Source organism: Actinoplanes regularis (assembly GCF_900188005.1).
Lineage (GTDB): Bacteria > Actinomycetota > Actinomycetes > Mycobacteriales > Micromonosporaceae > Actinoplanes > Actinoplanes regularis.
This window is the reverse complement of sequence record NZ_FZNR01000012.1, coordinates 169291-223697: the sequence shown is the minus strand read 5'-3', so window position 1 is coordinate 223697 and position 54407 is coordinate 169291. Positions and strand designations below refer to the sequence as shown.

Below are 54407 nucleotides of genomic sequence, written 5' to 3'. Positions count from 1 at the left end.
TGCCCCTCGAGCATGATCATTGGCAACCTGTTCGGCGAGCTCACGCCGCCTTTCCGTCACAAGAACCTCCCCGTTGACGCGAACTGTCCGAAGTGGATCCTATGGTTGGCGATGCCATCGATCCACCCCATTCGATTTGGTGGATCCGCTGGGTGCGGGTGGCGGTCCACCGGCTAGAACAGAGGCATGCTGCAGACATACGACGAGCGCAACGCCGGCTTGCGCTACTGGGTCAACGGGCGACTACTGCACCGCGACGAGCCCGGCATCTCGCCGTTCGACTCGGTGGTCCAGGGCGGCGACGGGGTCTGGGAGGGGCTGCGCCTCTACCGCGGCGCCGTCTTCGGGCTCGGCGCCCATCTCGCCCGGCTGCGCCGGTCGGCGACGGCGCTCGGCTTCGCCGAAATCCCGTCCGACGAGGAGATCGTCGAGGTGGTCACGGCGACGCTCGAAGCCAATTCGATGTACGACGGAGTCCACGTACGCCTGACCCTCACCCGTGGGCCGAAGGTGACCAGTGGCATGGACCCGCGCCTCAACCGTGCCGGCCCGACCCTGATCGTGCTGGCCGAGCACAAGCCGCCGGTCTACGACACCGGTGGGCTCACCCTGATCACCGCCAGCGTGCGCCGCCCCGGCCCGGACGTTCTCGACCCGAAGATCCACCACAACAACCTGCTCAACTCGATCCTCGCCAAGATCGAGGCGAACGCGGCCGGCGCCGACGACGCGCTGATGCTCGACCAGCGGGGCTTCGTCGCGGAGACCAACGCGACGCACCTGTTCGCGGTCACCGACGGAACACTGGTCACGCCGACGACGGCCGCCTGCCCGGAAGGGATCACCCGGCAGACGGTGCTGGAACTGGCCGCCGCGGACGGGATCCCGGCCGTGGTCCGCGACATGTCGCTGACCGAGATGTACACCGCCGACGAGGTGTTCTGCACCGGCACGATGGGCGAGATCGCCGCCGTCACCACGATCGACGGCCGTACGATCGGAAACGGTCAGGTGGGGCCGATGACGCAGAGGGTCGCGAAGCGCTACCACGAGCACGCGGCGTCCAATGGCGTCCGCCTGGTCGACGAGCCGATCGGCGGCGAGCCCGTCTGACAGCTGGGAAGCGTGGTCAGAGGCGGTACGCCCCGTCTTGCGCTCGGGGAGCCCTGTCAGCGACGGTACGACCGTCTGGCGGCTGGGGAGCGTGGTCAGAGGCGGTGCCGGGCCAGCTCGGCGTAGTAGGGGCGGGCCGCCTCGACCAGCGGGGCGAGATGTGGCGGCACGACGGCCGGGCTGGGATCGTACGGCGCGAAGCTGCTCGAAGCCCAGACCGAGTCGTACCAGAAAGGCGCCCAGACGCCGTCGGTTTCGCGCGGGCCCGGCGCCCAGGAGAGCATCGCCGGATAGAAGGCGAAGCCGAGGGCCGCGCAGAGCCGCCCCAGCGTGCCGGCCGGGTCCCGCAGCACGTCGGCGGCCTCGACGACCGGGCCGCCGAAGGCTCGGAAGATCTCCACCTGCTGCGGGAAGCCCAGGTCGGCCAGGGTCGGCTCGCCACGGACCCGGGCATAGGACGCGACGACGTGCGCCGGGTCCCGGATCAGGAACGCGTGGGTGAGCGCGCCGAGCCACTCCCGGCCGATGTCCGGCAGCAGGTGATGGGCCATGTGCTTCTGGTAGTACACGGCAAGCGTCCCCGGCAGCGGGCCTGTCAGGGCCGCGGCGACGTCCTCCCACCGCCGCGTCTGGCTGTTCAGGACCGCGTCCCGTCCGGGATGGTCGATTCCGGTCGCGTCGAGGTAGTGGGCGTAGAGCGGCTCATCGACCACCAGGGTGTCCGGGCGCGCGCCGAAGCTACGCATCATCGCCGTGGAGATGTTCCGCGGCCCGGACCACATCGCGACTCGGGTCGTCATACGCCCATGCTTACACCCGTGCTTCAAGTGAAGTCGACGTGTTCCCGAATCACACGCCGCACGCCCAGCACACCGGTCACCAGCGCCGCGACCGCCAGGATCGCCAACGCCCAGGCCGAGGCCACGACAAGTGGCCGGAAAGGCCGATCCGGCCGGGCATACTCGCCGTCACCCAGGTCACCGACCGTGATGGTCTTGCCGATCTCCGCGAAGTCGGCGAACCCGTAACGATCCGGATCGACAAAATGCCTGCTCCCGTCCTGCCAGGTCACGTCCAGCTGGCACTTGCTGGTGTACCCGAAACCGCCCAGCGTCACCGGTCCTTGTTCGGAGCACGCGGAGACTATGCCGGTCCCCACTTGTTCGGCCTTCGCGAAGTCGGGTTGGCTGTTGCGGGCGACGGTCGGCACGAGCAGTCCGAGTGCTCCGGCCGCGAGAAGCAGAACAAGAGACAGAAGGAAACGCTTCACGTCGGCTCCCCATACACCTGGGCTTTGAGCTGGAGGATGTGCATCGCCTGGTCGTCGATCATCCGGCCGGCGGCGATCTCGACCGCGCGCGTGAACGAGGACTCATCGAGAGTACGCAATGTGTTGTCCGAGATGGTCACCCGCCACGTGGTCATTCCCTCGACGGCGATCGTGACCCGGCCGTCAGGGGAGGTGCCTCGGGCGACCAGGAGCGCTCGCCGTTCGACGAAAGCCGCGTCGGCGGGGTCCCGTTCCGGATCGGGATGCTCGATGCGAAGCCCGTCCCCGAACTGCTCGACCGTTTCCCGGTAGAGCCGGGTCCGGTTCACCCACAACAGCCGACCGAGCTGCTCGAGACGATGCTCCAGCTCCCGCTCGGTGCTCTGCCGATAGAAGCCGGTGGAGAGATAGATCAGTACGCCCGAGGCGCCGCGTAGCTCGCCGTGCACACCGCCGCCGGGAGCCGAGGCGTGCACATGAAGGTCCTCGAGCCGGTCGGAAAGCGCGGTCATCGTCGTCCCACCCCGCCCAGATGCTGGTCGTCGGCGTAGTTGCTCGCGGTCGTCTCCGCAAGGAGCGGCCTGGCCGGGACGAACGCGCCGCGATGCGGTCCGTTCAGGAGTGCCGCGGCGTTCGACAGGAAGAGCCCGATCTTCGCCTCCTGCGCGTTGATTCGATCGGCCAGGTCCTGCAGCGCCCGGCCCACCTCGGCGATGACCTTCTCGGCGGTATTCCCGTGATAGGTGCCCGTGTGCGGTGGATCGTCCTTGAGCAGGGTGGCCGCCACCGAGGCGACACCGTCGACGATGGCCAGCGGCAGCGCGGCCTGGGCGATCGGGACAGCGGCGATCGTGGCGATCGCCGCGACCGTGGTGAGGGTGACGGTCCAGCCGTTCTTGTCGCAGAAGCCGGAGAGCTGGTCGATCGCGTTGATTCCGCCGTTGACGATCTGGGCGACGTCGTCGCGGGCCATGCGCCAGAGTTCCGCCTCCGCGACCATCATGCGGTGCCCTGCCGAGACCAGGTTGAACTGCCCATTGAGCTGAATGGGCAGCGGATCGAGGTAGTTGGTCTTGAACTGCCGAGCGGCCCGCCCGCTCCAGTCGGTCAGGTAGTCGCTGGCCGTTGTCGCCCCGGCGTATTCGACACGAGGCTCACCGGGCAGGTCGAACACCGGACTCGGGGCGTTCTGTGTGGTGGTGAGAAACTGCGCCGCGTTGACGATCTGGGCCTTCAGCGGATCGAACGTCTCCGGGCCGGGCATCGTGCGGAACGGCTCGAACAGGCCGGGTACGCCGTCGAAGAATCGGTCGAGGCGCGCCATCTCGGTGTTCTGTTCAGGATCGCGCTCGACGTTGTCCCACGGCGGGATCGCCTGTTGCAGACAGGCCCTCTCGAACGCTTTGCGGCGTAGTTCCGCGATGCCCGCGTCCAAGGTCTTCCAGGTGTAGTCGGGCATCAGTACTGCCCGCCCGAGCCGTCGCCGGTGAAGTCCTCGATGCTCCGGCCGTTCATGACGTCCGTGTTCTCGAGTTCTCGCGCGGCCAGGCAGAGCGCATCCGCCGCGGCGGTCATGTTCGTCTCGCTGTCGTTCAGCGCGTCGATCATCGCCTCGCGGAACCGTGTCCAGCCGGCGTGGGCGGGGCCGTGGAACGTTCCGCCGATGCTGGGCGAGCGGCGGAAGACCTCGTCGTACCCCGCTGACCGGGTCAGTTCGTCGCGGGCGGCGCGGAACTGGTCCGCGACCCCGGGCAGCAGCTTCGACCCGGCCACCCAGAGGTGGTAGACGTCGAGCGCGACGATCCCGTCGTCGTGTGCCATGGCCGCCTCCCCGTGGTAGCCCGTTACATTGAGGAACGCCGAACGCCCACTGCCGGTTCATGGTCCCCGATGTCAGGGAACCGACTGTCCGGCGTGGTATCGGCACCGGGTGACCCTGTTGGGCCGATACGATCAAAGCCCGGACAAATATTGCCGAGCCCGCCACAGCGACGATCTTGCCGATCCGCCAGGGGTTGAGGCTGACGTTGTGTGGTGCTTTGAAGGTCGTCTTGAGCAGGGAGTTTCCCCGTTCGCCGATCGCGCGCAGGCGGTTGTGTGCCTTGTTGAGTTGCTCCTGGATGAGGGTGAGCCGGCTGTTCTTCGGCCTCTTGAACGCGACGGTGATGGTGCCGGACAGCCCTTCGTAGCCCAGGTCGCCGAGGGTGCGCAGGTCAGCGCGGGCTGCGGTGAGAGCGGGCAGGATCTCGGGGTGGGTGTGGACCGCGGTGGTGTCGTGTTCACGGCCGGGCCGCACGTCGGAGGTCCAGATCGGCCCGCCGTCGGGCAAGGTCACGACCTGGATGTTGCCGCCGTGATTTCGTGCTTTCCGGACCACCACAGATCGACGCCCGGGGTGCGGCAACGGTCGGTCTCGACCAGGATCCCGTCGATGTTCACATGGTCATGACCGGCCGTCTTCGCCGCGAGCAGGGCGCCGTGCAGGCTCGGCGAACGGGCGGCTGAGGGAACCGACTTCATCGTCGCGGGACACGTCATCAAAGGCGAAATCGAAGCACGACGTAAGGCGAGGCGGCAGGTTCAACGAGGGATTGGTGAACAGCAGCCCATACCACTGGTCTCCGGCCGAGATGAAGTCGTCGGCTTTCACCGCAAGAGTCTTGCAGCCGGCTCACCCTCATCCAGGAAAACTCAACAAGGCACTCAACAGCCTGCGCGCGATCGGCGAACGCGGAAACTCCCTGCTTGAGACGACCTTCAAAGCACTACGCAACGTCGGCCTCAACCTCTGGCGGATCGGCAAGATCGTCGCTGCGGCCCTGACCATCCTCGACATCGACCATGACCGCACCGCATGACAACCGTCAGTAGTCAAAACCTTGCGCGGAATGGCTCAATGGCCGAGCGTCGCTTCGGCGGTCCAGATCGGAAGGCCGTCCGGGTTCAGGATCGCCTGGCTGTTAGCGCCAAAGTCGCGGTGTTTTCCCGAGTACCAGGCGTCGATAGTTTTGCCATTGACGCTGGTGGTATCGGCCAGGCGGTCGCTGTCGAAGCGTTTGCCGTCTCTATCGATCGCTCCACGCCTATATCCAGCACCGCCCGGCGTACGCTACCGTGCTCCAGGCCCACCCATCGCGGCACCGGCGGCGCTGCATCTGGGTGGTGGACAAACCGCCGCCGGTTGTTACAGCACCCACGGCGTTCGAGCCGAAAGACTATGTTGCGGGTATTGGCCCGCAGAGACGGGGTCATAGGATGCGTTTGTCTGTTGCCCGAGCCCTGCGCGCAGGGATTGTTGCGGCATTGCTCACTGCTGGACTCGGCGTCGCCACGGCCCAGCCGGCATCCGCAGACAGCTGCTCTGCTTGGAAGCCGAGCCAGAACGGCGACGGATCCGGGCTCATGAAGGCGGGCACCTGGAACCTCAAGCCGAATTACTACTCGACTTGCGGGAGTGTCGGTGTCGTCCGCGGCGGCGAAAGGGTTTGGTATCAGTGCTGGTCGACGAATAGCTACGGAAACATGTGGTGGTATGTGCGAGTGGCTGGCACTAGCACTTATGGTTGGATTTCGGACGACAATATTTGGTCCGAGGCCGTTACGGATGACAATCACGACGGCAACCTTGCCTACGTGAAGTGCTGGTGATCTCGCTTGAGTGGGGCGGCGCAAAGGCTGCCACTGCGTGGTCATGAAGTGTCACGGGAGGACTCACTCGAACTTTGTTGGTAGAACTTCCTGTGCGGAATATTGGCCGCGGTCTGTCAACTTGAAATAAAAGCTATTTAGCCCCGTAGGAACGGAGTCATGGAATGCGTTTGTCTGTTGCCCGAGCCTTGCGCGCAGGGATTGTCGCGGCATTGCTCACTGCTGGACTCGGCGTCGCCGCGACCCAGCCGGCATCCGCGGCGTCCAGCAGCTGCCCCGGTTCTTGGTATCCGAGCGATAACGGCGACGGATCCGGGATCATGAAGGCGGGCACCTGGAATCTCAAGGGGAACTACTACTCGGATTGCGCCAATATCGGTACCGTCAACGGCGGCGAACGGGTTTGGTTCCTGTGCTGGTCGACGAATAGCTACGGCAACTTGTGGTGGTATGTGCGAGTGGCCGGCACTACCAAGAGGGGTTGGATTTCGGCCGCCAATATTACGGCCGAGCGTATGACGGATGACAACGGAGACGGCGTCATCGCCGACAAAATGTGCTATGGCCTGTAGGGCCTCACTCTGAGTGAGCCATTCCGAGCAGGGTTCTGACTACTGACGGTTGTCAGGTGGTGCGGCCGTGGTTGTTGTGGGCCTCGTTGAGCTGCTGCTGGGCCAGGGCGAGCCGGTCGTTCCTCGGCTTCTTGAACGCGACGGTGATGGTGCCGGAATCGCTCTTGCATTCTTGGCCTTTGCGTTCAGGGGCTGTGCTTGTAGCTGCTCGAAACTGTATCCGCAACGCTGCCGGGCGATTCTTATCGACGCCTTTGGCCTGCGGTCGTTTCTTTCACTGGTCGTGGAGCTCACGGTGACTGGTTATGCTCCTGCGCTCCGTGATGGACGGGAATGTCGGCCGCACGGTAGGTGATTTCGACGCCTGGATGTCAGAAGGCCGCCGCGAAGTGGTCGAGCATCCGGTTTTGTACCGGCAGCGTCGCGGACCAGTCAGCTTCGGCGACCCGCCAGCGCAGCAGATAGGACCGGTTCCCGGGCGCCGGCAGCAGCACCCGGCGTTCGTGGCGGGTCGTGACCGGATCGGGGTCCCAGGTGTACTCCCAATCGGCGTCCAGGCTGATCCGGTGGTATCCGGGTAGCTTGGTGGCGGCCTCCCGCCGCCGCCAATAGCCGGCCGGGTTCCCGGCATCCATCGAGGACGCGCGGACGGTGAGCGCCTGCCGGCCGGACGGGTCGGCGAAGCAGACTCCGCTGTCGTCCCCGGAGTCGGTGTCGTCGGGGGAGCGGCGCCAGCCGGGCGGCAGGGCGAGTGCGAACCCGGTGGGATCGCGGAACCGGATCCAGCCCGCCGGAAGATTCCCGGTTGTTTCGCCGGTCGTGGCGGTGCCGCTGTCCCCGCACGGGTTCCGCGGCGCGACGGGCGCGGAGGAGATCATCGCGGCGGTGGACATGTCACCCGGCCCGTGGCCCGGCTCGGAGCGGGTGCGGTGACTGACCAGGATCGTGGTCGCGGCCAGGCCGAGAAGGGCGAGCGCGGCCAGGAGCAGGCGGGTGCGGCGTCTCCCGGGGCGGTGACCGAGAGCGGTGTGCAGGCGGGTGCGGCGCCTGGCGGGGCGGTGACCGAGCACGGTGTGCAGGTGGGTGCGGCGCCTGCCGGGGCGGTGACCGAGGACGGTGCGCAGGTGGATGCGGCGTCTCCCGGGGCGGTGCGCGAGGGCGGTGCGCAGGCGGGACTCGACATCGGCGGGGGACGGGCGGGCGGCCGGATCCTTGGCGAGCAGGTCGAGGATCAGGGCGGTGAGCGGGCCGGAGCGCTCCGGTGTGTCCGGGGGATCGGTGAGCAGGGCACGCAGCGACGAGGCGGAGTCGCCGCGAGCGAACGGGGGACGGCCCTCGGCGGCGGCGTAGAGCATGGCGCCGAAGGACCACAGGTCGGAGGGGACACCGGCGTCGGCCGCCTCCAGCCGTTCGGGGGCGATGAAGCTCGGCGAGCCCAGTCTGGGGTCCGGGCCGCCGTCCGGGCCGCCGATGGTGGCCAGGCCGAAATCGGTCAGTACGACGCGGCCCTCCGCGGCGAGCAGCACGTTGTCCGGTTTGACGTCGCGGTGCAGGACGCCGGCGGCGTGGGCGGTGCGCAGGGCGGCGAGCACCGCCAGGCCGATCCGGGCGACTTCCCGGTACGGCAGGGGGCCGTCCTCCCGGATCACCCGTTGCAGGGAGCGGGATTCGACGTACTCCATCACGATCCAGCAGCGGCCCTGCCGCCAGACCACGTCGAAGATCTTCACCACGCCCGGGTGGTCGAGGCGGGCGGCGGCCCTGGCCTCCCGCATCGCCTCGGTGGCCAGCGGTGCGGTGGACGGCACGGTGATCTCCTTGACCGCCACCGTCCGCAGCAGCAGGTCGTCCTCGGCCCGCCAGACCCGGCCCATCCCGCCCGATCCGATCACTTCGAGGAGCCGGTAACGGCCGCCCACCCGGTCGTCGGTTCTGTCCACGCCGCTCATCGCCCACCCCCTGCAGGTCCTCGGCTGCCGGGGATTCGGCGCCGCGGACCTGCCGGATGGGTTGAAGGCGGGACTCCGTGAATCCGGCCGGCCCCCGGAACGCGGCGAAAGCCGCGCCGCACCGGTGGACGGTGCGCTCAGGCCAGGTTCACCTGCGCGTCCAAGGGGGCCGTCGGCGTCTTCGACTCCGGGGCGGTCTCCACGGTCACCCCGACGGCGTCGGCGGTGGACAGGTCGTCGACGATCCGGGTGGAGACCGACTGGCCCTCGTCGAGCGCTCCGGCCGAGGACGGGACGCCGGAGCGGATCGTCCACAGCTGGTAGACCTTGCCGGCGGTGGGGGCCTGGTCGGCGTCCAGCATGATCACGCCGGCGTCGCGCCGGTCGGAGGTCGCCACCCGGACGCGGCCACCGCTGGCCAGGGACTCCTCGTGCCAGATCACGTCGGGGGCGGTCAGGATCGCGGCGAGTGCCTGCTCACGACGTACCCGCTGATCCTCGATCGTGTGGACGATCGTGCCCGCGCCGACCGCCGCGAGCACGACGGCGGCCGCGGCGACCCACCGCAACCGGTGGGGTGAACGGGCCCGCACCCGGGGCCGGGGAGCGGCGGCCGGTGTCAGCTGGGGGGTCTGGGCGATGGCGGCCAGCACGTTGTCGCGCAACCGGGGCGGCGGGACCGACCAGGCGCCGTCGGCCAGGTGGTTCGCCGCCTCGCGCAGTTCGTCCGCCTCGGCGCGGCAGGTCGCGCACTCGCGCAGGTGCCGGTCGAAGGCGGCCCGCTCCAGGTCGTCGAGGGCGTCCAGCGCGTATGCGCCGATCAGCGAGTGGATCTCCGTGGTCATGCCGGAACCTCCGCCCCGAGACAGTCCCGCAGGCGGATCAGGCCGTCCCGCATCCGGGTCTTGACCGTCGGGAGTGGCACCCCGAGCAGCTGCGACACCTGCGGGTAGGAGTGGCCCTGGTAGTAGGCGAGGGTGACCGCCTGGCGCTGCAACTCGGTGAGGCCGTCCAGGCAGACGCGCACCTGCTGGCGTTCGATGCGCCCGGTGACCTCGTCGGCCACCTCGTCGTACGGGGTGTCCACGGAGGCCGCGCCGACCTTCAGGGTCCGGTCGGTGGCGGCCTGCTCGGCGCGGGCCCGGTCGACCGCCCGGCGGTGCGCGATGGTGAGGATCCACCCGGTCGGGGAGCCGCGGCCGGGATCGAATCGGGCCGCGGTGCGCCAGATCTCGACCAGGACCTCCTGGGCGACCTCCTCGGCCTGGGCGGGGTCCCGCAGCACGCGCCGGACCAGGCCGAAGACGCGGGGCGCGACCAGGTCGTACAGCTGACCGAAGGCTTTCTCGTCGCCGCCGGCGACGGCCGTGAGCAGCGCGGCGGCATCCGGCGCCGGGGCGATGTGCTCCCGGCGGTCTCCGACACTGGGCTCCGTCATGGCCCTCCTTCGTCTACCCGGGTCAGCGTACGACCCCCGCGGTAGCCGTGACGTCGCCGGGATGGATCGGCGCGAGAGTGCCGAAAATCGACACTGCCCGGTAGTAGATCCACGCCAGTGAATTGCAGGATCGCTGGGACGCGGACGGATAGGTCGAGCATTTGCGTTTGAGATCGGCGTAGAAGGCGGCGTCGACACGGCGCTTGTTGGCGCGGAACCCGCCGGTGCTCTCGTAGTTGCGGTAACCGAAGTCGTGCCGCCAGCAGGGCAGGCGGAAGTCGAACCTCAGTGGCCGGTCCGGGCTGTCCGAGCAGTAGTCGGTGTGCCAGTCGAAGTCGTAGGACGACCATTTCCCCTGGTCCTGCCGGGCGGAGTTCCAGGCGTCGAAGCTGCCCGCGGTGATCTGGGTGAACGAGTCGAGCACCGTCGCGCGGTTCGGCGCGGTCGCGGCGGCGGCGGGATCCGTGCCGCCGAAGAGGACGGCCGATGTGGTCGTCAGGACGACAAGGACGCGGTGCGGATACATTCTGGCCTCCTCGAAGGACGGGTCACCGTCGCTGGATGGCGACCGGTGTGGACGGAACCGGGGCTGGGGCCGGGGCGCGCAGTCCGGCCGCGGCCAGGACCAGCGCGAGCTGCAGCAGGCCGCCGACGGCCATCGCCAGCCAGACCCCGGGCAGCCCCAGGGCGCCGGCGAAGACCCAGGCCAGCACGCTCTGGGTGGCCATGCCGGCCACGGTCACCGCGAACAGGCGCGATCCGCTGCCGGAGCCCATCAGCAGGCCGCCGAGCGCGATCACTCCGGCGATCGGGATCAGGTAGCCGCCGACGCAGCGCAGGAGGACCACGCCGGCCGCGACCACCTGGGGGTCCGTGCTGAACAGGCGCATCAGGGCGGGCGCCGCCGCCGCGAACAGCACCGTGGCGACCGTGCCGGCGGCCAGGGCGAGGCCGAGCGCCTGCCCGCCGATGGCGCGCCGCTGGGGGGCGCGGGCCTCCGGCTCGAGGGCGCTGAGCGTACGCGGAGTGTGGATGGTGACAGCGTTGCGCAGAGCGTAGAAGCTCATCGTGGCGAAATATAGGAGTTTCATCCCGATTCCGTAGGCTGCCACAGCCGCCACCCCGGACCGGCTCACCACGCCGATGACCGTCAGGGCGCCCGCCATCCGGACGAGGAAGTCCCCGGCGATCGGCGCGCCGGCGACGGTGACCGCCCGCAGCGCGGGCCGCAGCGGGGCCGTCGCGCCGATCGCCGGGTGCCGGCGGCGCACCAGGATCAGGCCGGTGACCAGGGCGACGGCCCGGCCGAGTGCGGTCGCCGCGGCCGCGCCGGTCACGCCGAAGGCCGGCACCGGGCCGAGTCCGTAGATCAGCACGGGGTCGAGGACCAGGAGCAGTCCGTTGGCGAGCAGCGCCAGACGCATCGGTGTCCGGGTGTCGCCGTGGCCCGCGAAGGTCGCGTCCACCACCTGCTGAGCGTAGAAGATCGCCACGGCCGGGAAGAGCACAGTGAAGTACGCCGCCGCCTGTTCCGCGGCCGCGGCGTCGCCGAGGAAGGCGGCGGCGATCCGGTGGCGCAGCGCCCAGCCGGCGAGCACCACGATCGGCGTCAGTGCGGCGTAGATCCACCAGCCGGCGCGCACCGTCGCGCGGGCGGCGGCCGTGTCACCCGCGCCGAGCCGGCCGGAGAGCACCACGGTGACCCCGCCGTTGACCAGCAGGGCGACGCCGAGCAGCGCGTTCTCCACGCTGGTGGCGACGGCGACCGCGGCGACCGGGCCCGGTCCGAGCCGGCCCACCCAGGCCACGTCGATCATCCCGGTGATCACCCCGGAGAGCAGGGCGACGTAGTTCGGTACGGCCAGGCGTACCAGCGAGCGCCGGTGAAGCATCTTCTACCTCGATTCGCTGTACCTCGATTCGATGTAGAACGGAACGCTATAGGCTGGCGCGAGCACAGACAAGGGAGGGCGGCATGCTCGCGCTGGCGATCCTGGGCTTCCTGTACGACGAGCCGCTGCACGGCTACGAGCTCAAGGAGCGGATCAAGTCGCTGACCGGGCACGTCAAACCGGTCAGCGACGGCGCGCTCTACCCCGCGATCAGCCGGCTGGAGACCGCCGGGATGCTGGAGCGCCGGACCGAGCCCGGCACGTCCGCGGCACCCCGGCAGATGCTCTCGCTCACCGACGCCGGCCGCACCGAACTGTTCCGGCGGCTCCGCTCGCCCTCGGACGCGGAGATCAGCGACCGGAACCGGTACTTCACCGTGCTGGCGTTCCTGCGGCACCTGCCGGACCGCGCCGAGCAGGCCGCGGTGCTCCGGCGGCGGCTGGACTTCCTGCAGGCGCCGGCGACGTTCTTCTCCGCCGGCGGAAAACGGCTACGGGCCGCCGACATGGCGGACCCGTTCCGTCAAGGCATGTTCGAGATCGCCCGCGCCACCTCGCGGGCCGAACAGGACTGGCTCACCCGCACGCTCGCGGCGCTCGACTGAGCCGGCCCCCGGTCACGCGGTCATCGCCCGCAGCAGCTCCGCCGCGACAGCCTCGGAGGAGGCGGGGTTCTGGCCCGTGATCAGCGCGCCGTCGACGACGACGTACGGCTGCCAGGGCTCGCCCGCGGTGAACGTGGTGCCGAGCGCGACCAGCCGGTCCTCGAGCAGCCACGACGCCTTCGGGGCCAAGCCGGCCAGGCCCTCCTCGGTGTTGCTGAAGCCGGTCACCCGGCGGCCGGCGACCAGCTCGGGGTCGACCGGCAGCAGGGCGGCGACGCCGTGGCAGACCAGCGCGAGGGGCACGCCGGCGGTCAGGGCCTTCCCGATGAGCGCCGCCGATTCGCCATCCTGCGACAGGTCCTCCATGGGGGCGTGTCCGCCGGGGAAGTAGATCGCGGCGTACGCGCCGAGGTCGACGTCGGTCAGGCGTCCCGCCACCGGCACGACCGGCGCTTCCTCGCCGTTCAGGCTCGCGGGGTCCACGACGGGCGCCACACCGCCGGGGGTCGCCACCTCCACGACATGTCCGGCGGCGGTCAGGGCCCGGTAGGGCACGAGGAACTCCTCCGCCCAGAAGCCGGTGGAGTGGCGGGTTCCGTCCTTCAGCGTCCAGTGGTCGGCGGCGCTCATCACGAACAGGATCTTGGACATCGGGTTCTCCTACGGTTCTTCCTGGTAACAGAGGTGACCGTAGCCCGGAAGAAGATCTGCTATCCAATAGAATCATCGGTGTGAGTGATCGGTTTTCCGATGGCAACCTGGACCAGCTGCGGACCTTCCTCGCTGTCTACCGGGCCGGGTCGATCACGGCGGGCGCCCGCGCCGTCGGACTCTCGCAGTCCACCGTCACCAGCCAGATCCAAGCGCTGGAGCAGCAGTCCGGTCGTCAACTGTTCCAACGCGTGGCGCGTGGCGTGCTCCCGACCGCGGTCGCCGATGAACTGGCGGTGCGGATCGCGGGCCCCCTTGACGAACTCGCGGTCGCGCTCGCCCCCTCGACGCTGTCGGCACCACCCGAGCCCGTCCACCTCGCCGGACCGGCCGAGTTGCTGGCCGTGCGGGTCGTTCCCGCGCTGGCCCCACTGGTGACCCGCGGCGTGCGGCTCCGGATCACCGCCGGACTCACCGACGACCTTCTCGAAGGCGTGCGGCAGGGCCGCTTCGACCTGCTCGTCGCCACCACCCGCCCGAAGGGCCGCCTGCTGTCCGCGACCCCATTGACGGACGAGGAGTTTGTGCTGGTGGCGGCCGGTCCCGTGGACCTCGACCGGACGCCGCTGATCGCCTACGCGCAGGACCTTCCGATCGTCCGCCGATACTGGCGGCACGTCTTCGGCCGCAGGCTGACCACCAGCCCGGCGGTGGTGATCCCCGACCTGCGCGGGGTGCTCGCCGCGGTGCTGGCCGGCGCCGGCTACTCGGTGCTGCCGCGCTACCTGTGCGCGGAACAGCTGGCCTCCGGCGCGCTGACCCTGCTCCACGACCCCGAGGATCCGCCGATCAACACCGGCTTCCTGGTGCAGCGATCGGGCACCTCCACCAATCCCCACGTACGGCTGGTCCGCGAGACGCTGCTCGCAGCCGGGCCGACCTGGTGACGCTCCGATGATCAGGACGGGTTAGGTTCGCCGGCATGACGGTTCTGCGATCGCTGGTGCTGTTCCTGCTTGCCGCGCTCGCGGAGATCGGTGGGGCGTGGCTGGTCTGGCAGGGCTGGCGGGAGAACCGCGGGCTGTGGTGGGTCGCCGCCGGGGTCGTCGCGCTCGGGGCGTACGGCTTCGTCGCCACCCTGCAGCCCGACGCGAACTTCGGGCGCATCCTGGCCGCCTACGGCGGGGTCTTCGTCGCCGGCTCCCTGGCCTGGGGTGTCGTCGTCGACAAATTCCGGCCGGATCGCTGGGACCTGATCGGCGCCGGCATCTGCCTGGCCGGTGTCGCCGTCATCATGTACGCACCGCGCGCCGCCCACTGACGAGCGCCGACCCGGGCTGAGCCGACGAGTTCGTCCCGTTCCTCCCGGGCCGGCGACCGGCATCGCCGCGACGCCGAGCCAGGTCGACAGTCGAGGCGCTGTCGCGTCCTGAATCGAGGCTCGGCGGCCGGCGGGCCGGGCTCAGCCGATCCGGCGGCTGTAGCGGCGGAACACGACGTCGGCGACGAAGCCCTCGGCCTCGTACAGCGCCTGCGCCTGCGTGTTCGTCTCGGCGGTCGACAGCTCCACCCGGACGACACCGGCCTTCTCCGCCCGCTCGGCGACGGCCTGGATCAGGGCGCGTCCCACGCCGTGGCGACGGAAGTCCGGGGCCACGAACAGGTCGTTGAGCAGCCAGACGGGAGAGCGGCGCACCGAGCTGAATAGCGGGTAGATCTGGGTGAAGCCGGCCGCCTTGCCGTCGACGCGAGCCAGCAGCACGGTCGACTCGCCCCGCGACATCCGCTCGCTGAGGAAGGACTTCGCCGCGTCGCGCTCGGTGGGCGCCTGGTAGAAGTCGAGGTAGCCCAGGAACAGGTCGGTCACGGCTTCCAGATCGGCCAGGCCGGCCTCTTCGATGCGTACGTCCGAATGCATTTATTTGTACCTTCCTGGCTTGCGCCGAGTAACGGCGCCTGTTTCTCGGCCGGACGCTATCACGGTCGATCGACCGGCCCCGGCAGCGCGGCAGCTGTATCGCGGGCGTATCGGAAAACGCATACGCCATCGCAACGGCCGTCTGTCTTGAGTGGAGGAATGAGTCGGAACACATCACTTCCAGAGCCGGATCCGGTACGTGCTATCGGCCGGCGGGGACTAATGAAATGGGGCGCGATGGCGGCCGCCGCCGTGCCGTTGACGAGTGCCGGAGCCGGCCACGCCGGCACCACACCCGCCACGTTCGACCGGATCCCGCCGGAGACCCTGCCCGGCGGCGCCTACGACCGGTACGTGGCGAAGCTGGCCGCCGAGGGCAGGTTCTCCGGTGTGGTGCTGCTGTCGCACCGGGGCCGGACCGTGCTTTCCCGGGCCTACGGCCTGGCCGACCGGGACCGGGGCGTCCGCAACCACGAGGGGACCGCGTTCAGTCTCAGCTCGGCGGGCAAACCGTTTCACGCGGTCGCCATCCTGCAACTGGCGCAGCAGGGCAGGCTCTGGCTGACGGATCCGGTGGGCAAGTACCTGAGCGGGTTCGCCGCGGACGTCGCCGAGCAGGTGAACCTCCACCACCTGCTCTCCGGCACCTCCGGGCTGGACCTGCCGGAAGAGGACGTGCAGCGCGTCTTCCAGAGCCGGGACGAGGTGCACGAGTATCACCAGCAGCGGGTCCGGCGGGCGCGGCTGGTGGGTGTCCCGGGTGTTCCCACCGCCGCCCACGCGGAGGCCGAGGTGACCATTCCCGCTCTCGTCGTCGAGGCCGTGAGCGGCATGACGTACTGGGACTACGTGCGGCGGAACATCTTCGAGCGCTGCGGGATGACCGGATCGGCGTTCTGCACCAGGCCGCAGTGGCTCACCGACAGGCACATCGCGCATCCGTACATGGAGGTGGCGGACGGCAGCGTGGTGGACGCCGTGCGCAACCTGGACAAGGGCAGCCCTTACCCGTACGTCCTCGGCAAGAATCCTGGTCGTGCCTTCATCGACGCTCCCGGGGACGGCGGCTTCGTCACCGCGCCGGACCTGGTCCGGTTCGCGCGGGCGCTGGCCGACGGCACGGTGCTGGACCGGCCCTGGGCCGATGTGCTTCTCGGGGCCAAGACGCCGCACGGGCCGGGGTCGTTCGGGGCGTACGGGGTCGTGGTCGAGATCGCCAACGGCCAGTGGGTGTATCAGCGTTCCGGCGGGAACCCGGGGGTCGGCGCCAACTGGAGCATCTACCCGGACACCGGCTGGGTCGGCGTCATTCTCGGCAACCGCGACGGCATGCCGCTGCAGGACCTGATCGGGCAGGAGATGCAGGCCATCACCGGGGCGCCGGCCGGTGGCGGGGCGGGCGGCTGAAAGGTCTACGCCCGCTCCGGTTCGAGGCTCACCGGCCGCGTGACACTATTGTCTGATCCATGTTGATCACTGACCAGGTGCTGGCCATCGACGCGGCGGAGGCCGGGGCGGCGATCGTCCGGTCCCACTACGGTTCGTCGTTGACGCGTATCGACAAGACCGGCGGTGACTTCGCCACCTCCGCCGACCTGGACGCCGAGAAGGCGATCGTGGACATCCTGCGCGCGGCGCGTCCGGACGACGTCGTGCTGGGTGAGGAGAGCGGGCGTACGGGACCGGCGGGAAACGGCCGGATGTGGCTGGTCGACCCGCTGTGCGGGACGTTGAATTTTGCCGTACGGAACATGCTGGTCTCGGTCAATGTGGCGCTGCGGGCCGGGGCACGGGTGGCCGTCGCCGCCTCGGCGGATCCATTCACCGAAGAGCTGTTCTGGACCGACGGCGACGCCGCGTACGTGCGTAGTGGTGGTTCGGACGAGCGGCTCGTCCCGTCGGCGGGGTCCGGACTCGTCGACGTCAACCTCGACCCGCCGTTCCCGAACAGGGACGTCTTCCTGGCCGCCCGGATGCTGGCCGACGACGGGTTCATCGAGCGGTTCCGGCCCCGGGTGGTCTCCACGACCCTGGCCGTGGCCTGGGTCGCCGCCGGTCGCCGCGCGGCGTACGTCACCGACGGCGACCTGAGCGACAGCGTCCACTTCGCGGCCGGTATCGCGATCTGCCAGGCGGCCGGTTGCGTGGTCACCGGCATCGACGGCCAGCCGCTGCACACCGGCGCCGGGGGTCTGGTCGTGGCCGCCGACGAGGAGACGCACGCCGCTCTGCTGGCGCTCATCCGCAACCAGCGCGCCGGAGTGTGAGTCCCGCGGCCCCGCCGAGGCCGTCAGAAGGTGAGTGGAAGCCGTCAGGAGATGACGCGCGCGACCGTGCACGATCTGTTACCGGGCTTACGCGGAGGAAGGCCCCGGCCGGCGGCGAAGTAAGATCAACTTCGCAACACGAGGAGTGGCCGCTGGCCGGTTCGGTGACAAGAATCCGCACCCGGATCGCCGATTCGTCCACGGCCCGGCGGTTCGTACGGTTTGATCTTGGTCGGGCCTGGCGGCGCCGAGCCGGGTCCGCTCGCTGAGCACACCAGTAACCGTACGTGATCGGAGTTCGATGTTCTCCCGCACCACACCCGGCCCGTCCCTCCTGCGCGGCGCGACCTCGCGGCGACTCGGCCGGCGCGACGCACTGCGCCTCGGTGGCCTCTCCGCGCTCGGCGCGGCGCTGTCCGCGTGCGGGGTGAAGGGCAAGGGTACGCCGGCGACGAGTGTGGACGCGGGCGCCGTGACCACGTTCTGGCAGGGCAAGAAGCAGAACGGCAAGGTCGACTTCGCGAACTGGCCGCTGTACATGGACCCGAAGCGCCCGGAGCTGAAGAAGTTCACCGAGCAGACCGGCATCCAGGTGAACTACCAGGAGGTGATCCAGGAGATGGGACCCTGGTTCGCCAAGGTGCAGCCGCAGCTCTCGGCGGGACAATCCATCGGGTACGACCTGATGGTGATCACCAACGGGATCCAGTTCGGCCAGTTCCGCTCCGCCGGCTTCCTGGCCCCGCTCGACCACTCCAGACTGCCGAACTTCACCGCGAACGCCGGCAAGAAGTACACCGAGGAGGCGTTCGACCCGGGCAACGTGTTCAGTGTGCCGTGGGCCTCCGGCATCACCGGCATCGCGTACGACCCGGCGAAGACCGGCCGTGAGATCACCAGCCTGGCCGACCTGTGGGACCCGAAATTCAAGGGCAAGGTCGGCATGATGTCGGACCTCACCGAGCTGGCCAACTTCGGCCTGCTCGCCAACGGGGTCAAGCCCGCCGACTCGACCGAGGAGGACTGGCGGAAGGCGGCCGCGAAGCTCAAGCAGCAGCGTGACGCCGGCATCGTCCGCAAGTACTTCGAGCAGGACTACGTCGACGCGCTCGGCAAGGGCGAGGTGTGGCTCAGCCAGGCCTGGTCCGGCGACATCTTCCAGAAGAACCTCTCCGACGGTACGAACCTCAAGTTCGTGATCCCCGAGGAGGGCGGCACGATCTGGACGGACAACTTCGCCATCCCGGTGACCGCCGCCAACCCGGTCGACGCGATCACGCTCATCGACTTCTTCTACCAGGTGGAGATCGCGGCGTCGCTGACCGAGTACATCAACTACGTCTGCCCGGTGCCGGCCGCGCAGGCGCGGATCGAGGCCGACGCGGCCAAGCTCTCCGGGTCGCAGCGGGCCGACCTGCAGCGGGTGGCGCAGAGCCCGCTCATCTTCCCGAGCGAGGCGGACTACGCGAAGCTGCACTACTACGTCAACTTGAACAGCGCCCAACAGCAGCAGACCTTCGCCTCGATCTTCGAGCCGATCGTCCTCGGCTGAGCGACCGCGAGCCGCGCGGCGGCCGGGCGTGGCTGATCACGCCGCGCCCGGCCACGGCGGGGCTTGGGCCGAAGGGCCTGGAGGCGGGACTCCGCCGGTCGTACCGCGAAATGGGTTTGAAAGGCCCGCGAAGCGGGGTCTCAGCTGCCGGAGATGGACCAGTGCCAGGCTTCCGCGGGGAAGTTGATCAGGCCGTACTCCTTGGCGTGGGCCTGCATCCATTTGAAGGCCACGGACTTCGACGTGATGGTCTTGCCGCCGGAGGTGATGTCGACGGCGAGGCCGAGTTCGTGCAGCGAGCGGCCGGGAATGGCGGTCGGGACGCGGCAGGACGACGAAGGTGCGGTCCAGACGTCCGGGCAGCCGTTGATCTTGCGGAGTTCGGCTTGGCGCTCCTTGGTCCGGAAACCGCCGCCGGAGATCTCGACGCCGTCGGCTTTCGCGTCGTCGATCATGCGCTTGAACGCGAAGGCGATGTTGCGGTGCACGGTGACGCCGTAGACCTTGGTGGTGTCGGTGTTCTTGAAGGCGGGCCGGACCTGCTCGACGACGTCCCTGCTGACCGCGGCGGCCTGGGTGGCCAGCGCCGCGGCGGTGGGCAGCGCGGTGATCGCGTTCTGGGTCTTCGCCACGGCCGCGGACTCCGCCGCCACCGCGGCGTCCGCCTTGGCGATGCGGGCGCGGGCGGCGCGGGAGGCCTTGCCTGCGGCGCTCAGCGCGGCGGCGGCGTTCTGCGCCTGGCTCTTACGGACGGTCACCGTCTTGGTGGCGGCGGTGACAGCCCGCTTCGCCCGGGCGATCGCTCTGGTGCGGGACTTCGACTTGCTCTTCGACACCGTGTTCAGGCCCTGCTTGGCGGTGTTCAGCGCCTTTCGCGCGGACGTGTAGCGCGCCTGTGCGTTGGCGTCGGCGATCGTCGCGGTCTTCAGCACGGCCCGGGTGCCGCGTTCCGCCTTCGCGGCCGCGGCGACCTCGGCGTTCGAGGCGCGGACCGCGGCCTGGTGGGTGGCGAGCGTGGTACGCATGGTGGCGAGCGTCGTGTCGTGCGTGAGACTGCGGTGCATCAGTCGCGTCCAGTTCGTCGCGACCTTGGGAACGGCGGCGTGAGCGGATGTGGGCAGGCCGATCGCTGATCCGGCGGCCGTCAGGGCGATGATCGCCGCGGCGGCGGAGCTCGGGAGAGTTCGCTGTCGTGTCGTCACCCGAAGACTGTGGAAGCCGCGGGTTCCCCGTTCCGGTCCTGTCCGGGACCGATCAGGTTGCTGACGGTCAGTTGGGCGCGAACAGGCCCTCGACGCCGACGATGATCGCGATCACACCGAAGATCGCGACAGCCAGGGCCCGGCCCGCCGGATCGGTCCCGCCGGGCGCCTCGAGGATCCGGCGGCCGGTGAACTTCTCCCAGCTCAGCAGCGCGCCGACGATCAGCCCGACGACCTCGAAATGCCAGATGTGCCCCTCGACCAGGTGCACGATGAAGAAGAAGCCGGCTGTGACCAGGGCGGCGATGCCGACCAGCCAGGACCAGGGAGCCACCCGGTCGGCGACGCGCGCCAGTCCGCCGCCGACGTTCGGCACCCGGCGCAGCAGCGGGATGGCCAGCAGCAGGCCGCCGAGGATGTTCGCGAGATCGAGCAGGAACGCCATGGCGCCGAGGGTACTGGGAGCGGTTCCAATCCGTTGGACGAGGTGCGGGTGCCGATGGGCGACAGATGTCATTGTCGCCGCTTGCCTCCGCTGCGCATGATTCAGGTGCGGCGAACGGGAGGCGACTATGACGGTCACTGCTGAACACGGATCCGAGATCCCCTTACCCCCGCGATGGGTACGACCTCCGTCGTCCCGCCGCGCCGTGGCCCGCCTCGTGCAGTTCGTCGGGGTGGTCAGTGCCTTCTTCTCGGTGCTCCCGCCGCACCGCCACCGCTACCTGCTGCTCGCCGACATGGTCCCGACGACCGGGCTGATCACCGCCCGGGCCGCCGCCGCCGTCGTCGGGGTCCTCCTGGTCTACCTCGGCGCCGGCCTGCGCCGCGGCAAGCACCGGGCCTGGCAGCTCGCGCTCGGGCTCTCGATGATCGCCGTCGTCCTGCACCTGCTCAAGGGCGGTCCGATCCCGATGGTGTTCGCCGGTGCGATCGTCGCGCTGCTGGTGGCCCGGCGCGACGAGTTCAACGCCGAAGGCGATCCGCGCAACCGCCCGCGGGCCCTGCGCGCCGCCGCCACGTTCCTGGGCGCCGGCTTCGTGCTGGGCTTCGCCGAGATCGGCCTGCGGGCGCCCGGTTCCGGCGTGCTGAACTGGGCCGAGCAGGCGCTGCTCGGCCTCCTCGGGGTCGCCGGCCCGGTGCACTTCGCCACCCCGCAGGCCGCGCTCACCGTCTCGATCACCACCGGCGCGTTCGGGCTGCTGGGGTTCGGCTCCGCCGCGCTCCTGCTGCTGCGCCCCAGCACGGGTGCCCCCGGTGACGGCGGGGACGATCATCGGGCCGAGCTGCGTTCGCTGCTCGACCGGCACGGTGACGGCGATTCGCTGGGCTACTTCGCGTTGCGCCGCGACAAACAGCTGGTCTGGGCGGCGTCCGGGCGGGCCGCGGTCGCCTACCGGGTCGTCAACGGGGTGAGCCTGGCCTCCGGCGACCCGCTCGGCCTGCCCTCGGAGTGGCCACTGGCGATCGGGCGCTGGCTCGCCGACTGCGCCCGGCACGGGTGGACGCCGGCCGTGCTGGCGTGCGGCACCGCGGGCGGCCGGGCATACCAGAAGGCCGGGCTCGACGTGATCGAGCTGGGCGACGAGGCGATCGTCGGCACGGGCGCCTTCACCCTGGACGGGCGGGCCATGCGCGGCGTCCGGCAGGCCGTCGCCCGGATGCGGCGGGCCGGCTACACCTGCACCGTCGCCCGGCAGCGCGACCTGCCCGCCGAGACTTTGGCCGAAGCGGTGGCCTGCGCGAACGCGCTGCGCGACGGCAAGGTGGAGCGGGGCTTCTCGATGGCGCTGTCCCGCCTCGGCGACCCGGACGACGGCGACTGCGTGCTCGTGCTCTGCCGCGACGCCGACGGTGCGCTGCGCGGCCTGCTGCAACTCGTGCCGTGGGGGCGGCGGGGGTTGTCGCTCGACCTCATGCGCGGCGATCGCACCGCGCCGAACGGGCTCACCGAGCTGATGGTCACCTCGGCGATCGCGTCGGCGGCCGAGTTCGGGGTGGACCGGATCTCGCTGAACTTCGCGGTGCTGCGGTCGGTCTTCGCCCGGGCGGAGGAGCTGGGGGCCGGGCCGGTCCTCCGGCTCTGGTGCCGGGTGCTGCGGGCGGCGTCGCGGCTGTGGCAGATCGAGTCGCTGTACCGGGCGAACGCGAAGTACCAGCCGGACTGGCAGCCACGCTTCCTCTGCTTCCCGTCGGCCCGGGACCTGCCGCGGATCGCCGTCGCCGCGCTCAGCGCGGAGTCGTTCCTGCCGGTGGCCGGAGCAGGTGGTCAGCGACAGCTTCGCGTGGACCAGCTCGCTCCGGCTTCCTGACAGGTCCAGCCGGTTCCTGTGCGCTAGACGAGGTGCAGGCGCCGGTCGGCGACCGTGATCCGCACCCGCTGGCCCCAGGACAACTCCAGGGCGTCGGACTCCAGGCCGTCGGCGAAGACGACGAGCCGTTCGCTCTCGCTGGTCAGCTCCAGCTGCCGGCCCGCGGCCAGCAGCCCATTCACGCACCGCACGCCGGTGGCCGGTGAGGGCCACGCCTCCCGTACGAACCAGCAGAGCGCCGGATCACCCGCAGCCGGCAGGGCGGGGGCGGACGCCCGGTCCCGGGCGATCGAGGCGCACCACCCGGTCGCCCCGGTGCCGGTGCCGACGATCAGGCCGGACGAGGACTGGCGCTCCCGTTCGCCGTCCGGGGTGGTGATCACGTAGCGGGCCGACTGGTGCCCGGCGTGTCCGACGTAGATCTCGTTGAGGCCGGAGAGTTCCTGCCCGTCGTCCAGGCGGGCCGTCACCATCGTGCGCTCCTGTCCGCGCGGACCGTCCCTGAGCAGCTTCCCGATCGAACCGGCGCGGTGCCGGACCAGCACACCGGCGTTGCGGCCCGGCTCCGGGTCGACGCCGATCACCGGCTGACCGTCCAGGTATTTCGCGACGTTCGCGACCAGGCCGTCCTGACCGACAGCGATCACGATGTCCTCGGGGGCGAAGAGGAAACGTGGCAGGTCCGTGCGCTCGACGCGACCGCGGCGCCAGTCGGCCGGGATCGCGCCGCCCACCTCGGTCAGGGCGGCCTGCTGTGCCTCGTGGCGCGCGGTGACCTCGTCGAGGTCGCGGCCGCGCTGCTCGAGGAAGTAGGCGGCGGCGCCGCGGGTGCCGTGCCGGGCGAGCAACTCGTCGAGCTCGCTGCGCCGCGACACGACGACCACGCGGGCGGTCAAAGTGCTCACGAACCGAGCCGCCCGAGCACCTTGCTGAGCAGGTCCGGGGTGACCGTCAGCTCACCGATCGCCGGGAGGTGCTGGGCCAGCTCCCGCAGCGCGAGCGCCTGCAGCACCTCGGGCGGCAGGTCCCGGTACGCCGCCAGCCGCGCGGCCTCGGCCTCCGCCTCGGCCAGCCCGACCACCCGGGCGCCGGCCGCCCGCGCCTCGTCACGCAGCCGTTCGGCGTCGGCCTGCGCGCTCGCGGCCAGCCGCGCCCGTTCGGCCTCGCCCCGCGCGGCGACGAGCTGCGACTCGGCGTCCAGCTCGGCGCCGCGGCGGGCGTTGGCACCGTGCTGCTCGACCAGGTGCTGCTCCCGCCGGGCCAGCTCGATCTTGCTCTGCAGCTCGTTCTCGGCGATCGTGCGCTCCTGCTGGACGGCCTGCGCCCGGCGCGCGTACGTGGCGCGGTCCGCGTCCTGCTGCACCTTCTCCCTGGTCGGGGTCTGCAGCGCCCGCTCGAGGTCCGGCTCCGGGCGGATCGCGACCACCCGGGCGCTGACCACGGTCACGCCGGTCTCGGCCAGCCGCGGGTCGGCGGCGAGGGTGTCGGCGACCGACTGGCGGACCGGGGCGATGCCGGTGGTCAGCGCCTCGGCCAGCGGGAGCCGGGCGAGCACGTCGAGGGCGGGCTGCTGGGCCAGCTCGGCCAGCAGTGTGGCGACCTGGTCGAGGGGCTGACCGTTCCACCGCCCCTGGTACGGGTCGATCGAGAAGTCCAGCCGGGACGCGGCGGCGGCCGGGTCGCTGACCCGGTAGGTCACGGTGGCCTGCACGGTCACGTCGGCGAAGTCCTCGGTGCGGGCGTGGAACAGCAGGGGCAGCTCGCGGTCGTCGACCGGCACCTCGGAGAGCACGGCGGTCAGCGGCCGGTACCAGAACGCGAGGCCGGTGCCGGAGCGCTTCGCATGGCCGGCGACGGTGTGGCTGACCCAGCTGGTCGGGGCGGAGCGCAGGTGGCGCAGGTGCAGGCGGCGTTTGATGTCGGCCATCGGAGGGTCCTTCCTTTTTCGTCATAGCGACGATAAACCCTTGGGGCTATTATCGTCAACATGACGCTTAATGTGGCGGCGGTCACGGTCGACCTGGTGCTGCTCACGATCCGGCAGGGCACGTTGCAGGTGCTGCTGGTCCGGCGCGGGATCGAGCCGTACCTGAGCCGGTGGGCGCTGCCCGGCGGCTTCGTCCACGACGACGAGGACCTCGACGCGGCGGCGATCCGGGAACTGCGCGAGGAGACCGGGGTGGACTCGTCCGCCGGACACCTCGAACAACTGGCGACCTACGGTGCGCCGGGGCGGGACCCGCGGGGGCGGGTGATCACCGTCGCCTACCTCGCGCTGCTGCCGGATCTGCCGGCCCCGGTGGCCGGCAGCGACGCGGCACACGCCGAGTGGCGCCCGGTGGACGAGCCGGAACTCGCCTTCGACCACGACCGGATCCTGGCCGACGGGGTCGAACGGGCGCGGGCCAAGCTCGAGTACACGCCGCTCGCGACGGCGTTCTGCGCCCGGGAGTTCACGGTGGCGGATCTGCGGGGAGTCTACGAGACGGTCTGGCGGACCAAGCTCGATCCGCGCAACTTCCACCGGAAGGTGACCACGGCGGAAGGGTTCGTCGAGCCGACCGGCCACAGTGTCACCCGCGACCGGGGGCGGCCGGCGCAGCTGTTCCGGCGGGGGCCGGCGACGCTGCTGCACCCGCCACTGCTGCGCCCGTGACCCGCCACGGTCCGCTGGTGCTGATGGTCGTGTCCCGGGTTACGGCGCTCAGGCTCAGCCGGGCCACGGCTTCGTAACAGGAGCGTCGATATGACTCTGGCGACCAGCCTCAGCAACCCACGTGCGTGAGTAAACGGTTGGTCGTACCCCCCCGGAGGGTAGGCGCGTCCGTGCCCGGCGGCCGGGCTGATGATCCGAAGTGGTCAGAGGCTTCTTCGTGCGAGCGCTGGAAACGCTGGAGCGGGTGGTCGGCGACATCTCGCCGGCCACCCGCTCCAGCGGTGGATCAGGACGCGGGCAGGAGCTTCGCGGCCTTGTCGATTTCCGCGGGGGTGACCTCCGCGGCCGAACCGAGTGCCTTGACGGCCTGGTAGTAGGTCCAGGCCAGGGAGGTGCAGGCCGGCCGTACGGCCGCCGCGTACGTGGCGCACTTGCGCTTGAGGTCCTCGTAGAACATCGAATCCAAGCGGCTCTTGTTGGCGTCGAACGCGCCGATCGCCTTGTAGTTGCGGTAGCCGAAGTCGTGCCGGTGGCAGGCGAGCTTGAAGTCGAAGCCGAGCGGGTTGTCCGGGCTCGACGAGCAGTAGTCGGTGCTCCAGTCAAAGACGTAGGCGGACCAGGCGCCCTGGTTCTGCCGGGCGGCGTTCCAGGAGTTGTAGCTGGTCACGCTGGTCTGGGTGAAGCTGGACAGGACGGCGGGCTTGTCGGCGGGAACGGCGAGCGCGGGGGACGCCAGGCCGGTGACGACGCCGGCGGTGACGGCGAGGACGAGCGCGGATCGGACAATACGGGAGGCGATCATCCAGGGGGCTCCTTGGTTCAGGGATGGGGAAACCTGGTTAACGATCGTTACGGATGGAAACGAGATTTTCATCAGCTTGTATCAATTGTTTCGTCGTGCTAGACGGCCCCTGGTCTACCTCGGCAGTCCGGGAACTGGGGTTCGCTCCCCACTTACCGGAACCTTCCGGCGAGCACGCCGTTGACCTGGGCGTTTGTTGATGGAACCGGTTTCGGCGCATTGACAGCAATTAACAGCGAGTTCACAGTGGCGGATAGGAGAGCGCTTTCTTGCAAAATCCCCTTTTCGTCCTCTGTGCCCGGAAAGGTTCGTCTCTCATGCAAAAACGTCCGCTTTTGGCCGGTGCGGTGGCTGCCGCGCTCGCCACCTACGTGCTGGTCGCCGCCACCGCGGCCAGCGCGGCCGACAGCCTGCTCTCGCAGGGCCGGACCGCGACCGCGTCGTCCACCGAGTCGGCCGCGTTCCCCGCCTCGAACGCCGTCGACGGCAACACCGGAACCCGCTGGTCCAGCGCGTTCAGCGATCCACAGTGGCTGCAGGTCGACCTCGGCGCGAGCGCCACGATCACCTCGGTCGTCCTGGACTGGGAGGCCGCGTACGCGAGATCCTTCACCGTCCAGGCCTCGGCCACCGGCAGTTCCTGGAGCACCCTCTACAGCACGACCACCGGCACAGGCGGGCGGCAGACGCTGACCGTCAACGGCACCGGGCGCTACGTGCGGGTGAACACCACGGTCCGGGCCACCCAGTGGGGCGTCTCGCTCAACGAGTTCCAGGTGTACGGCACCGGCGGCGGCACGACCACGCCGACGATCCCGCCCGGCGCCGTCCGGGTCGCGGAGTTCCTCGCCGACTGCCCGTTCACCCACCGGCTGCCCGACGACCCGATCGTCTTCCCGAACCTGCCGGGCGCCTCGCACATGCACAGCTTCTTCGGCAGCGAGGTGACCAACGCGTCCACCACGGTGAACGACCTGCTCAACGCGAACAGCAACTGCAACCCGTCGATCGACAAGTCGTCGTACTGGATCCCCACGCTGTACCGCGATGACGTGCCGGTCGAGCCGGTCACCGGAGTCTTCTACTACCTGGGCGAGGGCGTGTCGGACGCGCTCATCGCGCAGACCCAGCCGCTGCCGGTCGGGCTGCGGATCGTGGCCGGCAACGCCAAGGCGACCGGGCCGAACGACAACACGATCTCCCGCTGGTCCTGCCTGGCCGCCGGACAGGTGCCCCCGTCGCACGACTTCGTCAACTGTCCGCAGGGCGCGATGCTGGAGTCGTATCTGGACTTCCCGCACTGCTGGGACGGCAGGAACCTGGACTCGGCCGACCACAAGAGCCACATGGCGTACCCGGTCAACAACGCCTGCCCGGCCAGCCACCCGGTGGTGGTGCCGAAGCTGCGGCAGGTGATGCGTTACCCGATCACCGGCGACCCGAGCCACCTGCGGCTCGCCTCCGGCCCGGGATACACCATGCACGGCGACTTCTTCAACGCCTGGCCCGCCGACGAGATGGCCCGCCGGGTGAACGACTGCATCCGGATCATCGTCAAGTGCGGTGTCGACGGCCGTCCTTGATCGCTTTCACGGGGGCGGCGACCGCCGTCCCCGTGACCGGAGCCAGGCAGCGTCAGCCGAGCCGCGCAGCGCGGGCCTCCCCACGGTGCCCAAGGACGGCCGGTCGACATCGGCAGGCATGATGGTCCGATGGGGATGGACTATGAAACCGCGGTCGCGTCACTCTTCCAGCCCGAGGGGCGTCTCGATCCGTACCCCGCCTATGACGTGATCCGCGCGCACGCGCCGGTCTTCCCGGCCTTCGAGAATCAGTGGTTCATCACCACGCACGCCCTGGTCAGCCGCCTGCTGCGGGATCCCGGCCTGCGTGTCGCGGACGCCCGCGACTACGACCGCTCCTGGCCCGGCTGGCGGGAGAACCGGGGCGTCGCCTCGGTCGTACTGTCCATGTTGCAGACCAACCCGCCGGACCACTCCCGGGTGCGCCGCGCGGCCGCCGCCACCTTCACTCCCCGTCGGGTCGCCGCGATGCGCGACGTCATCACCGCCCAGGCCACCGAGCTGATCGACGAGATGCCGGCCGAGGCCGACTTCATGAGCGCCTTCGCCTATCCGCTGCCGATCGCGGTGATCTGCGCGCTGCTGGGCATCCCCGAGTCGGAGCGCCGCTGGTTCCGCCAGCGTGCTGCTGACCTGACCGTGGTCCTGGAGCCGATCAGCAGCGAGGAGGAGATGCGGCGCGCCGACAAGGCCGGCCGCGAGCTCGAGGCGTACTTCACCGGGCTGATCGCCGACCGCCGGCACACCCCGCGCGAGGATCTGACCAGCGCACTCGTCGCCGCGCAGGAGACGGTGCTGACCGGCGAGGAGTTGCTGGCGAACCTGGTGCTGCTGCTGGTCGCGGGCTTCGAGACCACGACGAACCTGCTCGGGTCCGGGCTGAAGATCCTGATGGACCACCCCGGCCAGGCTGACCGGTTGCGGTCGGACGCGGAGCTCGCGCCCGCCTTCGTCGAGGAGATTCTGCGGTACGACTCACCGGTGCAGCTGACCTCCCGCTTCACCGTCGGCCCGCTGGATCTGGACGGCGGGGTGTCGCTCCCCGCGGGCGCGATGCTGACCATGCTGCTCGGCTCGGCGAACCGGGACCCGGCGCGGTACCCCGACCCGCACCGGTTCGACCCGGACCGCCCGAACGTCCAGCCGGTCTCGTTCGGCGGTGGCGCCCACTACTGCCTGGGCGCACCGCTCGCCCGGCTCGAGGCGCAGGTCGCGTTCCCACTGCTGCTGAGGCGGCTGCCGGGGCTCGCGCCGGCGAGCGCGCCGGTTCGCCGGGATCGCCTGGTCCTGCGCGGTTTCGCCAGCCTGCCGATCACGAGCGGGGCTTGATCTGTTCGGCGAAGAAGTCCATGAAGCCGTCCGGATCCGGCCCGGCGTTCACCGCGACCAGGTGATCGAAGCCGGCCTCGGCATAGGTCTTCACCGCGTCCAGGTAGGGCTCCGGATCCGGACCGCAGGCGAATTTCTCCTGTACGTCCTCGACCCGCACGTTTCGTGACGCCGCGTCGAAGTTGGCCGGGTTGGGCAGCTCGGTCATCACCTTCCAGCCGCTCAGCGCCCAGCGGAACGTGCGGTGCGCCTCCCGCGCCGCGGAGTCCACGTCCGGCGCCCACGCCATCGCGATCTCCGCGTACTTCGGTCCCGTCCCGCCCTTGTCCTGGTACGCCGCGACCAGGTCCGGGCGGGGTTCCGTGGCGAACAGCCCGCCGCCGTGCGTGGCGGCGAGCCCGGCGGCGTCCGTGCCCCCGGCCGCGACCGCGATCACCGGCAGGGTGGCCGGCAGGTCGAAGACCCGCGCGTCCTCCACCTGCAGATACTTGCCCTGATACGACCGGTATCCGCCCCGCCAGAGCAGGTTGATGATGTCGAGCGCCTCCGCGAGCATCTCCTGCCGGCCCCGCACGTTCGGCCAGCCCTGCCCCACGACGTGCTCGTTCAGGCGTTCCCCGGAACCGACGCCGAGCGTGAAACGTCCGTCGGAGAGGATCGCGAGCGTCGCGGCGGCCTGCGCGATGATCGCCGGGTGGTACCGGATGCTCGGGCAGGTGACCCCGGTGGCCAGGCCGATCCGCTCGGTGCGTAGGTCCCGCCTTCCCGGCCGCCCGGCGGATAAACGTCAGGCGCGTTCGAGCACGACCACCGGGATCTCGCGATCGGTCTTCGTCTGGTACTCGTCGTAGTCGGGCCAGACCTCGATCATCTTCGCCCACATCGCCGGTTTCTCGGCGGGCGTCGCGACCCGCGCCGTCGCCGGGAAACGGTCACCCTTGATCTGCACCTCGACCTGTGGGTTCGCGCTCAGGTTGACGAACCACGCCGGCGGGGCCGTGGCACCGCCCTTGGACGCGACGACCAGGTAGGCGCCGTTGTGCTCGCGGAAGATCAGCGCGTGCGACCGCTGCTCGCCGGAGCGGCGTCCCTCGGTGAAGAGGATCAGGATCTCGGTCCCGTTGCGCCAGCGATACCCCTCCTCGCCGTCGGTCTCCAGGTACCGCGCGACGTGCGGGTCGCCATGCAAATCGATCACAGAAACCATTCCGCCAACGTACCGCCGTCGCGATCGCCGCGCCCGGAAGATGGACGCGCGACAGCCGAGGGGGCCACTTGAGGAATCCCGGCCGGTCAACCGAACGGCAACCTGGGTGCGACCGGTCTGCACTCCGTGGCCCCGGGAATCGCCCGAACTGAGGGGCATGACGGACACGATGGTGGTTGAGCTGGGACTGCAGGCGATGACGATCTCGGCGAAGATGGCCGCGCCGATCCTGCTGACCGCGCTGGCGATCGGGTTCGCGATCTCGTTGTTCCAGTCGGTGACCCAGATCCAGGAGGCGACGCTCTCGTTCGTGCCGAAGGCGATCGGGATCGGCGTGATGCTGCTGCTCTGCGGCAACTGGATGCTGCACGAGATGATGACGTTCACCGTGCAGCTCTTCGACCACGTGCCGAAGCTGCTCAGCTGAGCCCGGCCCCCGGGAATCGGACGTTCAGCAGAATCGGTCGCGGAGCTCGCTGACCAGATCCTCGGGCCGGCCCTCGAAGGTCTCCAGCGCCGTGAGGAACGTGTCGGCGAGCGCTCGGGCCGGATCCGGGTTGGTCGTGTTGAAGATCGTGATCACCGCCATCGGCGCGCGATCGATGCGTTCCCGCAGCTCGGCGCGCTGCGCCTCGGTGAGGCGGTTCTCCAGCTGATCCAGGGGCAGCCCGGTCGCGGCGGTCACCAGCGCGGCCGCGGAGATCAGCCGGAACACCGCGCGGCGGTCCGGGAACGGCAGGGGATCACCCCGCTCCAGCGCCTCCAGGGCCGGCCGGGCCCAGTCGAGCTCGGCCAGGCCGGCGACCTCGAAAGCCCGCCGGGCCAGCCAGCGCGTCACCGTCCGCTGCTTCGCCGGATCCCACGCGGCGAACTGCTTGGCCACCGCCGCGTACGCCGGGGAGGTGGTTGCGGACAGCCGGACCGAGCCCGCGGCCGGGCTCGCGGATTTTTTGGGCGGCAGGTACCGCAGGGCGTGCAGGGCGCAGCGGCGCAGGACGACGGCCTGCAGGCTGTGGTCGCTGTCCCGGATCGCGTACGCCGTCCCGAATCGCCTCGCCGGATCCTCCGTGTCCCGGGTGAAAGCCGCGGCGGCGATGTCCTGGACCGCGTTCAACGCCTGAGCCGTCGCGGGCAGCCGCAGGTGCAGCTCCTGAAGCCCGGTGCGCAGATCCGGCGACGGCGGGTCATCCGTGTCGAGGGCGGCGAGGACCGCCTGGATCACCGGATCGTCGGCCAGCCCGGCGTCCTCGGCGATCAGGCGGGTCCGGAACGCCACCATCGCCGGCACGTTCTCCGGGATCGGCGCGGAGAGCATCCGCCTTACGAACGGGTGTTCGAGCGCGGCCAGCCCGCGGCCGGCCTCCGGGACGAGATCGTCCGGGACCAGGGTCAGGATCACCCCGGGCAGGTCCTGCTCCATCAGGTCGAGCGGCAGCCGTACGCCGGTGATCCGCTCGGCGAGGGCGAGCCCGGCCGCCTCCGGGATGATGTCGTCCTCGTGCCCGAACGGCAGCCCGCTCAGCAGTGCGTCGAGCAGCTCCGGGTTCGGTCCGGTCCGCCGCTCCGGCCGGAGCTGGTCGATCACCACCTGCGTCCGGTCCTCGCTGACGTAGGTGAACTCGGAGCGCCCGGTCACGGTGCGCAGCACGCTCAGCGCCGTGCCGTCCCCGGCCGCCGCCGCCCGGCGCAGCACCTCGGGACGGCAACCCTGGTAGCCGTTGATCTCGATGCCCACCCGCCAGTCGCCGACGCCGCCGATGACCAGGGTGGCGGGCTCGTCGCCGTGCGCGAAGCCGTCGAGAATCTGCGCGAGCTCCGCCTGCGGCATCCGTTTCGCGGGGTCGCCACCGAAGGCGGTGATCAGCGTGGCGTCGTCGAGGCCGCGGACGAAGGTCAGGCAGAACGCCTCGCCCCAATCCGCGTCCACCAGCATCCGGTCGTAGTACTCCGCCGCCTCGTCGCCCACCCGGTCACCGTACGGTCCGGTTCCGGGCCCCGGAGTCGATTCCATCGAGCCTCGCTCGTTAGCGTTGTCGATCATGTTCGCGGCGTTCTCCGGCTTCCTGCTGATCGCCGTCGTCGTGCTGACCGGGTGGGGGCTGCGTCGCTGGGGCGGCCTGCCGGAGAACGCCGAGACGGTGCTTGCCCGGCTGGTCTGGCTGGTGCTCAACCCCTGCCTGCTGTTCACCGCGGTGGCCCGCGCCGATGTCTCGGTCCTGTTCAGCGATCCGCTGCTGGTCTCCGCGGGCGCCGCGTTGATCTGCTTCGTACTTCATCCGCTGCTCGTTCGAGGCGGCGGGGTGATGGGCTCGCTGGCCGCCGGATACGTCAACGCGAACTACATCGGCATCCCGATCGCCACCTACGTCCTCGGCGACGCCACCCGGGTCATTCCGATCATCGTGCTGCAACTGCTGATCGTCACGCCGGTGGCGCTGACGCTGCTGGAACTCGCCACCACCGGGCGCACCTCACTACGCGCCACCATGACCGCTCCACTGCGCAACCCGATGATCGTGGCGACTCTGTTCGGTGCCGTGGTCGCGGTGACCGGCCTGCGACTGCCGTCGATCCTGCTCGATCCCTTGGTGACGATCGGTCACGCGGCCGTACCGCTGGTGCTGATCGCCTTCGGTATGTCGCTCTCCGGCCGCCGGGTCCTCGAGCCCGGCCCGGAACGGGCCGCGACAATCGCGGCGGTCGCCCTGAAAACCACGGCGATGCCGCTGATCGCGTTCCTGCTGGCGACCGCCCTGCGATTACCCAGAATTGAGGTGTACGACGTGACGGTGCTGGCCGCGCTGCCCACCGCACAAAACGTCTACCTGTACGGTCAGCGGTTCGGCACCGGTCTGATTCTGGCCCGCGACACCATCTTCCTCACCACCGCGGCGTGCGTACCGGTCCTCCTATCGGTGGCATTTCTGTTCGCCTTTTGGTGAATAGGCAGCCCCTCCCGGCCTGTGAAAACATTTTTCCGTGACCGTACGCCGGATGCCGCTCCAGGAGATCCTCGCTACGTACCGGCCGCCGGTCGGCGGCGACACCTGGAAAGAAGCGATACCCGACCTGCTCGCCGACCCCGACGACGCCCGGATCGTCGAGTTGCTGCGCGCCGAGCTGACCCGGCACGGTGACTTCCGGGAGCCGATCGTGGTCGAGCCACAGGACCGGGACATCCTCAACGGTCTGCACCGGATCGCCGCCGCGGTGCTGCACGAGCACGACGGGCTGGACGTCACCGACACCTTCGACGACCTGCCGCCGCGACGGCGGGTCGTGGTCGTGCTCGCGGCCGGCGCGGTGAACTCGACGGTCGTCGACCGGCTCACCAAGATCCTCTGGTCGTTCCCGTTCGCCGGGGGCTGGACGAACTGCGACCTGATGTTTCCCGGCGACGCCGAGGTGACCGGCTGGTGGCACTGCCCCGAGGGGCTCGACGCCGCCCTCGGCGACGAACTGGTCGTCCGGGCCGCGGACGAGGGGATCCGGCTGAGGCTGATCTCGGTCACCGACGTGGACGAGGCCGCCGCCTGACCCGGGGCGCCTCAGCCGACCTGCAGGCGACCGCAGAAGGCGCGCAGCTCGCCGCCGCCGGCGATCCGGCGGGAACGTTCGAGCAGGGCGCGGGCCGTCTCCCGGACCAGTGACGACGTGTGGACGTGCTGCGGGGCCACCCGCTCGGCGACCAGCAGCAGGCGGATCGCCTCGCGGTCGCGGTCACGCAGCCGGGCCAGTGCCCGCGCGGTGTCGGTGTAGAAGAAGACCTGGCGGAATCCGATGGGGAGCGCCGCCGGGTCGGTGTCGCGAGCGATGGACGCGGCGAGGCCGGGATCGTCGCCGTCGGTCTCGATGCCGATCCGCCAGATGTTGACGTTGGTGGGCCCGAAGAAGAGGCCCAGGGTGGTGGTCTCGCCCGTGCGGCCGGCCAGCGCCGCGGCCTCGTCGGACCAGGCCCGGCTGTCGTCGGGGCGTTTGCGGCCGCGGCTGGCGTAGGCGCAGTTGAGCTGCAGCGAACCGATCATCTCCGGGGCGCCGGGGCGGGCCGCGTGCGGGCGCAGGGCGTCGACGGCCCGTTCGGCGAGCAGGTATCCCCGGTCGTACGATCCGCAGGCGTTCGCCGCGCAGGCCCGGGCGTAGGCGGCGTACCCCAGCAGGACCGGATCTTCGGCCGCCTCGGCGACGTCCCGGCAGCGCTCCGCGCCCAGCCAGGACTCGGCCGGATGGCCGAGGTTGCGCAGCACCGATGAGGCGATGAACGTGACGTCGCAGAGCAGCCGCAGGGCCTCGGCGCGGTCGGTGCCGGTGTGGACCGCGGCGTGCAGGCCGCGCAGCAGCGGCGGGAGCAGCCGGCCCGCGCCGGCATAGTCACAGGCCTGGCGCAGCGTGTCGAGCAGCGCGACCGTCCGGGCCAGTTCGGCCAGCGGCGGGCCCTCGGACGGCCCCGGCGCGGACAGATCGAGGTCGACCAGAGCCCGGCGGACGGCGTTGACCGCGGCGTGGGCGGCGACCGCGTCCCGGTCGCCGGCCGGAACCGCGGTCCCGGCGAGCTCGGCGGGCGAGCAGTCCAGGGCGGTGGCCAGGTCGGCGAGCATGAACCGGTTGTCGGCGGCCTGCAGGCCACGCTCGATCCGGCTCCAGGTGGCGTGCGAGACGCCGGCGCGGCTGGCGGCGTACCGGATACTCCAGCCGCGCCGCAGGCGGCGGTCCCGGATCCGGTCACCGACGGTCGGGTCGGCGGTGGGTCGAGGCGTCATGCTCCTGACGTTAGGACGGGCCTGTGCCAACGGTGGTACAGGCCCGTACCGGCCAGGAGGTTCCCGCCGACCCGCATCCGTGCAGTGTGCCGCGCCTGTATCGCAGGTGATGACTTTGCCGGGGTCCTGGCCCAGGGGGTCACGGAAATGCGTCTCGGCGCGGCCTGGAGGACATCGACCAAGTGGGATGCAAATCACCGCGGCGGGCCGAGGTGCCAAATTGAAGCGCGACTTGGCGAGGGGCTACGGTGACCTTTCCGATCACATGAGACAGACGATTCCGCGGTGACCCGTATCTGAGCTTGCCTAAAAATAATTTCGCCGATCCGTGAACAGGAAATGAACGGCACGGACGGGTGTGTCTTCAGCGTGCCCGCGGGACCGAAAAGGGTTCCGACAGGTCATTGAAAGTAATCGACGATTAACCTCCGTGAAAGGAACTTCTGGAATGCGTACGCGTCGCGGCCTCGGCGCCTTCGGGCTGTTGTCCGCCTTGCTCCTGTTCGCCACGGCTGCCACCGGCCCAGCCGTCGCAGCCGGCAATGCCGGGCACCCGCGGGTCGGTGACCACGTCCACGAACACACGCACGCCGAGGCCCACGGGCATGACGACTCACCCGAGCACGCGGCCCAGGACCTGGTGGGTACGCCGATGCGGGTCATCGAACAGCGGACCGCCGGGAACGCGGAGCGGCTCCGGCGCGCGACCGGGGTGCGCCCCGGATCGGCGCGTACCAAGGCGGCCCTGGTCACCGACCCGGGGCGGTCGGGGTCGTGGAGCCCGGTCGTCGACACGCCCGTCGTTCCGGTATTCCAGGCGGTACTGCCGAACGGCAAGGTACTGATCTGGGACTCGGTCGGCGACAATGCCGCCGAGACCTATCCGGACCACAGCTTCACGCGCGCGATGGTGTGGAATCCGGCGGACAACACGTACAAGCGGGTCGACCTACAAGGGTCCAACCTCTTCTGCGCGGGATTCGCGCATCTCGGCAACGGAAACATTCTGGTTGCCGGTGGAAACGCCAACGCGGCACTCGACGGCACGGTCCGGACCTACGTCTTCGATTGGCGGACAGAAACGTGGACGCGCGGTAACGACATGGCCGCCGCGCGCTGGTATCCCTCGGTCGCGGAAACGGCGAACGGTGAGGAGGTGATCATCGGCGGAGGCCCCGCGACCGCCGAGGTCTACCAGACCGACGGCGCCATCCGGGCGCTCAACGGCTTCACCCAGTACAGCGCCCGCATCTATCCGTTCCTGGGCTCTCGCCCGGACACCCAGCTCGGGCTCTTCGGGCCGTACGACGCCGGATACACCATCAACACCGCCGGCGACGGTGTGATCACGGCGACCAGCACCCGCGACGGGCTCGCCCGGGAGTACGGGAGCTTCGCCACGTACGACATCGGCAAGACCATCGTCGTCGGGGGCGGAAAGATCACCGAGGGCGGTGTCGCCAACGTACCCACCCGGACCGCAGTCGTCGTGGACAGCAAGACCGGGCAGAACCTGTCCGTCGCCTCGACCGGATCCCTGGCGACCGGACGGCGGCAACTCAACGCGACCCTGCTCGCCGACGGCTCGGTGCTGGCGACCGGCGGCATGACCAGTGCGGCAACCTCGGACCTCGTCGACCTGAACCACGCCGCGACGGCGGCGGAACGCTGGGATCCGGTGACCGGCCGCTGGACGCTGCTCGCGAGCGCCAGCCGCATCCGGCAGTATCACTCGACGGCCTCGCTGTTGCCGGACGGCCGGGTGATGACCGGCGGCGGCGGAATCTGCGGCGCCTGCATGGACGCCGGATACCTCGAGAAGAACATCGAGTACTTCACCCCGCCGTACCTTTACAAGCAGGACGGCAGTGGTCAGCCGGCGGCGCGGCCGGTCGTCTCCGCGGCGCCGACGGGCATCGACATCAACACGAAGTTCACGATCTCCTCGCCGCAGGCGGCGAACATCGAGAAGGTCGCGCTGGTTGGGCTGAGCGACGTGACCCACGGTGTGGACCAGGGGCAGCGCTACGTACCGTTGACCTTCTCGGCCTCCGGCACGACGCTGACGGTCACCGGCCCGCCGACCGGTGGGGTGGCGCCGCCCGGCTTCTACATGCTCTTCGTCGTGGACGCCGACGGTGTCCCGTCGGTCGCCAAGATCGTTCAGGTCGCCAAGAGCCCCAACCCGGTGATGAGTCCCGTCAGGAACAGCACCGGCCGGTGTGTCGACGTACCGGCGGCCACCACGGCGATCCGCACCAACCTGCAGACGTACACCTGCAACAGCACCAAGGCGCAGGCGTTGACGCGGCTGCCCGACGACGACTCGCTGCGCGTGCTCGGCAACTGCGCCGACGTGCCGGGAAGGAACTTCGCGGCGGGCCAGCAGATCTGGACCTACACCTGCGACAGCTCCGAAGCGCAGACCTGGCAGTTCGGCCCGGACGCGACAATCAGGCCGACCGCGAATCCGGCGCTGTGCCTCGCCGCGGACTCGCCGGAGGAGTTCGCGCCGATCAGGCTCGCGACGTGTGACGGCAACGCGCTCCAGAAATGGGAGTGGTAGGCGGGGCTCCTCCCGACGCCCGGGCCGTGGCCATCCCGGTGGCCATTGCCCGGGCGTCGGCAAAGTCGTCAGATGATGCCGAGTAGTGCCAGAGGGTGGGTGCTGTCGCGGCTGGGCAGGGCGGGCTACCGGAGCTCGAGGACTACCGCCCCTGACGCCCGCTCATCGGCACGATCATGCGGCCACGCACAGTCGATTCCGCGGTCGGCCCTGCTTGCTCCATACTTCGCCCGTGCAGATCATCAGCTCGGTGTGGCGGATGGGGCTGCCCGTCATCGCGGTCGCGTGCAGCGCTCTGTTCCTGGTGGCGGTAGTCCGTTCCCAAGGAAGGCCTGCGCCGGTGTCGCGTGCTGGGGGAGTGTTCGCCGTACTCGTCTGGCTGAAGCTTGCTGGTGAGGCTGCCCTGGGGGACCAGCGTCCGGTATTCGAACGGCAGTGGAAAGGCGCCGCGGCCGCACTTCTCGCGGTCGCGGCTGCCGTTCACCTATGGCAGCGTTACCACCGGCGAGATCCCGCACCGTCAGAACCCGTTTCGGCTGCGCAGGATCGGCCGGCACCTATAACCTCCGCAGCGCACCAGGTCACGATGCCGGCGCTCGGGGAGGACGTCATCGAGGCGACGGTGAGCCGGTGGCTCAAACAGGTCGGCGACCGGATCGCGGCGGGTGAGCCGCTGGTGGAAATCTCGACCGGCAAGGTCGCCTTTGAGGTTCCCGCCGATACCTCCGGCCATCTGCGCGAGATCAGGATCCCGGCGGGGACGACCGTACCGGCCGGAAGCGTCATCGCTTTGATCGAGCCATCCGTCGCAGTCCCATCATGAGGCGAACACGATTCCTGTTCGTGAAACTCACCAGGACAGCAAACCGGAACGCCAAGGATTGTGACGCCTCGTAGCGATCACCTCGCGGCAGCTGGAGACTTGGCGGTCGCTCCGATGCCACCCGGAGAGCTGACCACTTCTGCCGCGCCCACATCTAGATTTACCTGCAAAAATACCCGCTGCGATGGTATCTAGCGGCGGGTATTTGTCATGGTTGTCGGGCCGATCGGGGTGTAGCTACCCTCGGCCAACTCCAGCAACGCGGTCTCGGCCGCTTCGGTGTCAACGCCTTGCCGACCGCGATCTGCCACCCGATCTCGGCCTCCCGCGGACCGCTCGGCAGATATCGCAGCGGTGGGTTGGCAGGGGGGTGCCCGGTTCGGTGAGCCAGCATGGCGCCGACGATCGTAGCCGCGTCGGCGATCGCTTCGGCCCGGGGCGCCGGCAGGCCGGAGTCGTGTGCCTTGCGGTAGGCCTCCTGCCAGAGTGTCAGTTCGTAGTGATTGCGGAGCCGGGTCAAGCCGTCGATGTTCTCTTGACGCCTCCGGATCAAACGTTCGGCGGGGGAGAAGCGTCGGTCATCCAGCACCGCTCCGTCCCGGCTGGCGGCGACGACCTGCCAGAGCGGCCGCAATGCCCGGTACGTGCGGCGCGCTTGGAGAGTCGGCCCCAGGTAGAGAATGGCGGTGGCGAGCAGGAGTGTCGCCACGACGCACAGCAACATCAGAACGCCGATTTGGCGCTCCACGCCCGGCAGCGGGTGACCGGCCGTCTGCGCAAGCATGTAGGCGAGCTGGTAAGCCACGTAACCGAGGCCCAGAAGACCAGCCCACGAGTGCAGCGTCAAACCCCATCGGGTGGGCCCGCTGGACTCCTGACGGGCATAGGCGCGGTACCCACGCCACATGTTGGCGAATATGATGGTGAACCAGATAATTCGCAGCATATTGAATGCAGCCAACGTGGGATAACGCGCATAATTCGGTGCGAAATCCACCATCTCTACGGTGTGCACCTCGGCCGGCGCGGCAATGAACAGCATCGTCCGGACAACGACGATGATCAGGCAGGCGGTCCACCAGCGCCGCACGGTACGGCGGGTTCCGTCGGCCTCGGCGGTTCGCCCGCGCCGCCGATGGTCAGGCACGCCGGCACTGGCCACCAGGATGGTTTGACCAGCCGTCAGGCACACGATGCCGATGAGGCTGTTGAGGAGCAGGCTCACGTTGGCCGACAGTTGGTCGATCGCGGCTATCACCGGTGGTAACAGCAGCGTGAAAATGGTGGCGACGGACGCCTGAGCGATGGCGTACTCGCGAAGCACCAAGGACCTGGAGCGGTCCGCGAACAGCGCAACCACCTTGATCGCCGCCAGGATGTAACAGCCCGCGGCCGCCATCGCGATGAACGCGACGGTCATCAGGGAATCCGCTCCTCGGTGCGGCGGCGTTCGGTCATTGATCGGTCCATCGGCTTCGCGGCTCGATGCCACGTCGGATGCCTTGCAGGGTGGGACTGATCTCAGCCCGGCGCAACCGCTCGACCCGGTTGGCCATGAACGTCGCGAACCATTCCGCCTCGACCTCTCGGGGGTCGTCGAACGATGTACGGCACAGGCCGCGCCCACCCTGCACACCGACCGCCACGAACTGCCCGGCGCGCTCGGCTTCCGGCGTAGCGCTCTCCAGCGGCCGGTGTGGGTGGCCCAGCAGATGGTGCCCGAGTTCATGCAGGATGATCAGTTGTTGACTCCACTCGGGAACGGTGGCGTCGTAGCACACGACGAACGAACTTTCCTTCTCGTCGTCGGTCACCGGCAGGGAGACCCCGCTGATTTCCGGTGGTAGGTCGTAGAGCGGGTGCAGCACGATACGCCGACCCGTGTGCGCGGCGACGACATCGACGAGGCGGTCGATGGTGAAGGGTGTCGGCAAGACCACCGATTCGACCAAGTCGCGAATGCGCTTGTCCGGAGTCTCGGTGCGGCGGCGAAGTGTCCGCCAGAAACTTCGCATCGCGTGTGGCTCCCTCGAGGTCCGAACCGCCGAAGCGTCAGGAATATGGCCGTCTGACGGGACTGTCGGGTGGTAGTTCAGTAGCAAGGTCCCATTTACGAATTTGGTCCGCGAGGTCCCGCAGATACGACAGCCCTCTCGGGGACAACTCACCCGCACGCAGGAGCAGAGCTGCAACGTCGGGATTGCTGACCGCCTTGATGATCGGGTTGGGCTCGATGGCGGGAGCGCCGGCCGATCGATAGAAGTAGCCCGGAGGCAGGTCGAAATGCGCCTCCAGGCCACGAACGACATCGGAGCCGACGTTCTGCCGTTTGCCGCTGCGAATCTGGCCGAGGTACTGAGCGGTGACGCGAATGCCCGCGGCCCGAAGGGCTTCGGCCACCGCTATGTCACTCGTTCCCGTCTTGGAGTAGAGGACGTTGAGCGGGGCGGCGAAAATCCCCGGCGGCTCCGACTCGCAACGGTCATCATCCGGGCCTGTATCCACCGAGCCTCCTTCCGACATGCTGATCATAGAGGGAGGGCGCGCCCGCATACATACATGCCTTTGTCTTGATCTCCAAACTGGACTGTGTCAGGATCGGCCGGACGTCGAATTCCAGTTTCGCCGCCAGCGGAGGAGGCAAGGCATTGCCCGATCGAGCCGACAGTGCGTCGAATGGCGCTGATCCCTCGGCCGAGCGCCCGATGCCGGACCCTGCCGATTCCCTGCACCGGACCATGGAAAGCGCCGCCGACCCCGCTCGGGTCGCCACTGACATCGCGACGTTGGCGGCCACCCCACGAGGCTGGCACCATCCACTCGAGATGCAGCGAGCGCAAACGTATGTGTCCGAGCAGCTCACGGCGGCGGGCTGGCGGGTCAGCCCGAAACCCTTCGAACGGCGTTGGGTGCTCGGCGTGAGTGACGCCGGTGGACGACCATCGTTCTTGAGTCGACTTCGCTTGTTCCCGCGCCTGGCAGGAACGAACCTCCTTGCCGAACTGCCCGGAGCCCCACAGGGCCGCCGGGTACTCGTCGTGGCGCACCTCGACACCGTGGCGTGCAGCCCCGGTGCTGACGACAATGCCTCCGGAGTCGCCGCGCTCCTGGAAACCGCCCGGCTCCTGGCCACGCTGGACGAGCCCGTGGCCGTGACGCTGGCGGTGGTGGACATGGAGGAACGTGCGAAGGTGGGTTCCGGAGCACTGGCCCGGGATCGCGCATTTCGCCGTAACCTCGACCTGGTCCTGTGCCTGGAGTCCGTCGGCACGTTCACCGACGTCCCGCACACCCAGCAGATGGGTGGCCTCGGATTGATCTTCCGAGACCTGGACCGCCGGGTTAAGGCAGGTCGGCACCGCGGTGACTTCCTGCTCGCGGTATGCCGCAAATCCTCTATGGAGGCCGCCGACGGGCTGACCGCCGCCGGGGCGGCCCTTACTGATCCACTACCAGTGCTCCACGCCCGCGATCCTCGTCCGGATGGCTGGCGCGGCCGTCTGATCACCTGGCTACTACCCCTGCTCGCCCACCTGGACCGCTCCGACCACGCGCCGTTCTGGAGTCGAGGAGTGCCCGCGGTGCTGCTGACCACAACGGCATCCTTCCGCAACCCGCACTACCATCTGGCCGGCGACGAACCCGACACCGTCGATCATCACCGGGTGACCTCTGTCGCGATCGCTCTCGCTGATGCGATCGCGGCCAGATTCGGTACGCACAACAGCCCCGCCGCCGTGGTGAGCGGCGGCCACACGCCGAGTTGACGGCCTCCACTTGTCCCGAACCACCTGGCGCCGGCCCGCGGCTCGGGACGGACGCAGCGCGGCATTCCAGCCACGGGGGATGGAATGCCGCGCTGCGTCCGTCCCGATGACAGCGAGCAGGGTTGATCTCCACAAGCGAGTCTGTATATGGTTGCAGCAGTTGTAGCCGACTCCTTCCCCCGTGGGAGCCGGCTACAGCTGTTTTCAGGCATCCGCCCTTGCCGGCCGTGCGGGGCATTCTCGCTTGACCACCCTGCCCCGCTACCAGCCGCTCGACAAGAAGTGCGTGACACAGAGAGGCGCCAACGCTCAGAGCGGATGTACCGCCACGGCGGAGAAGCGGGCGGTGGCCACGCCGGTGACCTGCGGCCACGGGTGGGCCGCCAGCAGCGCGGAGGCGTCGTCGGCCCGCGTGCCGTTGACCGACACTTCGGCGGTCAACTGGTCCGGCGTCCGGTTGACGAACACCTTGATCCCGTTGGGGCCGGCCGGGTCGAGCAGGCCGGCGAGATCGGCCCGCCCGAGGATTTCCGCGTCGCGCAGGGCGTCGCTGAGCGCCTCGAACTCATCCGGCTGCTCACCGTAGTACACGATGTTCGACGAGATCGTGTGCCAGCCGGGAACGCCGGGAGCGCAGCCTTCGCGGTGCAGCGTCTCGGCGAAGCGTCTCTTCGAGCCGGTGGCCAGCTCGAGGAAGCAGGCGCCCGAGGTGCTGATCCACAGTTGCGCGGCCAGGGCGGCCGGGTCGCTGCCGAAGCCGGTCACGCAGTCGACCACGGTTGGCCGGCCCTTCTTGGCCTTCAGCGTCCATCCGATGTCCCAGTGGGTCGGGGCGGCCTCGTGAACGTCCAGCAGCATGACGACCCAGCCGGTGTGGCGCCCGAACAGCATGCGGTCGCCGACGATGGCTTCCCGGGCCAGCTCGGGCGCCCGCATGCCGATCTCGTGGTAGAGCCGCAGGAGGAACTCGGCGTCGGCCGGCTGGGGTGGTGCGGACGGGTCCACCGGCGGCCGGGCCGGATAGGCCGGCGAGGGCGCCTTCTTGCCGCGGTTCCAGAACACGCCCGCACCCTAACCAGAAGATCGACAAGAGGCCAGCCCGTTCAGAGCGCGATTCAGAACGGTCATAGCCGGCCGGGAGGGTCGCGGTAGTTGATCATAGAGCGGCATACTCTCCCCGGTGCGCCCCTCGATGAACCTCGCCGTCTCCGCCGGTGTCGCGGTCGCCTGCGGGCTGGCCGTCGTCGCCGTCACCGCTTCGCTGGGTCCTGCCGAGCCCGCGGCCGGCCCGGCTGTTGTAGCCGCGACCACCACCGGTATACCCGTCAGCACCGGTGTCCCGGTCCGGCCGGCCCTCTGCGACGCCGAGCGACCGGCCACGCGGGACCCGTTCCCGTTCAACCGGGACGCCGCCCGCCGCGACCGCCTGCTTCCCTTCCTCGATCTGCTGGGCAACGGCGAGACCTTCGCCGGCGGCGCCGGATTCTTCGGCCCGGTGGACGCCGCCGGGCTGGCCGTGCTGCTCGACGGGAAGTGGCTGGACCCGGACGACCGGCAGAACGCCGCCCCGTCCGCCTGGGAGATCTTCCAGTTCGTCTGCGACCACCCGGGCACCCACGCGCAGGGTTATGCGATCAGCCCGGACCGCGAGGACTACCGGGTGTCGCTGGAGACCGTCTGGGCGCCGGAGATCGACGACGCGCTGCGCGCTGACGCCCTCAAGTTCTGCGCCGACGCGGACGCCCTCGAGACGTCCGACCACCTGGAGTGTTTCTGGGACTGACCTCGGTGCCCGCCGGAGCCGATCGACGTACTGGCCGGCCTGGCGCGGCGGCTTGCCCGGCAGCTACCTTGCCTGGCAAGCCGACGCACCGGGCCACGGCACGCGGCCGCGGCCCGGTGCGGCACGGACCTCGCGCGAGACCGGCACGGCAACGAGGCCGTGAGGCCTGCCCACGGGGCTCCATCGGTCGTACCGCGGAAATGGGATTTTGAACCGGCTACCGGTGCGTTCAGTGCGGGCCGACCGCGACGATGGTGATGGCCGCGCCGCCGGCCTCGTCGGACTCGGCCAGGTCGACGGTGGCGTCGATGCCCCAGTCGTGGTCGCCCTCCGGGTCCTCGAAGACCTGGCGGACCGTCCACAGCGCCGGGCCCTGCTCGATCTGCAGCAGCGCCGGGCCGCGCGCCGACGAGCCGGTGCCCAGCTCGTCGTACTCGTCGAAGTAGTCGTCGATCGCGTCGCGCCAGCGCTGCGCGGTCCAGCCGGACTCGCCGTCGAGCTCGCCCAGTTCGTCGTAGCGGCCCAGGGCCGCCAGCTCGACCCGGCGGAACATGGCGTTGCGGACCAGGACCTTGAACGCGCGCACGTTGCGGGTGACCGCCGGCGGCTTGTCGTCGAGCCGGACCTCCTCGACGACCGCGCCCGGGTTACGCAGCCGCTCCCACTCGTCGAGCAGGCTGGAGTCGACCTGCCGGACCAGCTCGCCGAGCCACTCGATCAGGTCGCCGAGCTCCTCGGTACGGGCGTCCTCGGGCACCGTCTGGCGCAGCGCGCGGTAGGCGTCGGCGAGGTAGCGCAGGACCAGGCCCTCGGAGCGGGACAGGCCGTAGAACGAGATGTACTCGGTGAAGGTCATCGCCCGCTCGTACATGTCGCGGACCACGGACTTCGGTTTGATCTCGTAGTCGGCGACGTACGGGTGCCCTTGGCGGTACGTCTCGTACGCCCCCTCGAGCAGCTCCAGCAGCGGCCGCGGCCAGGTCACCTCCTCGAGCAGCTCCATCCGCTGGTCGTACTCGATGCCCTCGGCCTTCATCGCGTTGACCGCCTCGCCGCGCGCCTTCTGCCGCTGCGCGGAGAGCACCTGGCGTGGGTCCTCCAGGGTCGCCTCGATCACCGAGACGACGTCCAGCGGGTACTCCGGCGTCTCCTTGTCGAGCAGTTCCAGGCAGGCCAGCGCGAACGGGGACAGCGCCTGGTTCAGCGCGAAGTCCAGCTGCAGGTCGTCGGTGAGCTTGTAGACGCCCTCCGGGGTCCGCTCGATGACCCCGCCGGCGATCAGCGCGCGGGCGATCGCGATCGCCCGGCGGATGTGCCGGCGCTGCGCGGCCGGCTCCTCGTGGTTGTCGGTGAGCAGGTGCCTCATGGCCTGGTACGGGTCGCCGTTGCGGGCCAGGACGTTCAGCAACATGGCGTGCGAGACCTGGAACGACGAGGTCAGTGGCTCGGGGTCGGCCTCGATCAGGCGGTCGAAGGTGGGCCGGCCGTAGCCGACCTGTCCCTCCGGGGGCTTCTTCCGGACGACCTTGCGCCGCTTCTTCGGGTCGTCGCCGGCCTTGGCCAGCGCCCGCTCGTTGTCGATCACGTGGTCGGGGGCCTGCACGATCACGGTGCCGAGGGTGTCGTAGCCGGCCCGGCCGGCCCGGCCCGCGATCTGGTGGAACTCGCGGGCCTTGAGCAGGCGGGTCTTCACCCCGTCGTACTTCGACAGGCCGGTGAACAGCACCGTGCGGATCGGCACGTTGATGCCGACGCCGAGGGTGTCCGTCCCGCAGATCACCTTGAGCAGTCCGGCCTGGGCCAGGGTCTCCACCAGGCGGCGGTACTTCGGCAGCATGCCGGCGTGGTGAACGCCGATGCCGTGCCGGACCAGGCGCGACAGCGTCCGCCCGAAGCCCGCGGTGAACCGGAAGCTGCCGATCGCGGCGGCGATCGCCTCCTTCTCGGCCTTCGTGCTCATGTTGATGCTCATCAGCGACTGGGCGCGTTCCAGGGCGGCGGCCTGGGTGAAGTGCACGATGTAGACCGGTGCCTGCTTGGTGCTCAGCAGCTCTTCGATGGTCTCGTGCAGCGGGGTCATCGCGTACTCGAACAGCAGCGGGACGGGCCGCTCGGCGTTGCTGACCACCGACGTCTGCCGCCCGGTGCGCCGGGTCAGGTCGCCGACGAACCGGCTGGTGTCGCCGAGGGTGGCCGACATCAGCAGGAACTGCGCCTGGGGCAGCTCGATCAGCGGCACCTGCCAGGCCCAGCCGCGATCCGGTTCGGCGTAGAAGTGGAACTCGTCCATCACGACCTGGCCGACGTCCGCCCCGGCGCCCTCGCGCAGCGCCAGGTTGGCCAGGATCTCCGCGGTGCAGCAGATGATCGGGGCGTCCGCGTTGACGCTGGCGTCACCGGTCAGCATGCCGACGTTGTGCGCGCCGAAGATCTGGCAGAGCGCGAAGAACTTCTCGCTGACCAGGGCCTTGATCGGGGCGGTGTAGAAGGTGGTGCGCCCGTCGGCCAGCGCGGCGAAGTGCGCACCGGCGGCGACCAGGCTCTTGCCGGAGCCGGTCGGGGTGTTGAGGATGACGTTGGCGCCGGTCGCGATCTCGATCAGCGCCTCCTCCTGGTGCGGATAGAGGACGAGCCCCTGCTCCGACACCCAGTCCTGGAAGGCTTCGAAGACGGCGTCAGGTCCGGAGGAATCGGGTCCGGGAAGGCGATCGGTCAGCGTCATGATCCTGCAAGTTTGTCAGTTCGCCCCGGACGCTGCGTAAAGGGGACCGGCCAGAACGCGGGTGCCGCTCGGTTGTGGTGCCGGGTTAGGGTCTGCGCCGTGGGACTTCCTGTGCTGGCGCCAGCCTCCGACGGTGACCGTGAACGAGTGGCCGAGTTGCTGCAGCGCGCCTGCGGCGAGGGCCGCCTCACCCTGGAGGAGTTCAGCGTCCGGGTCGGGGCGGTGTGGGCCGCCGAGACCGACGCCGACCTGATCCGGGCCACCGAGGGCCTCGCCCCGCAGCCGATCGTCGGCTCGGCGACGACGGTCGACAAGGTGGTCACCGTCTTCAGTCAGACCAAGCGGCGCGGCCGGTGGCGGCTGCGTGACCGCCGGGTGCGGGTGCACACCGTGTTCGGCTCCTGCGAGCTGGACCTGCGCGCCGTGCTGACCGGCGAGGACGTCATCGAGATCGCCGGCAGTTCCTGGTTCAGCGAGCTGACCGTGATCGTCCCGGAGGGCGTCGAGGTCGACCTGACCGGGACGAACGCGTTCAGCTCGCACGAGCTGAAGCTGACCCCGGTGCCGCGGGTGCCCGGCACCCCGGAGGTCCGGGTCGCGGTCAACGCCTGGTTCTCGTCGGTGCAGGTGGTCAGCCGCGCGCCGGAGATCACTCGCTGAGCAGGTCCCGCAGCAGCTGCTCGTCGTTGGCGTCCAGGTTGCCGACGAAGCGGCGCAGCACCGAGGCGCGGTCGGCCTCGTCCGAGAGCAGGCGGTGCATCCGGTCGGCGACCAGGCCGGCCGGGCCGTGCGGGGCGCCGTAGCGGAACGCCCGCCCGTCGCGGTGCCGGGCCGCCGAGCCCTTCTCGTACAGCCGGGTCAGGGTGGTGACCACGGTGCTGTAGGAGAGCTCGCCGGAGGGATCCAGCAGGTCCCGGACCTCGCCCGGGGTGAGGGGCCGGGCCGCCGCGCCCAGCACCGTCATGATCTCCGACTCCAGCTGGCCGGGTCTGCGGCGGCCGCGTGCTTCGTTCACGTTGCGAACCTTATCGAGCGATCCTGTGGGTGAGCTGTCTCGGCTTGCGGCGGCCGCGGGATGAGAACATGGCCGGGGGCTCACACCGGTGGGCGAAGGGAGGTGGCCGCGATGTTCGATCATTTCCTGTGGTCGGTGGTCGTCGTTCCGCCGCTGGCCGTGCTCATCGTGCGGCTGCTCGCCGACCGGATCGCCCCCGGCCGGGCGGCGTTCGTGGTCACCTGGTCGGCGGTGGTCGTGGCGGCGACCAGCATGATCAATCTTTTGCTGCTGGCCGCCCACGCGCTCGCCCAGATCCCGGCGATCGGGCACCTGTTCGGCTGGTCCGCCGCGGTGGTCGCCGCCGACACGGCCGGCGTCGAATGGGTGCCGTGGCTGAGCCTGGCGCTGTTCTCCGGCGCGATCGTGTCGGTCTCCCGGCGCTGGCGCCGGCAGCGGAAGATCCTCGCGATGGTGCCGGTGGACGAGGCGGGCGGCTTGGTCGTGCTGCCCGACGAGGCGCCCCGGGCGTTCGCGGTGCCCGGCGACCCGGGGCACGTCGTGGTCACCACCGGGATGCGGGGCCTGCTCACCGATCAGCAGTTCGAGGCGCTGCTCGCCCACGAGAACGCGCATCTGGCCGAGCGCCATCACCGGCTGGCCCGGGCCGCCGAGCTGGCGGTGGCCGCCCATCCGGCGCTCTGGTGGGTCGGCAAGCACGTCGACTACCTGATCGAGCGGGCCGCCGACGAGCGCGCCGCCGCCGACCTGGGCAGTCGCCGGACCCTGGCGCACGCGATCGGCGTGGCGGCCCTGGCCGGCGCCGGCAGCCCGTTCGCCGCCGCCCTGCACGCGGCGGTCCCGGGCGGCGTCGTGCCCCGCCGGGTCGCTCACCTGCTGCGCCCGCAGCCGCGGGCGGCCCCCGCCGCCTTCGTGCTGCTGCCCGCCCTGATCGCGCTCAGCTCGGTCGTCTGGACCGGCGAGGCCACCCTCGACCTGATCGAGCTGATGGTCTCGGCCTGGCGCTGACCGGCCCGCGCTCACGCGAACAGGGACCGGCCCCAGTAGTCGTCGGCGGCGAGCAGGCCGGGCGGGCAGGCGAACAGGCCGCTGGACGTGTGCCGGATGTACTCGTTGAGGGCGTCCAGCTTGGCCAGGCTGTTCTGGATCTGGACGAACTGTTTGCGGGGGTCACGCTGGTAGCCGATGAAGAACAGGCCGGCGTTCAGGCGCCCCAGGCCGTCGGAGCCGTCGACGTAGTTGTAGCCGCGGCGCAGCAGGCGCGCGCCGTTGTTCTGGTCCGCGTGCGCGAGGCGCAGGTGTGAGTCGACCGCGATGACCGGCTGGCCCTCGCCGTCCTCGGCCTTGAAGTCCGGCTCGTCGTGCTCCAGCTTGCCGGTCAGCGGCGCGCCCTCGCCCTTGTCGCGGCCGATGATCGTCTGCTGCTCGGCGAGCATGGACCGGTCCCAGGTCTCGATCAGCATCCGGACCTTGCGGGTGACCAGGTAGGAGCCGCCGGTCATCCAGTCCGGGCCGTCGCCGGAGTGCACCCACAGGTGCTCGTCGAGCAGCGCGGTGTCCTCGGCCTTGAGGTTGCGGGTGCCGTCCTTGAAGCCGAACAGGTTGCGGGGCGTCACCTGCGACCGGGACGTGGACGAGGTGCGGCCGAAACCGAGCTGCGACCAGCGGACGCTGACCTTGCCCATGCCGATCCGGGCCAGGTTGCGGATGGCGTGCACGGCGACCTGCGGGTCGTGCGCGCAGGCCTGGACGGCGATGTCGCCGCCGGAGATCGCCGGGTCGAGGGTGTCGCGGGGAAAGTTCGGCAGGTCGGCGAGGGCGGCCGGGCGCTTGGCCGCGATCCCGAAACGATCTTTTCCGCGTACGTCGCGGAACAGTGTCGGGCCGAACCCGATCGTGAGGGTGAGGCCGGAGGCGGGCAGGTCGAGCGCCTCGCCGGTGTCGTCCGGCGGTGCCTGCATCGAGCCGCCGACCGCGCCGAACGTGCCGGCGTCACGGCCCTGGGTCATCCGTGCCGCGGCGGCCGTCCAGTCCTGGAGCATGTCGACCAGGGCGGCCTTGTCGTCGGTGATCACGTCGAAGGCGCAGAAGTGCAACCGGTCCTGGGCCGGGGTGATGATTCCGGCCTGTCGCTCGCCGTAGAACGGGTATGCCCCGGCGGTGTCGGACACGAGGGTGTCCGGCTTCGGCTCGCGGTGGGTCAGAGCGATTGCTCCGGCTCCGGCCACGGCGGCTCCGGCCGCTCCCGCGCCGGCCAGTCCGAGAACTTTGCGCCGCTGCATCTCACAAGGCCTTTCTCGTGCTTTTCAAGAGGGGGGTCCGGCCGGGTGCGCGGGGCGACCGCCCCGCGCACCCGGCCGGGTGACTACTTCTTGGCGACGATCGCCGCGACCTTGCTGATCGGCTCGGCGAGCGCGTTGATGTTGTCGCTGAGCTCCTTCAGCTCGGCCTGGGTGAGCTGGTTGTGCAGCTTCCAGCCGTCGCCGGAGCGGTGCTTCTCGAGCGACGCCTCGACCTTGGCGAAGTTCTCGTCCAGCGTCTTGACCAGGGCCGGGTCCCGCTCCTCCAGGGCCGGGCGGAGCGCCTGGACAGCGCCCTGGGAGCCCTCGAGGTTGGCCGCGAAGTCCCACAGGTCGGTGTGCGAGTAGCGGTCCTCCTCGCCGGTGATCTTGCCGCTGGCGACCTCGTCGAGCAGTTCCTTGGCGCCGTTGGCGAGCTCGACGGGGGAGAACGTGACGGTGTTCGCCTTGTTCACGATCGTCTGGACGTCGGCGAGCAGCTTGTCCGCGTCCGGCCCGGACTTGCTGACGTCCTTGGTGACCCAGAGGTCCTTCTCGATCTTGTGGAAGCCGGTCCACTTCTGGCCGGGCTCCAGGTCGCCGTCGCGGGCGTCGATGGCCGGGTCCAGGTCGCCGAAGCTCTCCGCGACCGGCTCGATCCGCTCCCAGTAGGTGCGGGCGATCGGGAACAGCGTCTTGGCCTTCTCGACGTCGCCGGCCTTGACCGCGGCCACGAACGCGGTGGTCTGCTCGATCAGCGCGCCGCTCTGGGACTTGACGTAGCGCTGGTAGTCGGCGGTGGCCTGGGCCAGCTTCGCGTCCTCGGTGAGCGGGGCGGCCGAGCCGGTCACCTGGAAGGCGTTGCGGATGCCCTTGCCGATCATGCCGGGCTTGCAGGCGGTCTCGTACGCCCCGGCGGGCAGCTCGACGATCAGCTCGCGGGTCAGGCCGGGGGCGATGTTCTCGATCTCGCCCATGATCCGGTCGCCGGTGGCGTACACGTAGAACTCGTTGATCTTGCTGCCCTTGTTGGCGATGGTGAACGTGACGGTGCCCGCGGCCGAGGTGGCCCGCTCCACCTTGCACTCGGTGTCGGAGGCGGCGACGGCGATCTTGCCGGTGCCGTCTCCGGCCGCGTCATCGGATTTCTTGTCGCCGCAGGCGGTGAGCAGCAGCGCCGCGGCGGCGCCGGCGGTGATAAGACGTGCGGTACGCATCGTTCTCCTAGGAGGCGGTGGTTGCGGGGGTGGTGGTGGCCGGCTTGACGGTGCGTGCCGGCCAGAGGAAGAGAACGAGAACGGGGATCCCGTACGCGAGCCAGGCGATCGTCTCGGCGACGGTCGGCGCGGGCGTGAAGTTGATCATTCCGCGGAGCAGCTCGGCGTACCAGGCGGTGGGCGGCAGCGAGGACGTCAGGTCGAACGCCGTCCGGTCCAGTCCGCCCAGCACGTTGGCCTCCTGCAGGTCGTGGAAGCCGTACTTGAAGATGCCGGCGGCGACCAGCACCAGCAGTGCACCGGTCCAGGTGAAGAACGTGGACAGGTTGATCCGCACGGCGCTGATGTAGAGCAGCCAGCCCAGCACCACGGCGGTGAGCAGGCCGAGCGTGATCCCGATGAACGGCTTGGCGTCGGTGGCGCCCTGCGCCGCCGCGTAGAACAGGATCGAGGTCTCCAGGCCCTCGCGGATCACCGCGAGGAACGCCACGCCGGCGACCGCCACCGGGCCGACCTGGATGGCGTCCTCCATCCTGCCGCGAAGCTCCCGGCCGAGGTGGCGGGCCATCCGGCGCATCCAGAAGATCATCCAGGTGACGAACGCGACCGCGACGAACGAGGCGATCGCCTCGAACAGCTCCTGGCGCGTGGAGCTGAGTTCGGCGACGCCGACCTGCAGCAGCGCGGCGAAACCGATGGCGATCGCGGCGGCCAGGGCGACTCCGGCCCAGACCAGGCGCAGCAGCGGCCGCCGGTCGCTCTTGACCAGGAACGCGACGAGGATCGAGACCACGAGGGTGATCTCCAGGCCCTCGCGCAGGCCGATGAGGTAGATCGCGGTCATGGTGCTCCAAAGGTTAGCCAACCCTAACTCGTGCAACCGCATCATTCTTCTACCGGCTTGTAGATGTCAAATGCCCAATGGTGTAACAGCACTTATATAAGTGCTGTTACATTGATCGGATGGCAAACCTTCCCGACCCCACCGAACACGCCGTCTGGCGGTCACTGTGGGACCTGCAGGCGGCGCTGGACGCCGACATCGCCCAGGTGTATGCGGACGCGCGGATCGAAGGGCTCAAGCCGACCTGGGTCAAAGAACTGATCAAATTGCGGGTGTACGGCCCGATGACGATCACCGAGCTGGCTGAGGCGGTAGGGCGCACACACTCGGCACTGAGTCAGAAAGTGTCCGCGATGCGCGCCGCGGGCTGGGTCGGCACCGAGGCGGGGCCCGACGGTCGTACCAAGAAGGTGGCCCTGACGGCGAAAGCGGAGCGGATCGCCGGCCGCCTCGCGGCCGAGTGGCGGGCGACCGAGGCCGCCGTCGCCGAGATCGAGGCGGAGCTGCCCTACCCGATGACCCGGGTGGTCCGCGACATCGAGGAGGTGCTGCGGCGCAGGAGCTTCCGCGACCGGATCGCCGCGAAGCTCGCCCTGGACCCGGCATGGGAGTGACCGGGGCGCTGATCGACCTGCGGCCGCTCCGGTCGTCCCCGGCCTTCCGGCGCCTCTGGGCCGGCCAGCTCCTCTCCGGGCTCGGCAGCCAGATGACCATGGTCGCGGTGATGTACCAGGTCTGGCAGCAGACCCACAGCACGGTCTGGACCGGGGCGGTCGGGCTCGCCCAGGCGCTGCCGGTCATCGCGTTCGGGCTGTTCGCCGGGGCTCTCGCTGATCGATCCGACCGGCGACGCCTCTACCTGACCACGAAGATCGGCTCGACGGTCTGCTCCGCGCTGCTCGTCGCCCAGGCGTTCCTCGGGTCGACCTCGATCGCCGGGGTGCTAATCCTGCTCGGGGTGCAGGCGTGCTTCGGCGCGGCCGCTGGACCGGTCGGGCGGACGTTCCTCCCGCACCTGCTGGACAAGGACGAACTCGGTGCCGGGGTGGCGCTGAACCACATCTCCTTCCAGGCGTCGATGCTCGCCGGGCCGGCGATGGGTGGGCTGGTCCTGGGGTGGCTCGGGGTGGGCGGGTGCTACCTGATCGACACGGTCACGTTCCTGGTCGCGGTGTGGGCGGTGGCGGGCCTGCCCCGGCTGGCGCCGACCGGAGAGCGAGGGGGTCCCGGGCTGCGTGCGGTCGGGGAAGGGCTGCGGTTCCTCATCGGCGATCGTGCCGTTCGAGGTGCGCTGCTCGTCGACCTCGCCGCCACCGTCCTGGCCATGCCGATCAGCCTGTTTCCACTGGTCAACGCGGAGCGTTTCGGTAATGACCCGCGGACGCTCGGCCTGTTCCTGACCTCGATCGCGGTCGGCGGGCTGGGGGCGTCGGTGCTGTCCGGGGCGTTCACCCGATTGGGCCGGCCCGGACTGGTGATGTTGTGCGGTGCGAGCCTGTGGGGTGTGGCGCTCACCCTGTTCGGGCTGGTCACCGATCCGTGGCTCGGGCTTGGCTGCCTGGTGCTGGCGGGCGCGGCGGACACCGTCGCCGTGGTGTCACGGGCGACAGTGGTCCAGTTGCACACCCCGGACGAACTGCTCGGGCGGGTCGCGGCGGCGGAGCAGATCGTCGGTCACGCTGGGCCGGAGGTCGGCAACCTGCGGGCGGGGCTGGTGGCCGGAGCCTTCTCGGGGCCGGTCGCGCTGGTCAGTGGCGGGTTGCTGTGCCTGGCGGCGGTCGCGGCCATCGCCCGTACGATGCCGGCCCTGCGCCCGGCGGCACGGCTTTAGTCGGTTGAAGACCTGAAGACGGCGTTCGGGAAAGCGTCGCCGTGACGCTTTCCCGAACGCCGTCGGTCAGGTTCGGGGCCAGGGGGCGAGGCGGCGGCGCAGCTCGGCGATCTTCGGGGCGTCCAGGCCGTAGAGGGTGAAGCGGACGTCGTCGAGGCGGTCCAGGTAGCGGCCGGCGTCGGCGATGTCCTCCGGGTCCAGGGCGGGGTCGACGGCGTACGCCAGCTCGAGGATCCGGTCCAGCGGATAGCGCTCCAGCGCGGCCGCCACGTCGATGTAGTCGCGGACCTCGCGCCGGTTGATCAGGGCCGCGACCTTTGTCGCCACCAGGTCGTCGAGGTGCATCACCGGGCCGAGGTCCATCACCACCGGCGCCCGGCTGCGGTCCAGGCGGCACAGGGTCAGGCGCAGCGCGCGATGGTCGCCGGCGACGAGGAACTCCTGGATGTCCGCGGCCATCCCGGGGAACAGTTCGTCGCCCTCCTCGCGGACCACCCGGTATCCGGCCTCGGTCAGGGCGGCGGTGACCTCGCCGGCGGCCGCGACGACGCCGCCGGCCGTGTCGGTGAACAGGTCGATGTCCTCGGTCGGCCGGGCGACCAGGCCGTTGACCAGCCAGGCGACGCCGCCGCCGAGCACGAAGCCGTGTTTGTCCGCGACGGCGAGCGCGACCCGCGCCACGTCGCGATAGAAGTCGTCCACGCTCATCTCAGCGAGCGAGTCTAATGCGTCGGGGCCGGGCGATCAGGCGGCGATGCGCGTGCGCAGGCGGGGGTGGCGCGCCTCCCAGGCGGCCCGGACTCCGCGCGGAAGATTCAGCTCGGACCAGACCCGGAC

57 protein-coding genes and 3 pseudogenes (2 of these 60 only partly in view) are annotated in these 54407 nt (G+C 69.9%); 24 read left to right on the top strand and 36 right to left on the bottom strand.

Annotated features, from left to right (window positions below; all coding sequences use genetic code 11):
- Positions 1-60, bottom strand: partial view of a Dyp-type peroxidase gene (locus tag CHC09_RS28485; RefSeq protein WP_143232625.1) — the beginning only. It extends 1500 nt beyond the left edge of the window; 60 of the gene's 1560 nt are visible here — the first part of the coding sequence; it begins with the start codon at positions 58-60; its stop codon lies off the left edge, out of view.
- A gap of 126 nt (positions 61-186) precedes the next feature.
- Here CHC09_RS28485 and CHC09_RS28480 point away from each other — a divergent pair, with 126 nt between their 5' ends.
- Positions 187-1113, top strand: coding sequence for an aminotransferase class IV (locus CHC09_RS28480; RefSeq protein ID WP_089296290.1), 927 nt, complete (start codon positions 187-189; stop codon positions 1111-1113).
- 95 nt (positions 1114-1208) lie between these two features.
- On the opposite strand, the gene CHC09_RS28475 is transcribed toward CHC09_RS28480, so the two are convergent.
- From CHC09_RS28475 to CHC09_RS47165, 8 genes and pseudogenes are all read right to left on the bottom strand, one after another.
- The gene (locus CHC09_RS28475; RefSeq protein ID WP_089296289.1) at positions 1209-1913 is read right to left on the bottom strand and encodes a sulfotransferase-like domain-containing protein; all 705 of its coding nucleotides are present in this window, start codon (positions 1911-1913) and stop codon (positions 1209-1211) included.
- Between the two features lie 23 nt (positions 1914-1936).
- Entirely contained in the window at positions 1937-2383 is a 447-nt protein-coding gene (locus tag CHC09_RS28470; protein WP_089296288.1) for a DUF6346 domain-containing protein, read from the bottom strand.
- Positions 2380-2895: a hypothetical protein gene (locus CHC09_RS28465; protein ID WP_089296287.1), complete on the bottom strand. Its 516-nt coding sequence runs from the start codon at positions 2893-2895 to the stop codon at positions 2380-2382. Before CHC09_RS28465 ends, CHC09_RS28470 begins: the two co-directional genes overlap by 4 nt.
- Positions 2892-3842: a hypothetical protein gene (locus tag CHC09_RS47880; RefSeq protein WP_179277305.1), complete on the bottom strand. Its 951-nt coding sequence runs from the start codon at positions 3840-3842 to the stop codon at positions 2892-2894. Before CHC09_RS47880 ends, CHC09_RS28465 begins: the two co-directional genes overlap by 4 nt.
- The gene (locus CHC09_RS47875; protein ID WP_179277304.1) at positions 3842-4204 is read right to left on the bottom strand and encodes a hypothetical protein; all 363 of its coding nucleotides are present in this window, start codon (positions 4202-4204) and stop codon (positions 3842-3844) included. Before CHC09_RS47875 ends, CHC09_RS47880 begins: the two co-directional genes overlap by 1 nt.
- Before the next feature lie 220 nt (positions 4205-4424).
- A pseudogene (locus tag CHC09_RS47870) lies at positions 4425-4718 on the bottom strand (transposase family protein); the annotation flags it as partial.
- Positions 4715-4903, bottom strand: coding sequence for a hypothetical protein (locus tag CHC09_RS47170; protein ID WP_203833228.1), 189 nt, complete (start codon positions 4901-4903; stop codon positions 4715-4717). The gene CHC09_RS47170 and the pseudogene CHC09_RS47870, both read right to left, overlap by 4 nt.
- Positions 4827-5033: a hypothetical protein gene (locus CHC09_RS47165; protein ID WP_203833223.1), complete on the bottom strand. Its 207-nt coding sequence runs from the start codon at positions 5031-5033 to the stop codon at positions 4827-4829. Before CHC09_RS47165 ends, CHC09_RS47170 begins: the two co-directional genes overlap by 77 nt.
- Positions 5034-5097: 64 nt before the next feature.
- Between CHC09_RS47165 and CHC09_RS47865 the strand changes: the two are divergent.
- Positions 5098-5241 (top strand): annotated as a pseudogene (locus tag CHC09_RS47865) (IS5/IS1182 family transposase); the annotation flags it as partial.
- Positions 5242-6195: 954 nt separating this feature from the next.
- Positions 6196-6603: a hypothetical protein gene (locus CHC09_RS28445; protein ID WP_203833224.1), complete on the top strand. Its 408-nt coding sequence runs from the start codon at positions 6196-6198 to the stop codon at positions 6601-6603.
- A 371-nt stretch (positions 6604-6974) separates the two neighbouring features.
- Here CHC09_RS28445 and CHC09_RS28440 read toward each other — a convergent pair whose 3' ends face one another.
- The 5 genes from CHC09_RS28440 to CHC09_RS28420 form a co-directional block, all read right to left on the bottom strand.
- Complete coding sequence (locus tag CHC09_RS28440; protein ID WP_179277322.1) at positions 6975-8543, bottom strand: serine/threonine-protein kinase; 1569 nt, start codon at positions 8541-8543, stop codon at positions 6975-6977.
- A 146-nt stretch (positions 8544-8689) separates the two neighbouring features.
- Entirely contained in the window at positions 8690-9397 is a 708-nt protein-coding gene (locus tag CHC09_RS28435) for an anti-sigma factor (protein WP_089296284.1), read from the bottom strand.
- Complete coding sequence (gene sigK / locus CHC09_RS28430) at positions 9394-9990, bottom strand: ECF RNA polymerase sigma factor SigK (protein ID WP_089296283.1); 597 nt, start codon at positions 9988-9990, stop codon at positions 9394-9396. Before sigK ends, CHC09_RS28435 begins: the two co-directional genes overlap by 4 nt.
- Before the next feature lie 22 nt (positions 9991-10012).
- The gene (locus tag CHC09_RS28425) at positions 10013-10516 is read right to left on the bottom strand and encodes a phospholipase (protein ID WP_089296282.1); all 504 of its coding nucleotides are present in this window, start codon (positions 10514-10516) and stop codon (positions 10013-10015) included.
- A 22-nt stretch (positions 10517-10538) separates the two neighbouring features.
- Positions 10539-11882, bottom strand: a complete 1344-nt coding sequence (locus tag CHC09_RS28420) for an MATE family efflux transporter (protein ID WP_089296281.1) — start codon at positions 11880-11882, stop codon at positions 10539-10541.
- 83 nt (positions 11883-11965) lie between these two features.
- On the opposite strand from CHC09_RS28420, the gene CHC09_RS28415 reads away from it, so the two are divergent.
- The gene (locus CHC09_RS28415) at positions 11966-12487 is read left to right on the top strand and encodes a PadR family transcriptional regulator (RefSeq protein ID WP_089296280.1); all 522 of its coding nucleotides are present in this window, start codon (positions 11966-11968) and stop codon (positions 12485-12487) included.
- Between the two features lie 12 nt (positions 12488-12499).
- Here the strand turns inward: CHC09_RS28415 and CHC09_RS28410 are convergent, their stop codons facing one another.
- Positions 12500-13138 (bottom strand): type 1 glutamine amidotransferase domain-containing protein, encoded by a 639-nt coding sequence (locus CHC09_RS28410; RefSeq protein ID WP_089296279.1) that lies wholly within the window; start codon positions 13136-13138, stop codon positions 12500-12502.
- A gap of 80 nt (positions 13139-13218) precedes the next feature.
- Here CHC09_RS28410 and CHC09_RS28405 point away from each other — a divergent pair, with 80 nt between their 5' ends.
- On the top strand, positions 13219-14085 hold the full coding sequence (locus tag CHC09_RS28405) for a LysR family transcriptional regulator (protein ID WP_089296278.1): 867 nt from the start codon (positions 13219-13221) through the stop codon (positions 14083-14085).
- Between the two features lie 35 nt (positions 14086-14120).
- Positions 14121-14459: a YnfA family protein gene (locus CHC09_RS28400; protein WP_089296277.1), complete on the top strand. Its 339-nt coding sequence runs from the start codon at positions 14121-14123 to the stop codon at positions 14457-14459.
- A gap of 141 nt (positions 14460-14600) precedes the next feature.
- Here the strand turns inward: CHC09_RS28400 and CHC09_RS28395 are convergent, their stop codons facing one another.
- Positions 14601-15056, bottom strand: a complete 456-nt coding sequence (locus tag CHC09_RS28395) for a GNAT family N-acetyltransferase (RefSeq protein WP_089296276.1) — start codon at positions 15054-15056, stop codon at positions 14601-14603.
- Positions 15057-15293: 237 nt separating this feature from the next.
- Here CHC09_RS28395 and CHC09_RS28390 point away from each other — a divergent pair, with 237 nt between their 5' ends.
- From CHC09_RS28390 to CHC09_RS28380, 3 genes are all read left to right on the top strand, one after another.
- The gene (locus tag CHC09_RS28390) at positions 15294-16463 is read left to right on the top strand and encodes a serine hydrolase domain-containing protein (RefSeq protein WP_239138521.1); all 1170 of its coding nucleotides are present in this window, start codon (positions 15294-15296) and stop codon (positions 16461-16463) included.
- 59 nt (positions 16464-16522) lie between these two features.
- Complete coding sequence (locus tag CHC09_RS28385) at positions 16523-17323, top strand: inositol monophosphatase family protein (RefSeq protein WP_089296274.1); 801 nt, start codon at positions 16523-16525, stop codon at positions 17321-17323.
- A gap of 301 nt (positions 17324-17624) precedes the next feature.
- Complete coding sequence (locus CHC09_RS28380; protein WP_089296273.1) at positions 17625-18875, top strand: polyamine ABC transporter substrate-binding protein; 1251 nt, start codon at positions 17625-17627, stop codon at positions 18873-18875.
- A gap of 140 nt (positions 18876-19015) precedes the next feature.
- Here CHC09_RS28380 and CHC09_RS28375 read toward each other — a convergent pair whose 3' ends face one another.
- Positions 19016-20077: a D-alanyl-D-alanine carboxypeptidase family protein gene (locus CHC09_RS28375; protein ID WP_239138522.1), complete on the bottom strand. Its 1062-nt coding sequence runs from the start codon at positions 20075-20077 to the stop codon at positions 19016-19018.
- A gap of 67 nt (positions 20078-20144) precedes the next feature.
- Positions 20145-20522 carry a hypothetical protein gene (locus tag CHC09_RS28370; protein ID WP_089296272.1) on the bottom strand — a complete coding sequence of 126 codons (378 nt, stop codon included), beginning with the start codon at positions 20520-20522 and terminating at the stop codon, positions 20145-20147.
- A gap of 205 nt (positions 20523-20727) precedes the next feature.
- On the opposite strand from CHC09_RS28370, the gene CHC09_RS28365 reads away from it, so the two are divergent.
- Positions 20728-22389, top strand: a complete 1662-nt coding sequence (locus tag CHC09_RS28365) for a phosphatidylglycerol lysyltransferase domain-containing protein (RefSeq protein ID WP_239138523.1) — start codon at positions 20728-20730, stop codon at positions 22387-22389.
- A gap of 23 nt (positions 22390-22412) precedes the next feature.
- Here the strand turns inward: CHC09_RS28365 and CHC09_RS28360 are convergent, their stop codons facing one another.
- Both CHC09_RS28360 and CHC09_RS28355 read right to left on the bottom strand, forming a co-directional pair.
- Complete coding sequence (locus CHC09_RS28360) at positions 22413-23294, bottom strand: NAD(+)/NADH kinase (RefSeq protein WP_089296270.1); 882 nt, start codon at positions 23292-23294, stop codon at positions 22413-22415.
- Positions 23291-24316: an SPFH domain-containing protein gene (locus CHC09_RS28355; protein ID WP_089296269.1), complete on the bottom strand. Its 1026-nt coding sequence runs from the start codon at positions 24314-24316 to the stop codon at positions 23291-23293. Before CHC09_RS28355 ends, CHC09_RS28360 begins: the two co-directional genes overlap by 4 nt.
- A gap of 60 nt (positions 24317-24376) precedes the next feature.
- Here CHC09_RS28355 and CHC09_RS28350 point away from each other — a divergent pair, with 60 nt between their 5' ends.
- On the top strand, positions 24377-25045 hold the full coding sequence (locus CHC09_RS28350; protein ID WP_089296268.1) for an NUDIX hydrolase: 669 nt from the start codon (positions 24377-24379) through the stop codon (positions 25043-25045).
- A gap of 286 nt (positions 25046-25331) precedes the next feature.
- Here the strand turns inward: CHC09_RS28350 and CHC09_RS28345 are convergent, their stop codons facing one another.
- Complete coding sequence (locus CHC09_RS28345; protein WP_089296267.1) at positions 25332-25847, bottom strand: phospholipase; 516 nt, start codon at positions 25845-25847, stop codon at positions 25332-25334.
- Between the two features lie 317 nt (positions 25848-26164).
- On the opposite strand from CHC09_RS28345, the gene CHC09_RS28340 reads away from it, so the two are divergent.
- Both CHC09_RS28340 and CHC09_RS28335 read left to right on the top strand, forming a co-directional pair.
- Positions 26165-27430: a DUF1996 domain-containing protein gene (locus tag CHC09_RS28340; protein ID WP_089296266.1), complete on the top strand. Its 1266-nt coding sequence runs from the start codon at positions 26165-26167 to the stop codon at positions 27428-27430.
- A gap of 135 nt (positions 27431-27565) precedes the next feature.
- Entirely contained in the window at positions 27566-28759 is a 1194-nt protein-coding gene (locus CHC09_RS28335; protein ID WP_089296333.1) for a cytochrome P450, read from the top strand.
- Here the strand turns inward: CHC09_RS28335 and CHC09_RS28330 are convergent.
- Together CHC09_RS28330 and CHC09_RS28325 are read right to left on the bottom strand one after the other, a co-directional pair.
- Positions 28743-29498 (bottom strand): TIGR03557 family F420-dependent LLM class oxidoreductase, encoded by a 756-nt coding sequence (locus CHC09_RS28330; protein ID WP_089296265.1) that lies wholly within the window; start codon positions 29496-29498, stop codon positions 28743-28745. The genes CHC09_RS28335 and CHC09_RS28330 overlap by 17 nt on opposite strands.
- Before the next feature lie 48 nt (positions 29499-29546).
- Positions 29547-29966 carry a nitroreductase family deazaflavin-dependent oxidoreductase gene (locus CHC09_RS28325; protein WP_089296264.1) on the bottom strand — a complete coding sequence of 140 codons (420 nt, stop codon included), beginning with the start codon at positions 29964-29966 and terminating at the stop codon, positions 29547-29549.
- Positions 29967-30123: 157 nt separating this feature from the next.
- On the opposite strand from CHC09_RS28325, the gene CHC09_RS28320 reads away from it, so the two are divergent.
- A complete protein-coding gene (locus CHC09_RS28320; RefSeq protein ID WP_089296263.1) occupies positions 30124-30393 on the top strand; it encodes a flagellar biosynthetic protein FliQ in 270 nt (89 codons plus the stop codon).
- 24 nt (positions 30394-30417) lie between these two features.
- Here CHC09_RS28320 and CHC09_RS28315 read toward each other — a convergent pair whose 3' ends face one another.
- Positions 30418-31932 (bottom strand): DUF6461 domain-containing protein, encoded by a 1515-nt coding sequence (locus tag CHC09_RS28315; protein WP_143232623.1) that lies wholly within the window; start codon positions 31930-31932, stop codon positions 30418-30420.
- Positions 31933-32005: 73 nt separating this feature from the next.
- Between CHC09_RS28315 and CHC09_RS28310 the strand changes: the two genes are divergently transcribed.
- Complete coding sequence (locus CHC09_RS28310) at positions 32006-32908, top strand: AEC family transporter (RefSeq protein WP_089296261.1); 903 nt, start codon at positions 32006-32008, stop codon at positions 32906-32908.
- A 37-nt stretch (positions 32909-32945) separates the two neighbouring features.
- Complete coding sequence (locus tag CHC09_RS28305; protein ID WP_089296260.1) at positions 32946-33503, top strand: hypothetical protein; 558 nt, start codon at positions 32946-32948, stop codon at positions 33501-33503.
- Between the two features lie 11 nt (positions 33504-33514).
- On the opposite strand, the gene CHC09_RS28300 is transcribed toward CHC09_RS28305, so the two are convergent.
- Positions 33515-34723, bottom strand: a complete 1209-nt coding sequence (locus CHC09_RS28300) for a helix-turn-helix domain-containing protein (protein ID WP_089296259.1) — start codon at positions 34721-34723, stop codon at positions 33515-33517.
- Positions 34724-35171: 448 nt separating this feature from the next.
- Here CHC09_RS28300 and CHC09_RS28295 point away from each other — a divergent pair, with 448 nt between their 5' ends.
- Entirely contained in the window at positions 35172-37289 is a 2118-nt protein-coding gene (locus CHC09_RS28295) for a galactose oxidase-like domain-containing protein (RefSeq protein ID WP_089296258.1), read from the top strand.
- A 232-nt stretch (positions 37290-37521) separates the two neighbouring features.
- Positions 37522-38112, top strand: coding sequence for a biotin/lipoyl-containing protein (locus tag CHC09_RS28290; RefSeq protein ID WP_143232621.1), 591 nt, complete (start codon positions 37522-37524; stop codon positions 38110-38112).
- Between the two features lie 208 nt (positions 38113-38320).
- Here CHC09_RS28290 and CHC09_RS28285 read toward each other — a convergent pair whose 3' ends face one another.
- Genes CHC09_RS28285 through CHC09_RS45470 form a run of 3 tightly spaced genes read right to left on the bottom strand, consistent with a single transcriptional unit; the run spans position 38321 to position 40617 of the window.
- Positions 38321-39532, bottom strand: coding sequence for a DUF6545 domain-containing protein (locus CHC09_RS28285; RefSeq protein WP_089296256.1), 1212 nt, complete (start codon positions 39530-39532; stop codon positions 38321-38323).
- A gap of 34 nt (positions 39533-39566) precedes the next feature.
- Positions 39567-40127, bottom strand: a complete 561-nt coding sequence (locus tag CHC09_RS28280; RefSeq protein WP_089296255.1) for a hypothetical protein — start codon at positions 40125-40127, stop codon at positions 39567-39569.
- Positions 40128-40164: 37 nt separating this feature from the next.
- The gene (locus CHC09_RS45470) at positions 40165-40617 is read right to left on the bottom strand and encodes a hypothetical protein (RefSeq protein ID WP_143232619.1); all 453 of its coding nucleotides are present in this window, start codon (positions 40615-40617) and stop codon (positions 40165-40167) included.
- A gap of 65 nt (positions 40618-40682) precedes the next feature.
- Here CHC09_RS45470 and CHC09_RS48505 point away from each other — a divergent pair, with 65 nt between their 5' ends.
- On the top strand, positions 40683-41879 hold the full coding sequence (locus CHC09_RS48505) for a M28 family peptidase (protein WP_203833225.1): 1197 nt from the start codon (positions 40683-40685) through the stop codon (positions 41877-41879).
- Positions 41880-42188: 309 nt separating this feature from the next.
- Here the strand turns inward: CHC09_RS48505 and CHC09_RS28270 are convergent, their stop codons facing one another.
- A complete protein-coding gene (locus CHC09_RS28270) occupies positions 42189-42941 on the bottom strand; it encodes a DUF6348 family protein (protein WP_089296254.1) in 753 nt (250 codons plus the stop codon).
- Between the two features lie 118 nt (positions 42942-43059).
- Between CHC09_RS28270 and CHC09_RS28265 the strand changes: the two genes are divergently transcribed.
- Positions 43060-43662 (top strand): hypothetical protein, encoded by a 603-nt coding sequence (locus tag CHC09_RS28265; protein ID WP_089296253.1) that lies wholly within the window; start codon positions 43060-43062, stop codon positions 43660-43662.
- 229 nt (positions 43663-43891) lie between these two features.
- Here the strand turns inward: CHC09_RS28265 and CHC09_RS28260 are convergent, their stop codons facing one another.
- Entirely contained in the window at positions 43892-46384 is a 2493-nt protein-coding gene (locus CHC09_RS28260; RefSeq protein ID WP_089296252.1) for a DEAD/DEAH box helicase, read from the bottom strand.
- A 99-nt stretch (positions 46385-46483) separates the two neighbouring features.
- On the opposite strand from CHC09_RS28260, the gene CHC09_RS28255 reads away from it, so the two are divergent.
- Positions 46484-47044 (top strand): DUF1707 SHOCT-like domain-containing protein, encoded by a 561-nt coding sequence (locus CHC09_RS28255; protein ID WP_239138524.1) that lies wholly within the window; start codon positions 46484-46486, stop codon positions 47042-47044.
- Here CHC09_RS28255 and CHC09_RS28250 read toward each other — a convergent pair.
- Positions 47034-47399 carry a BlaI/MecI/CopY family transcriptional regulator gene (locus tag CHC09_RS28250; protein WP_239138525.1) on the bottom strand — a complete coding sequence of 122 codons (366 nt, stop codon included), beginning with the start codon at positions 47397-47399 and terminating at the stop codon, positions 47034-47036. The two genes, CHC09_RS28255 and CHC09_RS28250, sit on opposite strands and share 11 nt — an antisense overlap.
- A 111-nt stretch (positions 47400-47510) precedes the next feature.
- Here CHC09_RS28250 and CHC09_RS28245 point away from each other — a divergent pair, with 111 nt between their 5' ends.
- Positions 47511-48407: a M48 family metalloprotease gene (locus tag CHC09_RS28245; protein ID WP_089296249.1), complete on the top strand. Its 897-nt coding sequence runs from the start codon at positions 47511-47513 to the stop codon at positions 48405-48407.
- 11 nt (positions 48408-48418) lie between these two features.
- Here CHC09_RS28245 and efeB read toward each other — a convergent pair.
- The 3 genes and pseudogenes from efeB to efeU form a co-directional block, all read right to left on the bottom strand.
- Positions 48419-49684 (bottom strand): annotated as a pseudogene (efeB, locus tag CHC09_RS28240) (iron uptake transporter deferrochelatase/peroxidase subunit); the annotation flags it as partial.
- Between the two features lie 80 nt (positions 49685-49764).
- On the bottom strand, positions 49765-50895 hold the full coding sequence (efeO, locus tag CHC09_RS28235; RefSeq protein ID WP_089296247.1) for an iron uptake system protein EfeO: 1131 nt from the start codon (positions 50893-50895) through the stop codon (positions 49765-49767).
- Positions 50896-50902: 7 nt separating this feature from the next.
- Positions 50903-51739, bottom strand: coding sequence for an iron uptake transporter permease EfeU (efeU, locus tag CHC09_RS28230; protein WP_089296246.1), 837 nt, complete (start codon positions 51737-51739; stop codon positions 50903-50905).
- A gap of 119 nt (positions 51740-51858) precedes the next feature.
- Here efeU and CHC09_RS28225 point away from each other — a divergent pair, with 119 nt between their 5' ends.
- Together CHC09_RS28225 and CHC09_RS28220 are read left to right on the top strand one after the other, a co-directional pair.
- Positions 51859-52353, top strand: a complete 495-nt coding sequence (locus CHC09_RS28225; RefSeq protein ID WP_089296245.1) for a MarR family winged helix-turn-helix transcriptional regulator — start codon at positions 51859-51861, stop codon at positions 52351-52353.
- Complete coding sequence (locus CHC09_RS28220) at positions 52344-53570, top strand: MFS transporter (protein ID WP_089296244.1); 1227 nt, start codon at positions 52344-52346, stop codon at positions 53568-53570. Before CHC09_RS28225 ends, CHC09_RS28220 begins: the two co-directional genes overlap by 10 nt.
- A gap of 66 nt (positions 53571-53636) precedes the next feature.
- Here CHC09_RS28220 and CHC09_RS28215 read toward each other — a convergent pair whose 3' ends face one another.
- Both CHC09_RS28215 and CHC09_RS28210 read right to left on the bottom strand, forming a co-directional pair.
- Positions 53637-54278 (bottom strand): nucleotidyl transferase AbiEii/AbiGii toxin family protein, encoded by a 642-nt coding sequence (locus CHC09_RS28215; protein ID WP_089296243.1) that lies wholly within the window; start codon positions 54276-54278, stop codon positions 53637-53639.
- Between the two features lie 36 nt (positions 54279-54314).
- Positions 54315-54407, bottom strand: the end of a protein-coding gene (locus CHC09_RS28210; protein ID WP_089296242.1) for a hypothetical protein. It continues 249 nt past the right edge of the window; 93 of the gene's 342 nt are visible here — the last part of the coding sequence; its start codon lies off the right edge, out of view; its stop codon occupies positions 54315-54317.

Bases quoted from the DNA above. Each gene is read 5' to 3' on its own strand.
- CHC09_RS28480 (WP_089296290.1), top strand. From the start codon at position 187: ATGCTGCAGACATACGACGAGCGCAACGCCGGCTTGCGCTACTGGGTC.
- CHC09_RS28475 (WP_089296289.1), bottom strand. From the start codon at position 1,913: ATGACGACCCGAGTCGCGATGTGGTCCGGGCCGCGGAACATCTCCACG.
- CHC09_RS28465 (WP_089296287.1), bottom strand. From the start codon at position 2,895: ATGACCGCGCTTTCCGACCGGCTCGAGGACCTTCATGTGCACGCCTCG.
- CHC09_RS47880 (WP_179277305.1), bottom strand. From the start codon at position 3,842: ATGCCCGACTACACCTGGAAGACCTTGGACGCGGGCATCGCGGAACTA.
- CHC09_RS47875 (WP_179277304.1), bottom strand. From the start codon at position 4,204: ATGGCACACGACGACGGGATCGTCGCGCTCGACGTCTACCACCTCTGG.
- CHC09_RS47170 (WP_203833228.1), bottom strand. From the start codon at position 4,903: ATGAAGTCGGTTCCCTCAGCCGCCCGTTCGCCGAGCCTGCACGGCGCC.
- CHC09_RS28445 (WP_203833224.1), top strand. From the start codon at position 6,196: ATGCGTTTGTCTGTTGCCCGAGCCTTGCGCGCAGGGATTGTCGCGGCA.
- CHC09_RS28435 (WP_089296284.1), bottom strand. From the start codon at position 9,397: ATGACCACGGAGATCCACTCGCTGATCGGCGCATACGCGCTGGACGCC.
- sigK (WP_089296283.1), bottom strand. From the start codon at position 9,990: ATGACGGAGCCCAGTGTCGGAGACCGCCGGGAGCACATCGCCCCGGCG.
- CHC09_RS28425 (WP_089296282.1), bottom strand. From the start codon at position 10,516: ATGTATCCGCACCGCGTCCTTGTCGTCCTGACGACCACATCGGCCGTC.
- CHC09_RS28420 (WP_089296281.1), bottom strand. From the start codon at position 11,882: ATGCTTCACCGGCGCTCGCTGGTACGCCTGGCCGTACCGAACTACGTC.
- CHC09_RS28415 (WP_089296280.1), top strand. From the start codon at position 11,966: ATGCTCGCGCTGGCGATCCTGGGCTTCCTGTACGACGAGCCGCTGCAC.
- CHC09_RS28410 (WP_089296279.1), bottom strand. From the start codon at position 13,138: ATGTCCAAGATCCTGTTCGTGATGAGCGCCGCCGACCACTGGACGCTG.
- CHC09_RS28400 (WP_089296277.1), top strand. From the start codon at position 14,121: ATGACGGTTCTGCGATCGCTGGTGCTGTTCCTGCTTGCCGCGCTCGCG.
- CHC09_RS28395 (WP_089296276.1), bottom strand. From the start codon at position 15,056: ATGCATTCGGACGTACGCATCGAAGAGGCCGGCCTGGCCGATCTGGAA.
- CHC09_RS28390 (WP_239138521.1), top strand. From the start codon at position 15,294: ATGGCGGCCGCCGCCGTGCCGTTGACGAGTGCCGGAGCCGGCCACGCC.
- CHC09_RS28385 (WP_089296274.1), top strand. From the start codon at position 16,523: ATGTTGATCACTGACCAGGTGCTGGCCATCGACGCGGCGGAGGCCGGG.
- CHC09_RS28380 (WP_089296273.1), top strand. From the start codon at position 17,625: ATGTTCTCCCGCACCACACCCGGCCCGTCCCTCCTGCGCGGCGCGACC.
- CHC09_RS28370 (WP_089296272.1), bottom strand. From the start codon at position 20,522: ATGGCGTTCCTGCTCGATCTCGCGAACATCCTCGGCGGCCTGCTGCTG.
- CHC09_RS28355 (WP_089296269.1), bottom strand. From the start codon at position 24,316: ATGGCCGACATCAAACGCCGCCTGCACCTGCGCCACCTGCGCTCCGCC.
- CHC09_RS28350 (WP_089296268.1), top strand. From the start codon at position 24,377: ATGACGCTTAATGTGGCGGCGGTCACGGTCGACCTGGTGCTGCTCACG.
- CHC09_RS28345 (WP_089296267.1), bottom strand. From the start codon at position 25,847: ATGATCGCCTCCCGTATTGTCCGATCCGCGCTCGTCCTCGCCGTCACC.
- CHC09_RS28340 (WP_089296266.1), top strand. From the start codon at position 26,165: ATGCAAAAACGTCCGCTTTTGGCCGGTGCGGTGGCTGCCGCGCTCGCC.
- CHC09_RS28335 (WP_089296333.1), top strand. From the start codon at position 27,566: ATGGACTATGAAACCGCGGTCGCGTCACTCTTCCAGCCCGAGGGGCGT.
- CHC09_RS28325 (WP_089296264.1), bottom strand. From the start codon at position 29,966: ATGGTTTCTGTGATCGATTTGCATGGCGACCCGCACGTCGCGCGGTAC.
- CHC09_RS28320 (WP_089296263.1), top strand. From the start codon at position 30,124: ATGACGGACACGATGGTGGTTGAGCTGGGACTGCAGGCGATGACGATC.
- CHC09_RS28310 (WP_089296261.1), top strand. From the start codon at position 32,006: ATGTTCGCGGCGTTCTCCGGCTTCCTGCTGATCGCCGTCGTCGTGCTG.
- CHC09_RS28300 (WP_089296259.1), bottom strand. From the start codon at position 34,723: ATGACGCCTCGACCCACCGCCGACCCGACCGTCGGTGACCGGATCCGG.
- CHC09_RS28295 (WP_089296258.1), top strand. From the start codon at position 35,172: ATGCGTACGCGTCGCGGCCTCGGCGCCTTCGGGCTGTTGTCCGCCTTG.
- CHC09_RS28285 (WP_089296256.1), bottom strand. From the start codon at position 39,532: ATGACCGTCGCGTTCATCGCGATGGCGGCCGCGGGCTGTTACATCCTG.
- CHC09_RS28280 (WP_089296255.1), bottom strand. From the start codon at position 40,127: ATGCGAAGTTTCTGGCGGACACTTCGCCGCCGCACCGAGACTCCGGAC.
- CHC09_RS28260 (WP_089296252.1), bottom strand. From the start codon at position 46,384: ATGACGCTGACCGATCGCCTTCCCGGACCCGATTCCTCCGGACCTGAC.
- CHC09_RS28245 (WP_089296249.1), top strand. From the start codon at position 47,511: ATGTTCGATCATTTCCTGTGGTCGGTGGTCGTCGTTCCGCCGCTGGCC.
- efeO (WP_089296247.1), bottom strand. From the start codon at position 50,895: ATGCGTACCGCACGTCTTATCACCGCCGGCGCCGCCGCGGCGCTGCTG.
- efeU (WP_089296246.1), bottom strand. From the start codon at position 51,739: ATGACCGCGATCTACCTCATCGGCCTGCGCGAGGGCCTGGAGATCACC.
- CHC09_RS28225 (WP_089296245.1), top strand. From the start codon at position 51,859: ATGGCAAACCTTCCCGACCCCACCGAACACGCCGTCTGGCGGTCACTG.
- CHC09_RS28220 (WP_089296244.1), top strand. From the start codon at position 52,344: ATGGGAGTGACCGGGGCGCTGATCGACCTGCGGCCGCTCCGGTCGTCC.
- CHC09_RS28215 (WP_089296243.1), bottom strand. From the start codon at position 54,278: ATGAGCGTGGACGACTTCTATCGCGACGTGGCGCGGGTCGCGCTCGCC.